Annotated in this window: 46 protein-coding genes, 1 tRNA gene and 1 pseudogene (1 of these 48 running past the window's edge); 16 read left to right on the top strand and 32 right to left on the bottom strand. The window is 59.2% G+C overall.

Features of this window, described 5'->3' with window-relative positions; genetic code table 11:
* Positions 1-363 (top strand): M48 family metalloprotease (locus CLV78_RS19415; protein ID WP_146136734.1); only part of this gene is annotated, 363 nt, incomplete at its 5' end.
* A 107-nt stretch (positions 364-470) separates the two neighbouring features.
* On the opposite strand, the gene CLV78_RS19410 is transcribed toward CLV78_RS19415, so the two are convergent.
* From CLV78_RS19410 to CLV78_RS19395, 4 genes are all read right to left on the bottom strand, one after another.
* Positions 471-1,808, bottom strand: coding sequence for a vWA domain-containing protein (locus CLV78_RS19410; protein WP_106207136.1), 1,338 nt, complete (start codon positions 1,806-1,808; stop codon positions 471-473).
* Positions 1,792-2,565, bottom strand: coding sequence for a helix-turn-helix domain-containing protein (locus CLV78_RS19405; RefSeq protein ID WP_106207134.1), 774 nt, complete (start codon positions 2,563-2,565; stop codon positions 1,792-1,794). The genes CLV78_RS19410 and CLV78_RS19405 overlap by 17 nt, the downstream gene beginning before the upstream one ends.
* Before the next feature lie 76 nt (positions 2,566-2,641).
* Positions 2,642-3,922, bottom strand: coding sequence for an McrC family protein (locus CLV78_RS19400; protein WP_106207132.1), 1,281 nt, complete (start codon positions 3,920-3,922; stop codon positions 2,642-2,644).
* On the bottom strand, positions 3,919-6,327 hold the full coding sequence (locus tag CLV78_RS19395) for an AAA family ATPase (protein ID WP_245925181.1): 2,409 nt from the start codon (positions 6,325-6,327) through the stop codon (positions 3,919-3,921). Before CLV78_RS19395 ends, CLV78_RS19400 begins: the two co-directional genes overlap by 4 nt.
* A gap of 311 nt (positions 6,328-6,638) precedes the next feature.
* On the opposite strand from CLV78_RS19395, the gene CLV78_RS19390 reads away from it, so the two are divergent.
* Both CLV78_RS19390 and CLV78_RS19385 read left to right on the top strand, forming a co-directional pair.
* Positions 6,639-8,036 (top strand): DUF2779 domain-containing protein, encoded by a 1,398-nt coding sequence (locus CLV78_RS19390; RefSeq protein ID WP_106207130.1) that lies wholly within the window; start codon positions 6,639-6,641, stop codon positions 8,034-8,036.
* Positions 8,037-8,158: 122 nt separating this feature from the next.
* Positions 8,159-8,473, top strand: coding sequence for a hypothetical protein (locus CLV78_RS19385; RefSeq protein WP_106207128.1), 315 nt, complete (start codon positions 8,159-8,161; stop codon positions 8,471-8,473).
* Positions 8,474-8,624: 151 nt separating this feature from the next.
* On the opposite strand, the gene CLV78_RS19380 is transcribed toward CLV78_RS19385, so the two are convergent.
* Complete coding sequence (locus CLV78_RS19380) at positions 8,625-9,221, bottom strand: 3'-5' exonuclease (RefSeq protein ID WP_106207126.1); 597 nt, start codon at positions 9,219-9,221, stop codon at positions 8,625-8,627.
* Between the two features lie 467 nt (positions 9,222-9,688).
* Complete coding sequence (locus CLV78_RS19375) at positions 9,689-10,591, bottom strand: class I SAM-dependent methyltransferase (protein WP_211301041.1); 903 nt, start codon at positions 10,589-10,591, stop codon at positions 9,689-9,691.
* Positions 10,592-10,876: 285 nt separating this feature from the next.
* Here CLV78_RS19375 and CLV78_RS19370 point away from each other — a divergent pair, with 285 nt between their 5' ends.
* The 4 genes from CLV78_RS19370 to CLV78_RS24615 all read left to right on the top strand — a co-directional run bounded on the left by CLV78_RS19370 (position 10,877) and on the right by CLV78_RS24615 (position 14,877).
* On the top strand, positions 10,877-11,212 hold the full coding sequence (locus tag CLV78_RS19370; protein WP_106207123.1) for a hypothetical protein: 336 nt from the start codon (positions 10,877-10,879) through the stop codon (positions 11,210-11,212).
* Positions 11,213-11,388: 176 nt separating this feature from the next.
* Positions 11,389-12,483: a YcjF family protein gene (locus CLV78_RS19365; protein ID WP_211301040.1), complete on the top strand. Its 1,095-nt coding sequence runs from the start codon at positions 11,389-11,391 to the stop codon at positions 12,481-12,483.
* Positions 12,461-14,035, top strand: a complete 1,575-nt coding sequence (locus CLV78_RS24820; protein ID WP_106207119.1) for a GTPase family protein — start codon at positions 12,461-12,463, stop codon at positions 14,033-14,035. Before CLV78_RS19365 ends, CLV78_RS24820 begins: the two co-directional genes overlap by 23 nt.
* A 404-nt stretch (positions 14,036-14,439) precedes the next feature.
* A complete protein-coding gene (locus tag CLV78_RS24615) occupies positions 14,440-14,877 on the top strand; it encodes a LuxR family transcriptional regulator (protein WP_245925180.1) in 438 nt (145 codons plus the stop codon).
* Between the two features lie 885 nt (positions 14,878-15,762).
* Here CLV78_RS24615 and CLV78_RS19345 read toward each other — a convergent pair.
* The 10 genes and pseudogenes from CLV78_RS19345 to CLV78_RS19315 all read right to left on the bottom strand — a co-directional run bounded on the left by CLV78_RS19345 (position 15,763) and on the right by CLV78_RS19315 (position 23,771).
* Positions 15,763-16,782, bottom strand: coding sequence for an AraC family transcriptional regulator (locus tag CLV78_RS19345; RefSeq protein WP_106207113.1), 1,020 nt, complete (start codon positions 16,780-16,782; stop codon positions 15,763-15,765).
* A gap of 236 nt (positions 16,783-17,018) precedes the next feature.
* Positions 17,019-17,516, bottom strand: coding sequence for a hypothetical protein (locus tag CLV78_RS19340; RefSeq protein ID WP_106207111.1), 498 nt, complete (start codon positions 17,514-17,516; stop codon positions 17,019-17,021).
* Between the two features lie 68 nt (positions 17,517-17,584).
* A pseudogene (locus CLV78_RS24610) lies at positions 17,585-17,665 on the bottom strand (glyoxalase); the annotation flags it as partial.
* A gap of 136 nt (positions 17,666-17,801) precedes the next feature.
* Positions 17,802-17,933 (bottom strand): hypothetical protein, encoded by a 132-nt coding sequence (locus tag CLV78_RS24815; RefSeq protein ID WP_281261156.1) that lies wholly within the window; start codon positions 17,931-17,933, stop codon positions 17,802-17,804.
* 12 nt (positions 17,934-17,945) lie between these two features.
* Positions 17,946-18,566 (bottom strand): META domain-containing protein, encoded by a 621-nt coding sequence (locus CLV78_RS19330; RefSeq protein WP_146136733.1) that lies wholly within the window; start codon positions 18,564-18,566, stop codon positions 17,946-17,948.
* Between the two features lie 23 nt (positions 18,567-18,589).
* Entirely contained in the window at positions 18,590-21,184 is a 2,595-nt protein-coding gene (locus tag CLV78_RS19325; RefSeq protein ID WP_106207107.1) for an AAA family ATPase, read from the bottom strand.
* Positions 21,184-21,885, bottom strand: coding sequence for a metallophosphoesterase family protein (locus CLV78_RS24605; protein ID WP_245925178.1), 702 nt, complete (start codon positions 21,883-21,885; stop codon positions 21,184-21,186). The genes CLV78_RS19325 and CLV78_RS24605 overlap by 1 nt, the downstream gene beginning before the upstream one ends.
* Before the next feature lie 69 nt (positions 21,886-21,954).
* Positions 21,955-22,308: a metallophosphoesterase family protein gene (locus tag CLV78_RS24600; protein WP_245925176.1), complete on the bottom strand. Its 354-nt coding sequence runs from the start codon at positions 22,306-22,308 to the stop codon at positions 21,955-21,957.
* 239 nt (positions 22,309-22,547) lie between these two features.
* The gene (locus CLV78_RS23705) at positions 22,548-22,802 is read right to left on the bottom strand and encodes a hypothetical protein (protein WP_146136732.1); all 255 of its coding nucleotides are present in this window, start codon (positions 22,800-22,802) and stop codon (positions 22,548-22,550) included.
* A 36-nt stretch (positions 22,803-22,838) separates the two neighbouring features.
* Positions 22,839-23,771 (bottom strand): aldo/keto reductase, encoded by a 933-nt coding sequence (locus CLV78_RS19315; RefSeq protein ID WP_342751841.1) that lies wholly within the window; start codon positions 23,769-23,771, stop codon positions 22,839-22,841.
* Positions 23,772-23,915: 144 nt separating this feature from the next.
* On the opposite strand from CLV78_RS19315, the gene CLV78_RS19310 reads away from it, so the two are divergent.
* Positions 23,916-24,749: a CPBP family intramembrane glutamic endopeptidase gene (locus CLV78_RS19310; protein WP_106207103.1), complete on the top strand. Its 834-nt coding sequence runs from the start codon at positions 23,916-23,918 to the stop codon at positions 24,747-24,749.
* Between the two features lie 103 nt (positions 24,750-24,852).
* On the opposite strand, the gene CLV78_RS19305 is transcribed toward CLV78_RS19310, so the two are convergent.
* Together CLV78_RS19305 and CLV78_RS19295 are read right to left on the bottom strand one after the other, a co-directional pair.
* Entirely contained in the window at positions 24,853-25,419 is a 567-nt protein-coding gene (locus CLV78_RS19305) for a hypothetical protein (protein WP_106207101.1), read from the bottom strand.
* A gap of 807 nt (positions 25,420-26,226) precedes the next feature.
* Positions 26,227-26,448 carry a DUF1127 domain-containing protein gene (locus CLV78_RS19295; RefSeq protein ID WP_106207097.1) on the bottom strand — a complete coding sequence of 74 codons (222 nt, stop codon included), beginning with the start codon at positions 26,446-26,448 and terminating at the stop codon, positions 26,227-26,229.
* Between the two features lie 222 nt (positions 26,449-26,670).
* On the opposite strand from CLV78_RS19295, the gene CLV78_RS19290 reads away from it, so the two are divergent.
* The 3 genes from CLV78_RS19290 (at position 26,671) to tspO (ending at position 28,952) form a co-directional block, all read left to right on the top strand.
* Entirely contained in the window at positions 26,671-27,744 is a 1,074-nt protein-coding gene (locus CLV78_RS19290) for a flavin monoamine oxidase family protein (RefSeq protein WP_211301039.1), read from the top strand.
* A 140-nt stretch (positions 27,745-27,884) separates the two neighbouring features.
* Positions 27,885-28,430, top strand: a complete 546-nt coding sequence (locus CLV78_RS19285; protein ID WP_106207093.1) for a CIA30 family protein — start codon at positions 27,885-27,887, stop codon at positions 28,428-28,430.
* Positions 28,431-28,475: 45 nt separating this feature from the next.
* Positions 28,476-28,952: a tryptophan-rich sensory protein TspO gene (gene tspO / locus CLV78_RS19280; protein WP_106207091.1), complete on the top strand. Its 477-nt coding sequence runs from the start codon at positions 28,476-28,478 to the stop codon at positions 28,950-28,952.
* Positions 28,953-29,557: 605 nt separating this feature from the next.
* Here the strand turns inward: tspO and CLV78_RS19275 are convergent.
* On the bottom strand, positions 29,558-29,779 hold the full coding sequence (locus CLV78_RS19275) for a DUF1127 domain-containing protein (protein ID WP_106207089.1): 222 nt from the start codon (positions 29,777-29,779) through the stop codon (positions 29,558-29,560).
* Positions 29,780-30,001: 222 nt separating this feature from the next.
* On the opposite strand from CLV78_RS19275, the gene CLV78_RS24985 reads away from it, so the two are divergent.
* Positions 30,002-30,463 carry an FAD-dependent oxidoreductase gene (locus CLV78_RS24985; protein ID WP_158263608.1) on the top strand — a complete coding sequence of 154 codons (462 nt, stop codon included), beginning with the start codon at positions 30,002-30,004 and terminating at the stop codon, positions 30,461-30,463.
* Here the strand turns inward: CLV78_RS24985 and CLV78_RS19265 are convergent.
* The 5 genes from CLV78_RS19265 to petA all read right to left on the bottom strand — a co-directional run bounded on the left by CLV78_RS19265 (position 30,353) and on the right by petA (position 35,446).
* Positions 30,353-30,850: a hypothetical protein gene (locus tag CLV78_RS19265; protein ID WP_106207086.1), complete on the bottom strand. Its 498-nt coding sequence runs from the start codon at positions 30,848-30,850 to the stop codon at positions 30,353-30,355. The two genes, CLV78_RS24985 and CLV78_RS19265, sit on opposite strands and share 111 nt — an antisense overlap.
* 193 nt (positions 30,851-31,043) lie before the next feature.
* The gene (locus CLV78_RS19260) at positions 31,044-31,853 is read right to left on the bottom strand and encodes a class I SAM-dependent methyltransferase (protein ID WP_106207084.1); all 810 of its coding nucleotides are present in this window, start codon (positions 31,851-31,853) and stop codon (positions 31,044-31,046) included.
* A gap of 859 nt (positions 31,854-32,712) precedes the next feature.
* Complete coding sequence (locus CLV78_RS19250; protein ID WP_106207080.1) at positions 32,713-33,504, bottom strand: cytochrome c1; 792 nt, start codon at positions 33,502-33,504, stop codon at positions 32,713-32,715.
* 19 nt (positions 33,505-33,523) lie between these two features.
* Positions 33,524-34,861: a cytochrome b gene (locus CLV78_RS19245; RefSeq protein WP_106207078.1), complete on the bottom strand. Its 1,338-nt coding sequence runs from the start codon at positions 34,859-34,861 to the stop codon at positions 33,524-33,526.
* A 12-nt stretch (positions 34,862-34,873) separates the two neighbouring features.
* Entirely contained in the window at positions 34,874-35,446 is a 573-nt protein-coding gene (gene petA, locus CLV78_RS19240) for a ubiquinol-cytochrome c reductase iron-sulfur subunit (protein WP_106207076.1), read from the bottom strand.
* A gap of 298 nt (positions 35,447-35,744) precedes the next feature.
* Between petA and CLV78_RS19235 the strand changes: the two genes are divergently transcribed.
* The gene (locus CLV78_RS19235; protein WP_106207074.1) at positions 35,745-36,395 is read left to right on the top strand and encodes an outer membrane protein; all 651 of its coding nucleotides are present in this window, start codon (positions 35,745-35,747) and stop codon (positions 36,393-36,395) included.
* Positions 36,396-36,411: 16 nt separating this feature from the next.
* Here CLV78_RS19235 and CLV78_RS19230 read toward each other — a convergent pair whose 3' ends face one another.
* From CLV78_RS19230 to dapF, 4 genes are read right to left on the bottom strand one after another with little or no spacing between them, the layout of a single operon-like run.
* Positions 36,412-37,014 carry a glutathione S-transferase gene (locus tag CLV78_RS19230; RefSeq protein WP_106207072.1) on the bottom strand — a complete coding sequence of 201 codons (603 nt, stop codon included), beginning with the start codon at positions 37,012-37,014 and terminating at the stop codon, positions 36,412-36,414.
* Positions 37,015-37,071: 57 nt separating this feature from the next.
* Positions 37,072-37,692 (bottom strand): FMN-binding negative transcriptional regulator, encoded by a 621-nt coding sequence (locus CLV78_RS19225; protein WP_106207070.1) that lies wholly within the window; start codon positions 37,690-37,692, stop codon positions 37,072-37,074.
* A gap of 17 nt (positions 37,693-37,709) precedes the next feature.
* The gene (mtaB, locus tag CLV78_RS19220; RefSeq protein WP_106207068.1) at positions 37,710-38,987 is read right to left on the bottom strand and encodes a tRNA (N(6)-L-threonylcarbamoyladenosine(37)-C(2))-methylthiotransferase MtaB; all 1,278 of its coding nucleotides are present in this window, start codon (positions 38,985-38,987) and stop codon (positions 37,710-37,712) included.
* Between the two features lies 1 nt (position 38,988).
* Positions 38,989-39,825, bottom strand: coding sequence for a diaminopimelate epimerase (dapF, locus tag CLV78_RS19215; protein ID WP_106207158.1), 837 nt, complete (start codon positions 39,823-39,825; stop codon positions 38,989-38,991).
* A 101-nt stretch (positions 39,826-39,926) separates the two neighbouring features.
* Here dapF and CLV78_RS19210 point away from each other — a divergent pair.
* A tRNA-Lys gene (locus CLV78_RS19210) sits at positions 39,927-40,002 on the top strand.
* Between the two features lie 416 nt (positions 40,003-40,418).
* Here the strand turns inward: CLV78_RS19210 and tdh are convergent.
* Positions 40,419-41,456 (bottom strand): L-threonine 3-dehydrogenase, encoded by a 1,038-nt coding sequence (gene tdh, locus CLV78_RS19205; RefSeq protein WP_106207066.1) that lies wholly within the window; start codon positions 41,454-41,456, stop codon positions 40,419-40,421.
* Positions 41,453-42,646, bottom strand: a complete 1,194-nt coding sequence (locus CLV78_RS19200; protein WP_106207064.1) for a glycine C-acetyltransferase — start codon at positions 42,644-42,646, stop codon at positions 41,453-41,455. Before CLV78_RS19200 ends, tdh begins: the two co-directional genes overlap by 4 nt.
* A 125-nt stretch (positions 42,647-42,771) precedes the next feature.
* On the opposite strand from CLV78_RS19200, the gene CLV78_RS19195 reads away from it, so the two are divergent.
* Positions 42,772-43,200, top strand: a complete 429-nt coding sequence (locus tag CLV78_RS19195) for a MarR family winged helix-turn-helix transcriptional regulator (RefSeq protein ID WP_106207062.1) — start codon at positions 42,772-42,774, stop codon at positions 43,198-43,200.
* Positions 43,201-43,284: 84 nt separating this feature from the next.
* Entirely contained in the window at positions 43,285-44,460 is a 1,176-nt protein-coding gene (locus CLV78_RS19190) for an acetyl-CoA C-acyltransferase family protein (protein ID WP_106207060.1), read from the top strand.
* A 66-nt stretch (positions 44,461-44,526) separates the two neighbouring features.
* Here the strand turns inward: CLV78_RS19190 and pbpC are convergent, their stop codons facing one another.
* Positions 44,527-46,563: a penicillin-binding protein 1C gene (pbpC, locus tag CLV78_RS19185; protein ID WP_106207058.1), complete on the bottom strand. Its 2,037-nt coding sequence runs from the start codon at positions 46,561-46,563 to the stop codon at positions 44,527-44,529.
* On the bottom strand, positions 46,560-48,478 hold the 3' end of the coding sequence (locus tag CLV78_RS19180; protein ID WP_106207056.1) for an alpha-2-macroglobulin family protein. It continues 3,532 nt past the right edge of the window; 1,919 of the gene's 5,451 nt are visible here — the last part of the coding sequence; its start codon lies off the right edge, out of view; the stop codon is at positions 46,560-46,562. The genes pbpC and CLV78_RS19180 overlap by 4 nt, the downstream gene beginning before the upstream one ends.

Here is a 48,478-nt window from a genome sequence, read left to right as displayed (position 1 = left end):
CTGGCGCCGTTGGCCGCCGGTTTGGTTCAAATGGCGATCAGCCGAACACGGGAATACGCAGCCGACAAGGCTGGAGCCGAGATCTGTGGCAATCCAATCTGGCTGGCCGACGCGCTGGAACGGATCCAGGTCGGGGCCTCTCGGATTGACAACGATGCGGCAGAGCGGAACCCAGGGTCGGCGCATATGTTCATCATCAATCCGCTTCATGCCCACAAGCGAGACAGCCTCTTTGCCACGCACCCATCGACCGCCAACAGAGTGGCAGCGTTGCGCGCGATGGCGGGAAGTGTACCTTCCGGCGGAGCAAACGCACCATGGGAAAGGACGGTCAGGAAACCAAGCGACGGACCTTGGGGCTGAGGAGGACCCTTGGCCTTTCCAAGGTGCCTCTGGGCAAATTGGCTTTCTGAAGACGATCACTAAAAATCGCAGCGCTCGTTTTTCCGAGCGCTGCATTCTTAGGTCGCTCAGCGCCGGGGACGATCTTCACGTTTCAGGTGTTCAGCGAAGGACATCTTCGCGGAGCCTCGGAAATCAGCCCGGCGTGCCACCGATTGCACAGCGTGAAGGGACATCTCTTTGCGGGTGCGCTCGCTCCAGCGATGGCCAATCCGATCCCGGATCATGCGGATTTCCCGAACCATCTGCCGGGCGAATCCGTGTCCGCCAACATAGCGCTCGAAAAAGCGCAGTTCCTCGGTCACGAAGCGTTCGGCTTCTTCCCGAGCCGCATCGCGATTGAGGCGCGAGGACTGGCGCAGAATATGTGCGTGCCATGCCGAGGCAACATGACGGACGATGCCTTCCTCGGGTTGTTGCCGGTCATTCTGAACTGCGGTCGCGAAACTCAATCCAATCGTGGCTGGATCGGTACGAAGGCCTCTGCCCGTTTCGGCGCATGTGCCTTCGGCGAAAAGCGGGAAGTTTAGGTCGGAGCCAGGCTCGCCTGCCGGACAAGTCACCTTCAAGACGATGTCTCGCGCGATACCGTCGGACAGAGCACCAATCATCATGCTCAGACCATCCAGGCTTCGGCTGGGCTGGGCGAGTCCAAATGCCTCGACCCGTACACCAGACGGGGCGTCAATCCGAAGAATGGTTTCTTCTGCGGCAGCTTCAAGGACCTCGCCGAGTTCACCGAGCAGAACGGAGGAGATCTCATCGGCCAGTTCCGCGTCGTGCATCCGACCGCCACCGTGTTCCGCGATACCCTGAAGCAGTTGTTCATCGTAGCCATCACCGATTCCGAGGGTCGAAGTGATGACGCCACGTGTCCGGAGTTGTCCTGCGTGTTCCGCCAGTTCCATCGCATTGGAGATGCCACGATTGGCATGTCCATCGCTGAGGATGATCACGCGAGCCCGCATTTCCGGATCGCGCTCTGCGACGCGACCGGCGCAATCGACTCCCGTGAACCAACCCTCGGAAAGGTTGGTGCAACCGCGCGTTTGCAGGCGCATGAGTTCGTTGTCAATCTCCCGGATTGCTTCAGGCGTGACTGAGACGGCATCGACATGGGTGATGACGTCGTCGGCAAAGGACACGAGCGAAATCCGATCACCTTCATTCATCCGGGAAATCAGGCCGCGCGCCGCATCCTTCGCCGCTTCAAGCTTGCCGCCGCTCATCGAGCCACTGGCGTCGATCACCAGGGCAATGTTGAGGGGTTTCCGTTCTTCAATCTTCTCTTTCTCAGGCTTGCGCCCTTCCAGAGTTACCACGAGGTAACGAACCGAGCCGCCTCGTTCCCAGACGAGATCGCGGTCAAAGGTGGCGGTCAGTTTCAGTTCAGCGGTCTTTTTCATTATCTGCTCCTCCTGTGGTCAAGATCGTACGGATCAGGTCCGCGAGCTGTTCAAACATCGCGCGTTCTCGCGGGTTCAGCTCACCACGAACCGAAAGCTCGATGTCCGGGGTCACGCCGATGCGGTTCCAGAACTGGGCGCGGGATTTCCTTGGTGGCAGGGACCGCACCTCGGCTTCCAAAGCGGCCAACAAACGCTCGATGTTGGCCAGTTGCGCAGAGTCCCGTCCCCTGATCCGGCGGCGCAACATGGCTGCCTTCTTGTCGAAAAGGTCCGGCTCACCAACTGAGTCCTCTACGGCGGGGGGGGGCATCGAAAACGAGGGTCCAAGCGAAACTTCACCTTCTGGATCCTTTCGAGACCGTTTCGGAAAGCTGCGTGAAACGGATCGTGACGGTTCTTCCAAACCCGCCGTTCTACGGATCCGGGAAAGGTATTCCCGTGCAGTGGAGGTCTGAGCTCCAGGAGTGGGCACTTCCGCCGCCCAATCCCGGATCTGGGCCTCGTCTGCCAGCATCAACTGCTTGCGGATATCGGCCAGCGATTGCCCGTGAACGTCCTTCAGCGCCCGTACGGCCAGCGCGCGGACGGCGTTGATTTCCGGGTAGCGAGCGCCGCGACCCGGCTTGTACGGAGGTGCCAACAGGCCCTCGCTGATCCAGGATCGTAGGGTCCTGGGCTCGACGCCGCAGCGTTCGCTAATCTCTTCGAGTGTGAGTCCATTTTCATTCATGCCGACCGTAGATAAAGGCGACATAGCGACATGTCAATAATTAGACATGGCGAAATGTCGTGTTCTCCGGAAGTCATTCGACTAACTCTCTCGCAGAACGCTAGTTGTTCGATTCAGAAGAATGCAAGATCGCATCGAAGAACGACTTCCAACGCTCGGGACTGCGCCTCTTGGATATGTCCACGGTGGCGACGTCGAGGGGGATATTTGAACCGGTTATTTTCCAGGCTCTCTGAATGCCTTCTACTGCACCAAGACCCGCGTGATGCGGATAAAGAAGTATCAAACGAGGTGTCGCACCATGGGCAGAATAGACATGCCCGTAGGCAAGCATCTGGTAGACATCAGATTGCGCGACGCCGAGTTTGACGGGATCAGTAGGGTCGAGTTTCTTCCACTTGGTGTCAACGATTGCCGGGCGATTTGAACTCTCGACAACGATGTCCGGGATCGTCCGAAACAGGTTGTTCTGCAACACGTGGTGACGGGCATGTTGTGTCCTAACGATATCTCCTCTCAGAACCTGCTTTGCTCTTGCCCCAACGTAGGCTTCGAAGAGGTTGTTCATCGGAAAGAGCAGCGAAGTTCCAGTGACCTTTCCTGAGGTCGTGTTTTGCCAGTTTCCTGCTAACAAAAGCCTCGCAAGCGGTATCAAATTGGCGTACGTCGCCATACTTCTGTCGTGGATGATCCGTTCATCCAAAGGACGCTTGGATTCTCCAACCGCTTTGAAGCCATCCAGGATGATCTGAAGGGTGTGCAGCGTGTCGTAGCGTTTCGTGATGCCCAAGAGACGACGTACAGTTGCCTTCAGAAGCCTATTCAAGGGCGTGTTTTCCGACAACTCGTCGAACCGACAATGCAGCCGCGTTGGTGCAGTGGGACGCCGGGTCAACTGCCTTCGGATATCTAAGGCACCACGCAGCTGAGGCAGTTCATCTTCATGCTGCGAGTACAGCCGCTGAAGCCCACTCTTCATGTTTTGGGCCAGGCGCTTGGAAAAGAGTGCTATCAGCAGCTCCAGGATGTCCCGCTTCTGAACCTGCAACCGGGCCATCTCGCCATCGGAGATCCGCAATTCATGTGCGACGGAGAGCATCCTGATCAGAGATTGGCGACATTCGATATTCGTTCCGTCGATTTTGGGAAGGATTTCCACGGACCGCCCCTTGAAGGTCATCACTCCGCAGACTTGCCCCGCACGTAGTCCATCGGGGACTTGAGTCAGAATACTTCCCTCTGGCAGCCTTAAGTTCCGAGCAGCTTTGCCTGCTTGCTTGAGAAAACCATCGGCCTCTTCCTTGGAAAGGCCCTGAGCTCCAATCGGAATGGTCTGCCATTCCTGACAGACCATGGCACTCCGGACCGCTCCCAGGCTCATTCTGCGATGACTTCGTCATCAGAGGAAGCGGAGCCAATTAACTCCTCGTAGGCCTCCGGTCCATACTGCCCGGACACCAAGTAGGAATCCACGAACCTGTAGCGTTCCTCTTCGTATCCCTCGGCCATTCCCGGCGGTGGGACGATTTTCTTTCGACCAATAAAGCCGTCGCCGCCACCGAGAACGGATCGAACGCTTCTTAAGTCTTCGTGGAAGTACTCCTTCAGCAATGGAACGATCTTGTGGGCCATGACAGAATCCAACTGTTCGATATCCTCGACGCCAGTGAAGTATCCATGACCGATCAGATGGTCAGATCCCAGAAACCACTCTAGACGGCTGTTGATTGCATTCAGCAACGCCTCCAGTGGTATGTCTTCGACGATAGTATCGCCGAGGATTGACGGCTTCGGTGGCAGTTCCTTGAAGCGAAACCGGCGACGCAGTGCCGTGTCCAGAAGTGCAATGGACCGGTCCGCTGTGTTCATCGTTCCTACGATGTGAAGGTTGCCTGGGAGAGAGAAGGCTTCACCAGAATACGGTAGGGTAACTGTCAACTCGTTCGGCGCACCTTTGCGTTTGTCCTCTTCCAGTAGAGTTATCAACTCGCCCAGAACCTTCGAGATATTCGCTCTGTTGATCTCATCGATGATCAGAACATGGGCTGGGTTGGGAATGTCAGACGCAGCAGGATCGAGGTATGCGGCGAGAGTGTTCCAATGGATCTTGTCCGGAACAAGTTGGTAAACTGAACGCTGCGAAAACTTGCTTTGGTAGAGATCGTCGACTTCAATCCCGCTCTCGTCATCGGAGATCCACCGCCACTCCACAGGTCGCCGATGCGGGTGCAATCCATCGGCATCAAAAGTGTATTCGCCGGTGATGACGCCGACAGCACGAGCGCGGAGATTTCCCTGACTTGCTACGACGATGTCCCCTGTTCGCATCGAGTTGCGTAGCTGGTTGATCATCTCGATGTTTGCGTTCAGCTTGTTGGCATCCTGCTCGCCTGGTTCCTCTCGCCAACGATTCTGAATCGCACTCACGTCAGCGTACTTGGGATCGGACCAATCAATCCGACCGCCCCATCCGAGAGAAACGAACCCTTTCTCGTAGGCCTCTCTTCGAATTGGTTCGTCTTCCGGACTCCAAGCCTGACCGAGAGAAACCTTGAAGACCCGCCGATTGGAGTAGTCCGAGGTGCCACTCGTGGTTGCTGGTCTATGCCGTGCTCGCTCCGCGATGCGTTTCAGAACGCCTGGTCTAGGTTCGAGGCGAAAGCCTGAGGTGCCGCCTTCAGCCTCGCCATCTTCAGCGCTTCCATTCTCTGGCCGGAGTCCTTCAACGAACTCCTCGTAGCTGTAGCTCTGATGAAAGGTCACAAACTCAATGCGTTTTTCACGAGTAAGTTCCGTGTAGCGCGCCATGATCGCGGAACGCTCAGTTGGCGCTGACCCGTCGCAGATTTGGACAGCGAGGCGAGCAGTTTCATAAGTTTTGCCGGTCCCAGGAGGCCCGTATAGGATTGTATTGAGAGGCTGTGTATCGAGCGGTTCAGTTAGATCAGCGGAACCTGGTGGGGAGAGTTCGTTCCGGGTGTCCGCCTTTGGCGTCCGCCACTTAGAAACCATGCCTTGCTGGTAGTAGTCGAGATGTAGTCCCGTCTCGCTCTCAAGTCGTTCCCGAAGGCCAAACAAGCCCCGATCTACGTCTACTAGGGGCATCTTCCGAACTGACTTTGGAGAAATGCTCTCAAAAGTTGATAGGATGCGATGCTTGTCCCGCGTCGAACTGATCCGTTCAAAAGTATCGGGAAACACAAGGTTCGCCAAAATATGGCGAAGTTGACGATTCTTGCCCTCCGGAATGTCATTCAACCAAGAAGCAAAAACCCATGGATCGCCGAGGAGTCTATCCCGATCCTGTTGATCACGCGCCTTGAAATCTTGCATTGCAGCGACAAGGAAGACGATCTCCCGCCATTGCTGCGTGTTGTAAGCGGCACCGGTGGCTCCCAGACCGTCAAAGGTCTCATCGGACAACAGAGGATGGCTTGAATCCAGTGCTTCCCCCGACCAGTTCCAGATGCGCTCGACAGAGCGCCGTTTCGTCTGTGGTGAAATCCGAGCTGGAAAGACCATCAAGACCCAACGAACTTCAGCCATCAGCTGCTTGCACTCAGGCGACGCCTCCGACAACTGGACTTCCAGTTTCTCAAAAAAGTTACCCTCGCCTTCGTCGAGATTCTGAACAAAATGCTGATCTAGCTCGTTAAATACTGGCCTGGACCAAAGCTCCTTTCCTTCGGCAAAGAGGGATCCGTCCAAGCGAAGGCATTTATCCCGCCAGATCTCGGCGGCTTCGTAAACTGGAGCGGATTTGTGGTGGGGGTTAAATCTAGCCAAGGATCGTTCCCTTTCGCGGCGAGTGGACATCTTAGGAAGACGAAATGTCGTTCGATAGCTTCATGTACGAGGCGGACCTTCAACGGGATCATTGCCCCCTCCAGTCCTTTGCATTTGGGACCTAGGGTTAAAGAAGCGGAAAATCCTTTGCGAGCGTGCCATCTTCTTTGGATAGTTAGCCAGGCGGGCAGTTGCGTAGGCTCCTCTCATTTCTATTGAAGCTGAGACCCTACCCGCAACCGTCGCATCGCCGCTAAGCCACAACTTAGCCGAGTGAGGTCTACTAGTTGCAAGTCTCACAGACCGACTTCATGAACTTCCTGAGATGCCCAAAGTCGCTTTGGCTGCTGAAACTCAAGCCAGAGGTCTACCCGCATGGTGAGTTCTCGGACTACGCGAAAAAAATCGCTGCTGAGGGCTACGAGGTTGAAGGTTTTGTCAAAGACCTGATCGCATCTCGACCGGATGCGACGGCCTTTTCCTTCCAATCGGCATTCCAAGCGGATCGTGGCCTCTACGCGCGGGCGGATTTCACCCGCGACAACGGAAACGGCACCATCAACCTGTACGAAGTTAAATCATCGACAAGCGTCAAGACAGGTGGCCAACACAACCAGATCAAGGATGTCGCGTTTCAGAAGATCGCTGCTGAAGAGGCTGGAGCAAGAGTCGCCAGGGTCTTCATCGTTCATCTCAACAGAGACTACGTGCGGGACGGGGAAATCGATCCGGAGCAATTGCTGGTCTTTGCCGATGTGACACAGGACGTCAGCGAAATCGAGGCCACGGCCCGCTCCGAAATCGACAGCATGCTCGAGCTGTTGGGTCGCCACGAAATCGATGAGACATCGTGCGATTGCCTCAATCTCTCCAAGGGTAACCACTGCGACTGCTTCGACTATTTCAACCCAGACATCCCAAAGCCGTCAATCTACAGCCTTCCGAGGATCAGCAAGTCCAAGCTACAAAGGTTTGTCGCCGAGGAGCGCTTCGACCTTGATGTGATTGGCCTTGACGAAGTCACCGACAGACAGGCGCCAGTTTTACGGGCAGCTCAATCGCGGTCACCTGTTATCGATCATGCAGAGATCGCGGCGTTCTACTCGAGGGCTGAGTACCCGATCTACTTTCTTGACTACGAGACCTACAGTTCCGCCATCCCCCTCGTTGACGGTGCCCGCCCGCAAGCTCCTATTCCGTTTCAATACTCTTTGCATATCAAGCGAAAGCCAGACGACATCGAGTTGGAACATGTTGAATACTTGGCGGAGTTGCCCGCTATGCCACTGGCTCTGATCGAGCACATGGAACGACACATTGGCGGAGTCGGAAGCGTCGTGTCCTGGCATGCCGCTTTCGAGAATACACAGAATCGGAGTATGGCGGGTCTCTACCCAGAAAAGGCAGCGTTTCTGAGCAACTTGATCGACCGCACGCTCGATCTCGAAGACCTGTTCAAGGAAGGCTACGTCGACATCGCCTTTGGTGGTTCGACGTCGATAAAGAAGATCTTGCCCGTATTGGCGCCCGACCTCACCTACGAGGGCATGGACGTCGCCAGTGGAACCGATGCCATGGAGTCATGGGCTCGGTTCATCAGCATGAAGGATGGCGTCGAGAAAGACGAGCTTAGCGAGGCAATGCTGGAGTATTGCAGGCTAGACACCTATGCGATGGTCAGGATTTTCGAGGAAATGGAACGTCTCTGACGCTTACGCGGTGGCGCGCCTGCGCGACGTGTAACGGGCGGCCACCGTCGATAATCAAACGGGAATATACGGGTAAATCGGCGCGGCTGAATACGAGGCGGGCCGTGCGAGCGGGGACTGGTGTGAACGACGACACAATTCAAGCAATTCTGGATGATCACGAAGCAAACGGTAGCGACAACTGCTGCGACGTGACCGTTGTCTGGGCCGATGGTCTTGCACGACCTTTGATTGAGAAACAAATCGAGGTCGAAATCCGAGCGCTTCCTGGCTTGGGTGATGCGTCAAATCTCGGCTTCCATTATCTGAAGTTGGACGATAGAACCGGGGTACTGGTCACCGGCAGCGATATGCCCGGCTTCGTCACGGCGGAGTACGATGCCGAGGCGCCGCAGTTCGACCTCGGGGACCTACTGCCGTTCGAAGATGCAGAGTAGGCTGAGCGATCCAGCAAGTTCATGCTAGCTGTCAGAAGCTTCAGCAGGTGCATTCGCGACCAGTTGAATGAGCTCTAGGCCCTAGACGGAGCAACAACGGCTCGACAGATCAGAAATGTTGGAGCCAGGACACGCACCCACGCAGGGCGATCTATAGCGGAAAGGACATCTGCGCCTTTCGGCTCGTTTCTGCGATTTGCTCGAAACACAGTTCGAGGCGGTTCTCAGCCTTCAGAACGACCTGTGCTGCTGCCCGTGCATCTTCGCCAGCGTCGTGGTGGGTGAATTCAAGACCGAGGGCAGTCTTTAGGTGTCCCAGCCCGTGCCCTCCGTGGCCCTTGAACTCCGGCCATGCCTGCCGCGCTATTCTCACGCTGTCGCTCCAACTCAGATCGGGTGGCGGAAGGCAGTAGACCTTGCAGGCCGCAGCAATGGCCTTTCTGTCGAAGTTACTGTGCTGCACCAGGTGATGCATGCTTAGGAATGGGCGTAGAAACTCCCAGATCTCGGGAAATGTAGGCGCCCCCGCCACCGTATCCGGGCCAATTCCGTGCAGCTGAACGTTGAAGGCGGCAAACCGCTGTTCGGGGTCAACGTAGCTGGCCCAGGTCTCGATCCGGTTGTCATTACTTACACAAGCCAGGCCGATCTGGCAGATGCTGCCGCTGTCGCCGCAGGAGGTCTCAACGTCGAGCGCGATGAAACGAAAGGGGCCGGTCGGCAGCGCTTGGGCGTCTGGTACTGCCATGATCTGTTGAACGCTTTCGTGTGTTGGCCCGCGATTTCAGAGACCACTGTATTTCAGAACTCGCCAGTAATCGACCGGGTCGGATCAGGTCTCTCATGTACGCCTACATCAGGCATGTGGCATCGATTTCAAGTTTCGCGCCTCTCGGCGAAGTGATCAAATGAAGAGCCCTCCCGCGATTGCGTGACTTAAATTTTCGGGCCTGCACCCCCACCTACTCGCTGATCCTGCTGCAACAGAGATCAACGTAGATCAGATCCCGAAATACGGAACGCAGACATTGTTGGAAATCTCTTGGCACGACGGGCATCGCCGTCCCCACTATGATGAACTGATCAAGCGCGAGCTCGCGTCTTTCACGTATCTGGATCGACCAGCTGACTTGATGATGCACTTCATCGACATCGGGTGCGGTCTATGGATTCACCTTTCGGGTTGCGCCGACAAAAACCTGATCCGCGCAGAGTTCACCGAAGAAGGCCCGGCGCGTTCGGAGATAACAATCGCGTTCGCGGCGTGATCATATGCGATCTGTTCTCACAGTCGCGATCAGCTCCTTGCCATTCCTCGGTGGGCTTTATTGATCGCCCGTAAAGGACATTGAGCTCCAAGGCGGTGACTTCTGATCGCACAGCCCAATCCATCGTTCGAGACTTCACGCGTTCGAATTGGTCTGGCGTCATCTCTTCCATGACGCCCCGCATTCCGGAGCCCATGACGATATCCCACCAACCAGTGGGGTGGCTCAATTTGTGAAAGCCCGGTTCCTCGGTCACGACCGCCTGCTCAGCTCCACCATTTCGGAGCAGAGTCTCTAGGTCGTTCTTGCTGGAGACACGATCCCCAGGAGAGTGCTCAGAGAGCAGATCGGGACGCTCTTTTCTGACAATGGCCGACCATTCCGACATCGCCGGTTCGAGTACGTTCTGCCCCCAGCAAGTCACCGCAAGTGTGCCACCCGGTCTGAGCAGAGACCAGAATCTGCGAACCTGAGCATCCATGTCTTCTACAAAGAAGATCGACAGGGAGCTGACGACCGCGTCGAAGGACTGTTCCGGATAGTCGAGCGAAGTCATATCTCTGCACAGGAACTCGAGATTCTGGAGGCCATTCTTTGCAACCTTTTCTCTTCCCAGCGCCAGAAGTGGCTCAGACAAGTCGATGGCAACAACCCGTCCGCTAGAACCGACTGCTTCTGCGGCTGGAAATGCCGATGCCCCACTTCCGCATCCTGCATCCAGGACGGTTGCGCCATTGCCAATTCGGGCCAGACTGATCGTGCGCCGTCCGATGCGATCCCAAAATGAGAGAGAATCTGCTTCAAAGTGGTCAGCAGCAGCCTCAAACGCGGATCTGATCTCCCCTGACACCTCTGGTTCCCTAACCGTTTCCTTTTCCTTCAACAGATGGGTCGCGTGCTACCATCCCTCATGAACTCTATCACTATGGAATGGACTTCGGGCAAACCACATACATCCGTGCCGGAATGTTGATTCTGCTCGGCTAGAATACGTGCCGCGTTGGATGCCGCAGATCAACTAAGGTGTTCGACCAAGCTGAATTCCGACAGAGCGGTCAACTGCAAGCTACATCTTCAGGTTGCTCTTGCGCGCTGCCGTGGCCTAGTGTCGATAACCTCGTGAAAGGACTATCCAATGGCAGTCGGCTCTTTTCCTGCTCACGTCGCTTTCGCAGAGGGGATGCGTCTCAATCGCCTCATCTCTGCTGTTCTCAAGCACGACGACCTGTTTATCCGGGTCGGTTCTGGCGAGGAAAACGAAGCGACCAGCGACTGGACCCGCGACCGCGCAGAAATCCAAGCCGCCACTGCAAAGACCAATCGCACATACTACGATGTGGGGCGCAATGGTGAGGAAGTCGGGCGGATATGGTTGACGCTCGGCGCGGCGGGCGATGTGGTGTCTGATTGGTCATGGGCTGACGGTTCTGACGGTGCCGAAGCCCTGATGAACCAGCTCGTCGCAGTTTAAGTCACAACCCAATGCCATAGAGAGTCCAGATCAAACGGACAGCTACCGCTACCACACCTCTCTCTCTAGCAAAGGGCGCGAAGTGGGCGCTCTGAGCATCTTATCGTTGGGTCGTCTTGTTTGCACCAATCCCAAGGGCGTAGGCTTCCTCCAATGCAACAAGGAGCGGATTGGCTGTGGAGTTCGACTTCTCCAATTGGAAATCAGGGTCTTCGGCTGGGTCCTCGAAGTCGGATGAGGACATCTGGGAGGCGGTCCAGTCTGTACGGCCAGTTATTTGGCTGCTCGGGAAAACCGGAGCAGGAAAGACCTCTTTGATCAGCGAGCTCACTGGAGTCGATACGCTCGAGATCGGAAACGGGTATGTTTCTTGTACGAAGCAATCGGTTGCCTATGACTACCCGATCAATAGCCCGCTGATTAGATTCCTGGACACACGCGGCCTTGGCGAGGTTGGATACGATCCGCGCGAGGAAATCGCGCAATGTGCAGGACGAAGCCATGCCCTCCTGGTTGTCGCGCGCAAGGATGATCCGGTGCAGGGAGAAATCGCCGAGGTATTGACGGACATTCTGGCAGCGAGTCCCGAGACGCCAGTCGGGGTGGTCCACACCGGAGCAGACCTGATCGATAGCGAACAGGAAAGACAGCGAGCGCGCTTGTCCAATCAGACGACTTTTGAGAAAGCCGCCAGGACGGACCTTCCATCGGCCCAGACCTCGCTCGGAAAGGACCCTGATACGAGCGAAGTCCTCGACCTGCTCGCACGATGGCTCCCACTGGTCGCATACTCCAAGTTGCGAGAAGACGGTCGCGACGCTGAATCCGAGGCGTTCAAGGCTGTCAGACCGACAATCCTGAAATTCGCGACCGCAGCAGGCGCTGTCGACGTTGCACCGGCTGTGGGGCTCATTGGTGTCCCGGCTATCCAGGGCACTATGCTTCGAAGCCTCGGCAAACTCTACGGAACGGAGTGGAGCCGAAAGATGACCTTGAGCTTCGCAGGCACACTTGGCGCAAGCACAGTGCTTCGGTTCACTGCGAGTCTGGGAGTTCGTCAGGCCGCCAAGCTTGTGCCCGGATGGGGCCAGACAATTGGCGCCGCATCCGCTGCTGCAATCAGTTTTTCGACGACCTACGCATTGGGGCGGGCGGCTGCCTACTACCTGTTCAAGAGCGTTCAGAACGAGGAGGTTACTCACGAAGAGCTAAAGGCCGTATTCCAGACGGCACTCAGAGGTGCGGAGCATGAGACAGCGCAGAAGGATTAGGGAGCTTCTCCTGAAAGCCGAGGTTGTCCTGGCCATTGTCGGCGTGGGGCTCCCTCTTCTGGCGGTATTCGTATTGGGATGGGTTTGGCTAAGAGAAAACGGGCTGCTGCTGTCCTTCGTCGCAACGCTAGCTGGCTTCGTGGTCCTTGTGGCGATAATCCACCGGGCTCTCGGAGCTCAGAGTACAGATGATACACCTCAGCCTTCAGCAGATCTGACGGAGCTGCAAGTTGCTCCGGATCCAGAGTGGAATGACCGCCAGAAGACGGCCTACGAAGCCGTATGCGCCCATATCGCGGAAAAGCTGGTTGACCCAATTGAGGATGTGGGCGCCGCCCAGGACCTCGCTGCCTCTGTCATAGAGACGGCAGCAAGGCAATTCGAAGACTCTCGAAGGGATTGCTTTGACGCGACACTTCCAGAGTTTCTTCTGTTCACCGAACAGGTCCCAAGCCGATACCGGCGCATCCTCAAGAAGCATGTTCCTTATATTGATGCGATTTCCCTGTACCGCCCGGCACAGGCATGGCGAAACCGACAGTCCGTGAAAAACGCATCTAAGATCGGTACCTTTCTGTGGCGGGGTCAACGGTTCCTGACGAACCCGGTGCATGGCGTGATCAGCGAGGTGTGGAAGTCTTCACAGGACTATCTTTTGGTTTCGGTCTCCAGGGAGCTTCAGCTCGAAATGCAGCGAGCTCTCTTCGAAGTCGTTGGCCAGGTCGCCGTGGATTTGTATTCGGACAACCTCCGGCTGTCCGACCAGGAACTACTTGAAATCCAACTTCAGGAGATCGCAGGGGACAGGCGTCGTCTGGCTCGCCCCGACAGCGCGCTGAGAGTGGCATTTGTCGGTCAGATCAGTTCGGGTAAGTCGAGCCTGATCAATGCACTGACCGGCGAAGACATTGCCGAAGTCGATGTTCTGCCGACGACGGATGCGCCAACGATCCACGAGGTTCTCATCGAAGACGCGAGCTTCCGAATCCTCGACACGCCCGGCCTGGATGGCAGCACAAAGGTTTCGAGGCGGGTGGCAGTTGAGGCGGCAGACGCCGACATCGTTGTCTGGGTTTTGAGAGCGAACAGGCCGAGCCGGGAAATTGACAGGATTGCGCTGGCCCTGTTCCACGGACACTTCGAAAACGAACCGGAACGCCTCGAACCGCCAGTTCTGTTCGTACTCACATTCATGGACAAACTTGCCCCAAACTGGCCCTACGCCGAACACGAACTGCCACGCGACGTGCGGGAAGCGTTCGAAAACGCGTGCAACGCCGCCGCAAAAGAGTTGGAGATCCAGAGACCGATCCCGGCCTCGACTGGCGCAATCTCCTGGAACATCGCACCGGTTCGCCGTGCCTTGATCGGGCTTTACGCCGATGGTTTGAAAACCCAAAGGAATAGAGCGCGAAGGGAAGCCACGGCGGGGGGTATCGCGTCCAACTTGAAGCGGTCGGGCAGCGGGGCCTGGGAAGTGATGAAGGCTGGTGCACGCATCGCCAAGAAGGGCGTAAGCGGAGACGATGGATCCAATTCATCCGGACCGTGACAGTGTTTCGATGCATCTAGCTGCACCAACTACGGTACGTTCAAACCGCTCCGCAGTTCTGGTTTCTGTTTCGCAGTTTGTCGAGACATCCAGCGCTTGAACCAAGGTAGTTTGGCATCGCAGCCACCTGGCAAACCAACCAAAGAGAATGTCCGCTTCAAGATAGAGGCATTGCCTCCCCAGTCAAATTTCCTGTGAAGGAGAGAACTTGCCGATCTCAAGGACATACTTGTCGCAATCCGTTCGTGGCGCGATCCAGACCAGGAACGCTAGTCGACGGTGATTTGGCACACGCGCAAACCATTCTGGCGAGACATCCAAAGTCAAACGTCCTTCGCCGCATCATCTCAAGTCCAACAGCCCAGGTAGTTGACCTGGTCTACGGAAGCATTGGGAGCAGCACGTTGACAGCCAAACACCTGCAAATCGAACTCGACAAGCTGCTCTCGGAATTGCGCTCTCTCGGGATCGCACCCGATGAAGTGGCTAGTTATGCGGGACCGCAGAAGTCGATCCGACCGGTGAAACTCGACCGAGAGTTGGCAACCCGTATCTCTGCTGCCATCAACTCGGCCATCACTGCCTTGGACGAACCGGAAGAACCTCCGGTGCCGCTCTTGGCCCCAAACGATCTCAGTGCCCGGCAGAAGGAGATCCTGTCGTGGGTGGCTCTTGGTAAATCGAACTCCGTAGTTGCCAGCATTCTCGGGATCTCACCGCATACAGTTGATACGCACTTGCGTCGCGCCTTCGAGCGTCTCGGCACTACTGACAGGACCGTTGCAGCGATCAAAGGAATCAATGCTGGCCTGATTTCCACTGGTGCATTGAAAGCGGCATGAAGAGCGGTAGTGTGGCCACCGTAGAGGAACGGAGACGGTTCGTAGATCGATCCAATCCAATCGTCTCTCGTAGCGTCCGAATGGGCCCTCGTTATTCTCTGCATATTGTTGAGATCGCGCTGTCGAATAGCAAGGTGCCGGACCAGTTTCTTGTCAACCTAGCGTCCGTAGCCCCAACCGTTCGCTACATTTTGAAGGATGGGCTTCTATTGATTCCGCCTGAAACACTCGATCTATCGAGTGACTTGGCTCAAAGCGTTGTTGGCGTCTGTTCCCGCGTACCCAGCTTTCGGGACTGACGTCGCTTAGCGTCGAACCTGCCGTTTTGGGTGTCATCTCTGGCTTCCTTGACTTCGCACGCTAATGAAAAACGGGTTCTTTCCCCAGGCGCCAAGCCGTTCCATACATGTCATCCAGACGGAAGCCGATGTCTTTGAGGTAGGTTTGCTCGTCCGAACTGGTCGCGCCAGAAACCAGCAGTCGGACGTAGAGTGCACGAAGCTCCCAGAAGTTCATCCGGGCGAGATCACGGTCCCGCCAATCGCATTGTTTCTCAGCCATGGCCGGGAGATACACTCACCCACCGATTGCTGAAGTCCCGTTGGCACGGGACAATCGAGGAAACTCAAACGTCGCTCAAGCGCGCGACTCCTGTCCTCACGGCAATCGAATAAGTTAACCGGAGCATCTCAGTACCAATTGATTGTCGACGGTTATCGGCGTCTGAGAGTGGAGGCGTATCGATACCCGTTCTGGGCGCGGCTGGTTTATCGCCGCATCCTCCCGGCGCGCGGTGGTTCTGGCAAAGTGAATGGGTACGTGTTGTGTCATCACCGGTTGCCCCGCGCGCCGATTTCTCTGAAGCGTTTCTGCGAAGAGTTACATTTAGCTTCCTTCTTCCGCCCGCATTTGGCTTGGCGTCTTGCCTGTCCATCGTCTGAAAGCGGTGCTGAAGGAACTGGCATCTCGGTATCCCAACAGGAAGGCGATTTCGGTCAATGAAAGGTCGCTATCCTTTATGTAGTCACGCGCGAGAGCCTGTCGCAGATTCTCGATCACCAACTGGAACTTCGTCCCTTCTTCCGCCAGCCGCCGTGCAAGGGTTCGTTTGCTCATCGCAAGTTCATTGGCAATAGCATCCTGCGTTGCTGTGCCATTCGTCAAACGGTCTATCGCCAGACGTTCAACTTGCGAAACCAGGTTGGATGGAGCGTCTCGTTTCCTCCTAAGGATCTCTTCGCAGTAGTTCTGAAGAATATCATGCAGCCGGTCATCGGCAGTTAATAGCGGGAGCTCGAGATCTCTGTCGCGGAACCGGATCATGTTTCGCTCTGCGCCGAATGCCACTGCACAACCGAAGAACCGGTCGAAATCCTGCACATGTTCATTGCGCGGATGGTTAAAGGTCACTTCCAGCGGGTGCAGGTCTCGCCCGGTTAGCTTACGTGCAGCTGTGGTCAGACTTGCTGAGTTGAACTCAAGGTTCTGCCGGTGCCGCGTCAAAGTCGGAACGCGAAAATGCCAAGTCAGGATGCCACGGCTGTCCAGATCCGAAGTATCCAGTTCGATTGCATCGCTGAACACGCGCCGATATCGCGCAACGTTTCGGATCAAGTCTGCAAGCGTTGGGGAGGCCATTCCAAAATAGGTGATCAAACCGCCGAGCCGCATGTCCGAGGTCTGGCCGCGCCGAAAACCCAGAAGGTCGTCGCCCGTCATTTCGGCTGAGGCTTCCCAGATCGCAGCGATCTTCTCGAATGGCAAAAAAGGCTCCGTGCTCTCCAGTTCTTGGGGACGAATACCAGCGTCCGCCAACAGCTGTGAAGTTGGGTAGCCCTTTCGCGACAGATCGTTGATCAGTTCCCTGGTGCGGACTGCGTTATGCGTCAAGACCGACAATCCCAAGACCCTCTCCGCGAAGCACTTTCACCGGTTCCGACTGCCAAGACTTAGGTTTTTGGGGGGCGGACGCCCGTTCTCCACCGCCAAGGCTGAGTCGTCCCTCAAATCAAGTCAGAAGTTCCACGCAACAGAATTACCCTCGCAAGCGAAAGTGACAAGGGTTCACTGTCGTTAGGCTCTCAATGTGCCGAGTGTCCACAATCAAGGCGGTTCTGGTTCCACATTTGGCAGTTCGGGCACTACTCTGGCAATGCGCCCTCGACCTCCTTCACGCGTGCATCAAATGCACCCGGTGCCGTCTTGAGGAAGTTCAGAACGAACGCCACTTGAGACTTGGCCTCGTCTGACAAATCGCTGCTTGCCACGGTCTCGTTTGCCTTGTCGAAGTCGATGCCGTCGTCGGTCAGGATACCGGTTGCTTTCCAGTCCGACATCATCTTGTCCAAAGCAGCTTGTGCTTCGCTCGATGAGCTCGAGATCCGCTCGGACAGATCGGCGCTGGCGGCTTCGAGTTGACTGGCAATCTCTTCTGCCGACTTGCTCAAGTCCTCCGCCAGTGCACCAGTTGCCTTGTTAGCGGCGTCCTTGAGAGCGTCGGCGGCATCTTTGGCGGCGTCCCCGGCCTGCTGCGCAGCTTCTTCAAGCCGTTCTTCGGGTGTCGGCTCAGGCTGGTTCATGAAGAAAAACAAGGCAAACACTATTGCCCCGCCGATGATCGCTCCGATCAAGACTTTCATTAATTGCAACCTTCTGAATTGGTGTTGGCTTGTTGTACCGGTGTATTGAGCCCGAGACGGGCAGCGACCTAGTCTTGGTACGCCCCTGCTGAGTGGGTCAGCTCATACGAATGGCTGTAGAGCTCGAATATGTTCCCAAACGGATTCTCGCAACCCGCCTCCGGTCCTTCTGGCGTCGAAACATGATCTCGATCCTGTTTCGACTTTTGTATATCCGTCATCGGGTTTTTCCTGGTGATGTGTGATTTGAGATGGGCTGCGTCGAGATCTCTACGGAGGCCCATGCTAGTCCCAGTCAGTTCTCGCAACCTGCGCAAGTATCTCGTACTCCTCGTTCAGCAAGACCATGACCAGGTGATGAGCAGAGACCAGCACCGCACTCTCCAACAGACCAATGAATGCAGCTTCGGCTTGCATGATGTTGTCAGCTCAGAATTTGCGGGTAGTAGCGATTGGCCCGATGGAGATCTCGTCCCGATCACGTTCAAACGACCCCGTCATCTGACTGCAACCTCCGCTTCCTCCGAGGCGCCCATCCGACCCAAACCGCACGATCAACTCCTCGTCAACCGGACGTTCTCCGATCCCCGTCGCGCGCCACTCCGAACCCTGCAAGTCACAGAGGATCGCGCCCGCCCGAAATCCGTCTTCGTAGGAGCCTTCACCCAGGTATCGTCCGGACGACCAGCCGACGAGGCGATCAAATCCTACCAGGCACCATTCCTTTGAGAGACCGGCCTCTCGCACCTCATTCGACGCTTCAGACCACTCCTCAAAAGTGAGGCCGCCTATGCAACCGAGGTTGGCAACGCCGCCTGCATCATGCGGTAGTTCACCGATCTGCGGATGCTCCGCAGATGGCCCTGTTCGCAAGTTCAGTACGTCGTCCGCCGCCACGTCGATGACGCTGAAGTTGTCAGGACCGTCAGCGTCAGATTTCACCGGACCGACGAACGCCACCACAAGCGGAACGAAAAGCAGAGCTGATGCTCCCCAGTTACTCATAGCGGTTCTCCTCTTGGCCCCTCCTGGGACGAGATCGCGCAGCAATCACGGCGGACCTGCAATCCATATTACGAAGCCGCTTCAATGGTTAACTGAGTTCCGCCAAGATCCCTGAATGCGCGCTGGCGGCAGGAAAACACGATAACCTGGAAGTCCAGCGCCTGACGGTTGAGGGTGTCGAACATTGTCTCGATGCGTTCATCGTCTGTGTAGACGATAGCATCATCAAGAATGACCGGAGCCGATCTGCCGTCTTTGGCCAGCATCTGGGCAAACGCCAAGCGAACGAGAAGCGCGATCTGTTCGCGGGTTCCACCGGAAAGCACGTCGAAATCTTCTTCGGTGCCACGCCGCACAAGTTTGGTCGGCATGACAGTTTCGGCGTCGATCTGAAGTTCGGCCTCTGGCCACAGCAGGTCGATCAGAGGACGCAACTCGCTCAGCACCGGCTCGACATAGCGTTCGCGGGCCTCTTCCCGTGCCGCATCCAGAGCTTCGAGGAGTTTGCTGAGAACGGCGACTTCGGTTTCGACAGCCAACAGGGATGCTTGCGCCTGCCCGCGCTTCTCTTCAACGTCAGCCAGCTCCTCTTCGACAGCATCCGACGCCGACGCGCGAATGCGCGTGTCCAGTTCCGCCAGTCGAACACGTATGTCTTCGACCCTTATGCGGGAGTTCTCGATGGCAGTTTTCGCGCGGTCCCGCGTGATCTTCAAAGCCGATGCGTCGGGAGCATCGGCTTCCAGAACGACGCGATCCTCGGTGGCTTTCGTCAACTCTGCCCGAAGCCCTGTTACTTCGACCTCCAGTGATGCGGCATCCGCCTCAGGATCGGAAATGCCTTCTAAATTCTGCGTGGCGCGGGTTTGTCGTTCCATTGCCGCCGAAAGCTCCGCCGACGCACGTGTTGTCTCCTGATGTGCGAGATCCTTCGCGGTGCGCGCTCGCTCCAGCTCTACGTTCGCGTCTGACAAGGCATCAACGGCTGCGCCTTCGGCCTCCTCGGCCTCGGCGACAGTCGGCAGGTTAACGTCGCTTTCGGCATGCTCGGGAATTGCGGCGATCAGGGTTTGAAGCGCTTCAATGCCATCCGGTGCCGCTGCCTTGAGGTTGGCTGTTGCATTGCGAACGCGATCCTCCGCCGCAACCCGAAGTTTGGCGGCCTCGTCCAGAGATGCCCGGTTTCCATAACCAGCGGCGTCCAATGCAGCAGACAGGTTCGTCTCGGCTTTCGACACCGCATCGGTGAGGGACCCGGCGCCAGGTTGCACCACCATGCGCCCAATCCCGTCGAGGTCCAGCTCCGCGCCGTCTGGCAAGGCTATTCGGGTGGCCTCCTGCAACGGTTCACTACCTTTGCGCACGCGGCCATCACCTGTGTAGGACAGAGTGATGGAGGGCGCCGAAGACTCAGCACTGATGCGCGCAACCTCGACAGCTTGCGAAAGCTCCCTGACCCGTTCGACCGCCTTCTGGTTGGGTCCCAATGCGACATCCGCTTTTGCCTTCTCCAGTTCGGCGCGTGCGGCCTCGGCAGCAGACAGCTTGTTCTGGAGTTCGGTCCGGCGCGATTGGGACGTCGCAGCGAGCTGCGCTCGAGTTGCGGCCTTTGACACCGCACGTGCGGATTCAGCGGCTTCGTTCGCCGCCTTTTGTGCACTGGTCGCTTCAGAAAAGAAGGTATCGGCGGCTGACAGCCGGTCTTGTGCCAGCTCCGCCGATTTCTGGGCAGTTTGCAGGGCCTCTTCCGCTAAATTGCGTTCGGCGATTGCTTTCGTCAGCCGATCAAGCCGTTCCTTCGCACCATCCGCCTGGGCCTTGGCCCGTGCCTCTGTTTCCCGCGCACCATGGAGTATTTCCGCAGCACGCTCGGCATCTGCCAGTGCGGCCTCTGCCTCCCTGAGAGTGGCTGCCCTTCGATCCTTCTCTTTCGGGTCCTCTATCTCTTCCAGTTCGCGGCGAAGGCGCCGACGCTCTCCGAGGTCATTGCCCAGGTCTCTGACGGCAGACTGCAAACCCGCATGGCGTTCTTCCAGTTCCTGGAGGTTCTCCTGCGCTTGCGCCAGATCGCCGTCCTTTTTCGGGCGCCCGGTGCTCGTGAGATAGCGAGAAAGCGAATCCTTCACACTGGCGCGGATCGCATCCATCCGGCGTCCGCCGGTCATGGCTTCTACCTCGCCTGTGACCGAAGACAGAAGGTCCCGACGCACGTTCTGCTCATCGCCCTTCTCCTCCAGGCCCACGAGACCCTGGCGGACCCAAAGAAGGCCCGCCGGACCACCTGCCTTGGGGGCCTTCAGGATGTCTGCGAGCATCGCCTCTGCCTGATCCTCCTGGCCGACAAGTACGTCGTCCTTCCAGAGTTTGACCTCCTTCCGGCTCGCTGCGCGGCTCCAGCGTTTCAGGAGTTTCCAGCGACCTGCTGCCGTCGAGAATGAAATGGTCACCTCCGGATCGCCGCCAGAATGCGGGATCAGGGAGGCAACATCGGCGCGCATGGATTTCCGGTCCAGGAAGAACGCCGCATGAAGCGCATCGAAGATCGTCGATTTGCCATGCTCGTTATGTGCGGAAAGCACATTGAGACCGGGGCCGATATTGGTGATTTCCACGGGACCTGTGAAACGGCGAACATTATCTAGGCGGACGGAATGGATCTGCATCACACATCCTCCTGGGAAAGATTCCAAAGCCGGTCGAGCGCCCTCGCCGCGATCTGTCGGTCATCTTCGCTGGCGGTCTCATTCTCCGCTTCGATGCGGAGAGCGTCCGCTGCGCTTCGCAAGGCACCGCCTGTCGCAATGGCATCCAGATCGCCAGCCTCAACCTCGGTCGAAAGATCATCCGTGAGCAAGCGGAACAGGCCGAAACTGTCGGCAACGGACTTGCCCGAAGCGATCAACGCGCCCTTCTCGGGCAGACGAAGCGTGCCATTGGTTCTGACTGTCAGGAGCAGGTCTCTGCGTTTGGCAGCATCCTGCGGAACATGACCGGACAAAGCGGTGTTGACGTCGGCATCCGGGGTGAAGTTCAGGTCCACATCCTGCCAGTCGAAACGACCGGTGTCGACAGTTTCGACATGGGGAACTCCACCATCGAGTGTCACCACAAGGCAGGTTCCCGGACCGTTGTGCTTGAACCGATCTCGCTCAGGTGTTCCAGAGTATTGTGTGCGCGGGTCTACGGTCAGGGCCCCGTGCCAATCGCCGAGTGCGAGATAGTCCAATCCCGCACTGGCCGCACGATCCGGGGGAATGATGTCCCGCGTATCCGCGTCCTCGTGAAAACTCTGAACTCGGCCATGCGCCAGGCCAATCCGAAGCGCACCTTCAGGTGTTGCAGCTCCGGGCATCCAATCGGTCAAGTCGCGACCCGGAAAGCGATGCGGAAGCGGTGCGGGGAGTAGGAAGACCTGGGGAGCGATTTCGACTGGCTACGGTTTCGACAGCACTCGGACATTTGGAGGTGCATCTGCCTCCACACGTTCCCAAAGGGTTTCGGCGGCGAGGCTGTCGTGGTTGCCGGGAATGATACACCAGGTCAGGTTCGGATCGGATCCCATCGCTGCCAGTGCCTGGACGCGAACATTGTCCGATGGTGTTTCCGTGTCGAACGTATCTCCGGCCACCAAGACATGGCTTGCGCCGTTGGACCGGGCAACGTCCGCAATCCGTGCGATGACCTCGTGGCGTGCTTCGACCAGACGACTGCGGATCGTATCGGGCATCGTGCCAAACCGCTTGCCGAGGTGAAGGTCGGATGTATGGACGAAGCGAATGCTTGGCATATGCAGCGGTCTCACTATTGGCGAATGGGTCCAGGCTAAGTGTGATGAGAAAGGTAATTTTTCTTAAAGAGATTACCTGTGGCGCAGGTCCGGGACAAAGTTTTCCATCGCCCCCAACGCAACTTCTGCCGCAAACCGAGACCAAGATCTGCACCGCCTGAAAACATCCCGGTAGAAAGCAACCGGCCAACAGTTTACATCGCGCCTGCTGTGTTTCTGGCATCGCAAGACATGGTGGTTTATTTCCGTTCCGGAGCAGAGCGCTGATCATCTGTTGCAGCTGCCGCCGGATGTCTTTTCGAGACATCTTCCGGTGTCACTTCTCGAATGTCAGCACGCGGCTTGGTTGGAAAGATCGACCCGAGTGCCGTGCGGTTCGCGGGTGTTTCGAGCTTTGAACGTTCTCTCGAAGGTTTCGCTTTGCTTCTCCAGCTGTCAAAAACAAAGTAAGCAATGATCGCCGCGACTCCGACGACTGCAATAGGCCATTCCATATCTTTCTCCTGATGGTCGTTGGTCCGTCACAGCCGTCAGCAATACCGCTCCGGACCTTCCCACTGCGATTGGGTGTAACGGTCGCCGTGTGCCCATCCGACCGGAAGAACCTCGTCAATGCGTTGACGATCTTCCTTCGAGAGATTGAGTTCCGTCCCGCGAAGCAACTCGGCAAGATGGTTTGTGTTCTTGGTGCCGGGGATGGGCAAAACGTGATCCCCTTGAGCGATGAGCCACGCGATGGCCAATGCAGCAGCGGGTTCACCCATGTCTGCTGCAAGACTCCGAAACCGGTCGGTTGCAGCGATGTTGGCGCCGTAATTCGGTTCGACAAAGCGCGGATTGGACTTCGTGAAGGCCATGGATTGTGCACGCTCGTAGCTGAACGGAGCATCCGTGAGAAATGCTCGGCCAACAGGTGAAAACGCCACAAGCGTTGTCCCACGCTCGGCGCAGGTCTGGATCAGACCCAGTTCGGGTGCGCGTGTTGAAAGCGAATACTCCGACTGAACCGCCGCAATCGGGCATTCCGTGGCCGCGCGTCGAAGCGTGCTTGGGGCAATTTCGGAGAAGCCAACGGCCCTTGTCTTCCCTTTATCGATCAGACGCTTCAGCGTCCCGCCGACGTCTTCGGGGCTATGGGTGCGGTCGTAGCGATGGACATAGAAAATGTCGACATGATCGACCCCAAGTCGTTCGAGGCTTTCATCCAGTGACATCTCCAGATGGTCGGGATCGTTATTGAAACGACGCTCGGGATCTCTTGTGATGCCCGCCTTTGTGGCCAGGACCACCTCGTCTCTGACGCCGGGGTTGGCGCCGAACCATCTGCCGATGAGTTCTTCGGAGCGCCCGTTTCCATAGACATTCGCCGTATCGATGTGGGTGACACCTGCATAGCGACACGCATCCAACACCGCGTGGCTTTCCTCGACAGTTGCGTCTCCGTAGAGACCTGCGAATGACATCGCCCCAATCCCAAACTGCGAGATTTGCGGCCCATCGGAGCCAAGCTGTGTCATTTTCATTCGAACTACCCCATCAAGTTCGGTTTAGATTGAAGTCCCGAGTGCCGCCAGTGTTGCAACAACTGGAGCCCCAAATTGAACGCCATGTCCACTGTCTGGCCGGAGATCCTGACCTGGCTTCCCTTAACGATTGCATTGGCGATTGGATGGGCGGGGCACAGGATCCTGGCCTTGCCGTTTTTGGCGATGACGGCGTGTCTGGGTTGGTGGTTTGGATTTCTCAGCCCGATTTCCATTCTTCTGTTCTCGGTATGCCTTGGTATTGCCGCATGGCTGCCTCGACTGCCGAAGGGGTTCGTTCCATTGAAGCACATCCTGCTTATCCTGCTGTGCTTCATCTTCGGCCTAGAAATGATTTCCGGTGTCGAACGCATGCCCATCGCCATCGATGTCCAAACCGGACCTGCAAGCGTTCCATTCAGCTACAGCATAGGGCTCGAAAAGCCGTTCGCGTTTTTCGTGTTGCTGTTTGCCCTGCCGGAGCTTCTGCTAACTCCGACCCGAGCCGACAAAAGATTTGTGGCAGCGGGACTTCTTCTGCTTGGTGGCCTATTCGCGCTTGCTGTCTTAACTCAGACAGTCCGTTGGGAACCCAGCATCCCCGAATGGCTGCCGGTTTTCATTGTCGGCAACCTGCTTCTGACCTGCCTTCCCGAAGAAGCTTTCTTTCGAGGGTATCTGCAACGTGAACTGGCTGCCCGGCTGGGCATCTGGACCGCGATTGTAGTCACAAGCGCTTTGTTTGGTTTAGCCCATCTGAGCGGCGGGATAGTCTTGGTCGTTTTTGCCACTGTTGCTGGACTGGCCTACGGTCTGGCGTACCAGTTAGGAGGCGGGTTGCGCAGTGCCGTATTCTTTCATTTCGGGTTCAATATCGTTCACCTCACCCTGTTCACATACCCGGCTGCGGCAGGCTGATCTATATCGAAATCTGGAGTTCATGCCTTACGGAGTATTGGACTTGGTCGGCTTGTGACAACGCCGCGACCCAACTTCATCTACTTTTGCGAGTTAATGCACATCAGGGCTCCCGTTCGAACGCGTCCCTCAACTCTTCAAGGCAATCACCGAACTCGTCTGGGTATCCCCAACCCATCTGCCCATCGATTCGTTTGAATTCCTTCTCCAGAGAAGGAAGGATTTCATCCACAATTTGATGATCTTGTTCCTTCAACAGGCGGTCTGTGATCTGCCTGACCATCGTGCACATGCTGTCGTAGAAACGTTCGTCGATATCACCGAACTCCAACGTAAAGTCGTTCCCACATTGGACATAGTAGGTCATCAACGTCAGCACGTCTCGGACGTTGCCATTCGCCTTTTTGAAATCGCTGATCGCTTTGCGACCCTCGGAAAGACGAACCTTTTGCTTCCAGGGTTCCTTCGGACTGACAGCAGCACGAATGCGCTTCTTGTAGGGCGCCAGCTTTTGCTTCGGCGTCGACTGTTGTAGCAATCGAGCGTTCAGGAATGCCGCGTTTTCCGGACACAGGCGATACAAGTCCTGAACGAGACCGACCAACTGCTTGTCCGACCATCCGGAAATGATCTGTTTGATGTCTATCCATGACGGTTTTTCGAAAGTCATGCCTTTTGTCGCTCAACACTCTGGCGTGACAGTCTGGCGACGGCGCTCCGGCGCGGACGAAGCGTCGCCGGTTATGCCGCCTGAGCAGCGTAACTCCAGGGTATCAGTTCGTCGAGGTTGGTGAGCCTCGTCAGTTCCTCGGAAGCCGTCTGTTCGAGGATGGGTCTGGAACCGCGCGGCAAGCTGATTGTCAGATGTGCTGACCCGGAGGCCGTAAAGGACGGTCGCATGACGAAGCAGGCTTCCGGGCTTGGCCACCGAATGGACGGGATCGATGCAGGTGCTACCTTTCCGACAACGACATGTTTTTCAATTTCCGGGGCCTGAAGCGATGCTGCAAGACAAAAGGAAAGACCTGGACTCGGAGCGGCAGAAGAGGCTGCTCAGTCGAATGGTTTCCGAGCTTAGCCGATCTAGCCCCGATTTTTACTATCGACCGACCACTGAAATCGCACTGGAACTAATGAACTACATTGCCGATGGCGCAGATCTCAACGTCGAGGAACGCACATTGCTAGGACGTCTCAATCGGCGCGACATCCAGGTTCTTTTGAGTATGAACTAGCATCAGTCCGAGACACCAAGCGTTCGAAAACGCCTTGCACCTCTGTCTACCAACGAACCTCGCGCGCTCATTGAGTATCGATAATAGTTCATCGTCGATGCCGACGTCGCTGAGGTAAGGGAATGGCTCAACTCAGCCTGACCGGAGTTCATTCCGAAAAAAACGGCGACACCAGGGAGGGGGGTGTCGCCGTCTGTTCCGGAAACCGAGGGAGGAGGAGGGGCTTCGGAATGATAGAACTGTTAGTGAATGCGGGCTGCCGCTTCACAGGCCACGTCGCGGATGTCCAGACTGCTGAGGTTGATATCGGCCAGTTCCCGTTCAGACATCATCGACAACTCGTCATAGGTCCGGCGGTAAGCGCGCTCGCGTTCGATGCGAAGATTGACGCTGTCGATCAAGGAGCGGAGCCAACCGGTGCTAACGTGGAACTCGGCGCTGGGTGTGGCAGAAACGTAGGCCATTTTCGGTATCCTCAGAATGTCCGGAACCCTGTCCGGATCAGCGTTTGAAAGCGCTTGGGGTCTCATTGTTAGCGCTCTCGTTGGTCATTGATGTATGCTCCCAGCCGTTCCCAACAAGGGACCAGTAGCTCAGACCCGATATGCATTCCCTGCACGATGCTTTGGCGCTAGCTTGCAAAGAACGCCAAATAGATGGCGTCCCTGTCGCCAGAGAGCAGGATCTTGCAAGAAACAGAAATTGTCGTCGTTGGGGCTGGAATCGCGGGCCTTACCGCAACCCTCTGCCTGCAACGCGCAGGAAAGCGCGTCGCCCTTCTTGAAGGCGCGAATAGGTCGGGCGGTCGGGTTCGTTCGGTTGCAGGGGGGGTGGACGGAACCGCGCGTTTCGACACTGGACCGACTTGGGTGTGGCCGAGATGGCAACCACACGTTCAGCGCTGGCTTGAAGAATTATCCATCCGACCTTTTGCGCAATTTGAAGACGGCGAGGCTGTACTTGATGGTTTCGGACCGGAAGTGGTACGTCAGCACCTTCCGGGACAGGACGGTATTTCTCGACTGTCCGGAGGTCCATCCGCAATCGTGGAGGCGCTCAAAGACAGACTCCATCCTGAAACCCAAAAGTTCAATGCACGGGTCGTCGCTCTCGAAAACACGAATGATGGCCTACACGTTCACCTACAAGACGGAGAAACGATCAGCTGCGCCAAAGTCGTCCTCGCCGTACCTCTCAGGATGATCGCGGAACAGATCAGGATCGACGCAATCGAACGAGAGTCGCTTGACCTTATGCGTCGAACCTCAACCTGGATGGCGCAGCAAGCCAAAGCCGTCATACTCTTCAAGACGCCCTTCTGGCGGGAGCGGGGGCTTTCAGGTCGGGTGGCCAGTCGGATTGGACCCTTGGTCGAAGTCCACGATCATTCTCCTGAACATGCGGCGTCGGGTGCGTTGTTCGGTTTCGTGGGGTGGCCTCCCATGGATCGTCGGCGGGACCCAAGTGCACTTCGAACAGCCATCGTTGAACAACTGGTCCGCTGCTTCGGCTCCGAGGCTGCTCAGCCGCAAGATCTGATCATACAGGATTGGGCTACGGAGCCGTTGATTTGCAGCCGGTTGGATTTGGAGGAGCCTCCGGAACACCCCGAGGTCGGCCCCGAGGTGCTGCGGCAAGGGCATCTCGGCAATCGATTGTGGTTCGCTGCCTCGGAAACCGCCGAGATTAGCCCCGGACTGATCGAGGGAGCACTTGTGTCTGGCGAGGCAACGGCGAACCGACTTCTCGACACCCGCTAGAGCGGCTTGGGTCGAATCTGGTTCTGTCGATCACCAGGTGACAGGGCCCTCCAGACTTGAGGGGTCACTTTCCTAAGTATGGGCCAGACCACCGGATCGGACTACATTTCGTGTTGGGGAAAACGACAAGGTCTCGGAAGATGATAAGGAACACCATTCTCGCGACAATCTTCACGGTTGGCGCGACCATCGCGGCAGGTGAAACGGCCATGACTGTGCAAATGAAGACCGCGTCGGATCTGCCATGGACCTACGTTGCAGATAGCGTCATGGGGGGGGTGTCCCAAGGTCAATCCAGTTTCGGTAGCGACGATGGCCAGGACTTCATCCGGCTGACAGGAGAGGTCAGCACCGAAAACCGAGGCGGCTTCATCCAGGTCCGCACCATGATCGACATCGTCGAGACGGACGCTGCCGGGTTGGTGCTGAAGGTACGCGGAAATGGTGAGCGCTATTTCATTCACCTTAGGACGCGTTCCACAAGGCTCTCCTGGCAATACTACCAGGCGGGTTTCGATAGTGGGCCTGATTGGACTGAAGTCCGCCTACCCTGGGCCGCCTTCGAAACGTCAGGGCGTTTGTTGCCCAAGCGCGTGTCGCCTGAGACTATCCGTTCAATCGGGCTTGTTGCATACGGCAGGGACCATAAGGCGGATGTGTCCCTGGCCGAGATCGGGATCTTCTAGACTTAGCGAAAAACGAACAACCAGCTCAGCGGAGCGAGGCGGAGTATGACAATTCTACTGTTCTTGATCTTTCTGGCAGCGTGCGTGGCAGCGGGGTCAACTGGTGCGCTGTTCGCGCCGGGTGAATGGTATCGCAACCTTCGCAAGCCCTCTTGGACGCCGCCATCCTGGCTGTTCTCTGTGATGTGGACGGCTATCTACTTGCTAATGTCCTGGGCAGCTGCTCGCGTCGCCATCGCGGAGGATGGCGGACTTGCCTTGGCGCTGTGGGCGCTCCAGATCACGCTCAACACACTTTGGACTCCAGTCTTTTTCGGGCTGCATAGAATGCGAGCGGGGCTTTGGATCATCTTGTTCCTGTTGGCGACCGTCGCAGCAACGACTATCGCGTTCCTCCAGATTGATCTGCTGTCTGGCATCCTGATGATCCCGTATCTCATCTGGGTTTCAGTCGCGGCTTGCCTGAACTACGCGATCCTCAGACTAAATCCGGACGAGACCACTTCCGGACGAGGTTGGTGAAGCTCTTCAGGATCGCGTGCTCATGTCGGTCGAGGTCGTGAGACAGCTGCGCTTGGCGGCCCATCGAGTCCTCCTTTGTCGACAGTGATCGGCGACCACTCGGGATATGCCGAATGGAGACCTTGTCGCTCATGCAAAGGTTGCACTTTGCAGTTCAAAGTGCACTTCATACTTGCAGAAGCCAGCCAAGAATCGCTCGGGAACGTCCGACCTCGCGCGCAGGTTGAGTGGGCAGTTCACCCGCGTAGAACTATGGGCGAGATGCGCAAAACTATGGGCAAGAACGGCGCAAAACTTTGGGCTGGAACTGTCAAAATTCCCCAATGAAATCAATGAAAGCCGCGCAACACTATGGGCACCCCTACAGATGGTTAGTTCCGGCCACGAAAGCGTTTCAGATGCAAGTAGGCAGTCTGGTCAGCATAGGAGCGGTAGCCAGAAAGCGGGAATACCGAACGGTCGTCCACATGTCCGCTGGAAGTGCGGGCCCCGCTTGATTATGGCCCCATACCCTTAAACAAAGAAACGGCGACACCAGGGAGGAGGATGCCGCCGCCTGTTCCGGAAACCCAGGGAGGAGGAGGGGCTTCGGAATTGAAAAGCTGTTACTCGATGCGGGCTGCGGCTTCGCGGGCCACGTCGCGGATATCCAGGCTGCTGAGGTTGATATCGGCCAGTTCCCGTTCAGACATCATCGAAAGCTCGTCGTAGGTGCGGCGATAGGCACGCGCGCGCTCGACTCGAAGCTTGGCGCTTTTGATCAGAGCGGTGAACCAGCTGGTGTTGACGTTGAAGTCGGCGCGGGGGGCGGCAGAAACATAGGCCATTTTCGGTATCCTCAGATTGTCCGGAGCCCTCTCCGGATTGGCGGTTGAAAGCGCTTCGGGTCGATGTGTTAGCGCTCTCCTTGGTCATAGACCTAAGCTTGACGCTGTTCTGAACAAGCAGTGAAATGGTCAAATCTGCTATGCATTTCCTGAACGAAGCATTGCTAATAACTTGCAGGTGACGCTTGTCTGAAGGCGTTGCATTCGAGAAAGAGTAGATTCGTGCACGAGACCGGGATTGTCATAGTCGGCGCTGGCATCGCGGGTCTGACGGCTGCCCTGATTTTGCAAGAAGCAGGCAGAGTTGTTTCTGTCCTCGAGAGGGCCGAGCAAATTGGTGGGCGCGTCAGATCAATTGCTGACTCGGGAAACGAAACGTTGCGCTTCGATGGCGGGCCGACTTGGATATGGCCGCTCAACCGTCTCCGCTCAAGCGATCATTTCCGCCTTGGCGTCTCAGGTTGGCGAACTGGCGATGCGCTAGGGAGTATCAAGATCCCGTTGGAAGGGTTTGCAAAGGCCGTTGTGTCGCCAGGTCCTGTGGCGATCAAGGTCCTTAATAGTGGGGGAGATCTATTGCCGAACGGCCTCTTCCACTTCTCTGAGTCGAGCGTCGAAAGCCCCCGGAGCCGTGTCCAGAAAATCCAATACAAGTGCTATCTGGGACTTGGCGTCCTCTGGTAGTTCGCTTCTATTGATCGCTTCCTTGGCCTTGTCGAAGTCCATGCCGCTCTCGGTCAGGATGCCAGTTGCCTTCCAATCCGCCATCATTTTGTCAAGTTCGCCACGCGCAGCCGACGAAGAACTGGCTATCCGTTCCGACAGGTCTGCACTGGCCATTTCGAGCTGTTTGGAGATCTCATCCGCCGACTTGCTGAGGTCATCTGCCAACGCACCGGTCGCGTCGTTCGCAGCATCTTTCAGCGCATCCACTGCGTCTTTCGCAGCTTCTCCCGCTTGCTGCGCCGCCTCGTCAAGCCGCTCCTCGGGAGTGGGTTCCGGCTGCTTCATGAAAAAGACCACGGCAAAGACGATGGCTCCACCCAGAAGCGCTCCAATCAAGATTTTCATTGGCACAGGCCTTCCACTTAAAGCGTTTCAATACATCTGCGTTGCTCTGCCGTCTCGAGGGCGCATGTTTTCGGCTCTACGCTCGCGGGTGGAGTAGCATGTCCGGTTCTTGTGCGCGATTTCTTTCACGGTTCAGGCCAAAGCCAACCGGCGCCGCCTCCAATGGGAATTGCCGGCACCCACAAAACCTCCATCATCGCTCCAAGGACTTTTTTGAACGCCCATACAAGACGTTTAACTCAACCTTGGAGAGTTTCGAATGTGTGGCCCAGGCCAGTGTGCGGGACTTCACGTCGTTGATTTCGTCTTCCGATAGTTCCTCCATCACCCCGCGGAGCCCTGTGCCCATGACGATCTCCCACCAGTCCGCCGGATGAGCGATGTCGTGGAAACCGGGTTCTTCTACCACAACCGGATCGCCGGCTCCGCCGTCTCGGAAGAGTGCGGCCAGTTCGTCGCGATTGGAAATCCGATCCCCAGGAGACGGTTCCGAGAGCAGATCAGGTCGAACATCCCGGACGATTTCGGACCATGCAGACATCGCAGGTTCCAGCACGTCGGGCCCCCAGCAAGTCACTGCGAGAACGCCCTCTGGTTTCAACACAGACCAAAACTTGCGGATCTGCATCTCCATGTCGTCGACGAAGAAGATGGACAGAGCACTGACGACGGCATCGAACGAGTTTTCCGGATAGTCGAGCGCCGTCATGTCCTGGCACAGGAAGTCGATGTTCCGGAGTCCTCGAGCGATAGCCTTCTCCTGTCCTAGCGAAATGAGGCCAGTGGAAAAGTCAATGGCCACAACGTGCCCCGATGGGCCTACGATTTCTGCGGCAGGTAGTGCCGACGCCCCGCTTCCGCAGCCCACGTCCAGAACGTTTCCACCTCGGCTGAGTTGGGCAAGGTCAATTGTGCGTCTGCCGATGTAATCCCAAAAGGAAAGAGAGTTCGCACCAAAATGGTCAGCGGCTGCTTCGAATGCAGACTTGATCTCTTCGGACATCTTTTCAACCTCGCTCGTCGGGTCCACATTGGCAGAGGAAAGCAAGTTTGCCAGCGGGCATAGGCACTCGAGACGACCGAAAAGGGCACGACTATCGCATTGCTCCCTCTGTCGCCTTCGTTCCGGCGCCACACTCGGGCAACGAGTTGCATTCGACGACCCAATTTGCAGGTCATACTTGCAGTGCCCCGCCAGAAATCATGCCGGGGCCCCTGGTTTCCTGCACTGGTTGAGTGGGAGCCGAAGTCGCGCAAAGAAATGTGCTAGTTGCGGAGAACTGTGGGCAAGAACGGCGCAAATCCATCGGCGAGAAAAGCCAGGTGGCCTGCCCCTATCGGACGGCCCGGTTTGACTGTCAGTGCATCGGCGACATCTGGTTCATCGGAACAAGGGATTCTGGCTCGGTTGGCCGAGGCGACGTCCTAGCAGATTGCTGTTTCATGCTTTTGTCTGATGTCTCCCGCAACAGTCCACATCGCGATACCTGCAGCTTGGTAGTCCAGCGTGGGGAAACCTGCGTTGTGGGCGGCCAATTACAACGTTGCCGACCCTCTCAGCGTGTATCCCAAGGCGCTCAACACCTTGTTCGGCTCAGCGAGAGAGCTCGACCTTCCTCAAAAGTGCGTGTCCTGGGCGTCGATCCCGGGCAGCAGAAAGCAGTGGACCGTGGCATACGTCCAGGCGCACAACGTTGCTTACTATTTCCTGCGGGGGACAAGGGATGTTTGAAGCAGAGCCGGATCAGTACTGCCGGTTATTGGGAATACTGCCGGGTTGTCGGGTTCTTGATATCTGACAAACAAAAAAAGACGGCGCCCCACGGAGGCGCCGTCCATTTCTCTCACAGCCGGGAAGGGGCCTATGCCTCCTTCGCGGCTTTCTTGATGGGTTTCCACAGTCGCTTGTTGGTTGCGTAGAGCAGAACGGTGAGCACGGTGAGGAAGATAACCGAGATCAGGCCGGTTTGCTTCCGCGCCATCATCTTCGGCTCGGCAGCCCACATCAGGAAGGCAGCAACGTCCTCGGACTCGTGGTGGATGCTGTTGGAATGGCCATCGGCATATTCCACATCCTCACCATAAAGCGGCGGTGCCATCGAGATCCAGCCGCCGGGGAAGGCGGTGTTCTCGTAGAAGATGCTGCCAGCCTCTTCCTTCTCCTTGCCGGTGTACCCCGTCAGGAGCGACGCGATATACTCCGCCCCGCCCATGCCGTTGAACAACTGGCTGAGGCCGGTGCCATAGGGTCCGTGGAACCCGGCGCGGGCCTTGGCCATCAGGCTGAGGTCCGGTGCGCCGGCGTCGTTGTTCTCGGGGAAGTGGTCCGTTTCCACGCGCGGGCGATAGTCGTCCAGTTCGGGATCGAAGATCTCCATCTGGGCCGCGTAGGCGCGCACCTGGTCCTCGGGCAGTTGCGGACCACCCTCGTCAGCCAGCGTCCGGATCGGCACGTACTTCAGACCATGACAGGCTGCGCAGACCTCGGTGTAGACCTGTAGGCCACGCTGAAGCTGCATCTGGTCGTAGGCGCCGAACGGTCCCTCGAAGGAGAACTGCACGTCATGGATATGGCTTTCGCCACCGGCTGCCAGGGCTGCCCCGCCCGAGATGGCGAGGGCCGTGGCCGCAGAGAGTGCGATTTGCTTGATCATGTCAAAACGATCCTTCCGTTCACTCGGCCGGGGTGGCCGCGGCATCGCCCTTGGGCTTGCCATAGTGTGCGTTGAAGTCGGCCTCGATGGTCTCGGGAAGCTCTTCGGGCTTCTCGAGCACGCCGAGCAGCGGCAGGATCACCAGGAAGTAGGCAAACCAGTAGGCTGCGCCGATGAGCGCGATGTAGGGATAGATCCCTTCCGCCGGCATGGCACCGACCCAGGTCAGGACCACGAAGTTGACCGCGAAGATCGCGTACCACCACCGGAACATCGGGCGGTAGCGGCCCGAGCGAACACGGCTCGTGTCGAGCCAGGGCACCAGGGCCATGACAACAATGGCACCGAACATGGCGATCACGCCGAAGAACTTCGCGTCCACGATGCCAAAGGTGATCCACTCGGTGAACATCACGACCCAGACATCCGCAGTGAAGGCACGCAGGATCGCGTAGAACGGCAGGAAGTACCATTCAGGCACGATATGCGCGGGTGTCACCAGCGGGTTGGCCTCGATGTAGTTGTCCGGGTGGCCGAGGTAGTTCGGCATCCAGCCCGTGACAGCGAAGAAGACCACAAGGATCAGCGCCAGGGCAAAGAAGTCCTTGATCACGAAGTAGGGCCAGAAGGTCACGGTGTCCTTCTTGGCTTCTTCCTTGGAGCCGCGGCGAACCTCAACGCCCGTCGGGTTGCCGTTGCCCGTGGTGTGGAACGCCCAGATATGGACGATCACCAGGGCGGCAATGACGAAGGGCAGCAGGTAGTGCAGCGAGAAGAAGCGGTTGAGCGTGGCGTTGTCCACCGCCGGGCCGCCGAGCAGCCAGGTCTGGATGCTCTCGCCGATCCACGGGATCGCGCCGAACAGGCCGGTGATCACGGTCGCACCCCAGAAGGACATTTGTCCCCAGGGAAGAACGTAGCCCATGAAGGCCGTGCCCATCATCATCAGGTAGATGAGCATGCCGACGATCCACGTGATCTCGCGCGGGGCCTTGTAGGAGCCGTAGTAGAGGCCGCGGAAGATATGCAGGTAGACGGCGAGGAAGAAGAGCGAGGCGCCGTTCATGTGCAGGTAGCGCAGAAAGTGTCCGCCGTTCACGTTGCGCATGATGTGCTCGATCGAGGCAAAGGCCATGTCGACATGCGGAGTGTAGTGCATCACGAGAATGATGCCCGTGACAATCTGCAAACCAAGGCAGAAGGCCAGGATGATGCCCCAGATCCACATCCAGTTCAGGTTCTTGGGTGTGGGGATCATCATTGTGTCGTAGATCAGGCCGATGATGCCGAGGCGGCTCTCGACCCACTTTTCCGCGCCGGTTTTCGGCTCGTAGTGGTCGTGGGGAATTCCAGCCATGGGTGTCCTCCCTTATCCGAGCTTGACGGTAGTTTCGTCTTCGAACACGGCAACCGGAACCGGCAGGTTCTCGGGTGCCGGGCCGCGACGAATGCGCCCGGAGGTGTCATAGTGAGATCCGTGGCACGGGCAGAACCAGCCGCCGATACCGTCGGGGCCGACATAATCGCCGGCGTCGTTGAGTGGCACGCAGCCGAGATGGGTACAGACCCCCATCATCACCAACCACTCGCCTGCCTCGTCGAGCGTGCGGTTGGTGTCGGAGGCGTCACCGGCCTTGTTGTCGTTGCGAGCGTCCTTGTCGGGCAGATCGCCCAGATCCACCGAGCGGGCAGCCTCAATCTCACCTTCCGAGCGGCGGCGAACGAAAACGGGCTTGCCGCGCCACTTGACGGTGATCTGGGTTCCGACTTCGATCGAGCTGACATCGACCCGGATCGAGCTCAGCGCCTGGACATCGGCCGAAGGGTTCATCTGGTTGATCATGGGCCAGACTGCTGCGCCGGTCGCCACGGCGCCGGCGCCCGCGGTGGCGTAGTAGAGAAAGTCGCGACGGGTGCCGTCGTGCTCTTCTGCTTGGGACACGAGGAATCTCCCTTTCCTGGCTTGGCATTCGTCAATTGCATAACTGGCTCCACTTTCGTGCAGCCGATCTGAAAAGGTAAGTAGAGGGATGGTTTGGGTCAGTCCAGCCGACATTCCCGCACATCTGCGACCGGGTGTCGCAATTCCCTTGAAACCGCGTCAATTTTGCACGGGCGAGACGCAGCGGCAACACTCCGCGTGTTTCGGCAGCGCAGCGAGAGGCCCTCTGGATCGGTTCTGACTCTGTGATAGGTCGCGAAACAACAGGTCGCGACTCGGTCTGAAACGGAGAAATGCAATGAAACGAATCCTTCCCGCCGCACTCGCCTCGGTCGCGCTCTCCCTCCCGGCGAGCGCCGAGGTCGCCATCAGTGTCTACACGGGCTACCAGGAGGCCCCGCATTCTCGGGTGAAAGGAGACGACGGGACCAACAGTTTCAACTTCCTCGCTGAGTGGGAAGGAAAGTCGTCGGCCATGCCGCCCTACTACGGGCTTCGCGCGACCTGGTGGAGGTCGCAGAACATTGGCTACGGGCTCGAGTTCAACCATGCCAAGGTCTATGCCTCGGACGAAACCCAGGTAGACAACGGATTCGACGATCTCGAACTGACGGACGGGCTGAACATCTTTACCGCCAACGTGTTCTATCGGTGGCCGGGCCAGTGGGCGCAAGGCAAGCTCACGCCCTATGCCGGCGGCGGTGTCGGTTTTGCGATGCCGCATGTCGACGTCCAGCGCGGCGACAGCAAGACCTTCGAATACCAGGTAACCGGTCCGGCGGTGATGCTGGCCGGCGGCGTCTCCTACGCATTCACCGAGGCATGGTCGGTCTTCGGGGAGTACAAGGGGACCATGTCCTGGAACGACATCGAGCTTGAAAATGGCGGCAACATGAAGACAGACGTGATCACCAATGCGCTCAACATCGGTGTCACCTACAGTTTCTAGGACCCCGCTGCACGAGCTACGCCGGCTGCGTTGCCAACATGGCCGGGCGTTCGGCAAAGCGGACTTCCCATGCGGCAACGGCATCCCGCCCCTGCCGCCACTGGCGGTCGGAGTGGCGGAAATCGAGATAGGACAGGGCGCAGCCGACCGCGATCTGACCCATGTCGAGCGGTCCGGCGAGGTGGCTGACCCATCGTGTTTCGAGCGCGTCCAACCCGCGTCCGATCTTGGCCCATTGCCCCTCGACCCAGAAATCGTGAACCTTCTCTTCCGGTCGGCAGCGGGATTCGTAGACCATGAGCACAGCCGCTTCCATGATCCCGTCCGCCAGCGCCTCTAGCGTCAACACGTCCCAGATCCGAGATTCAGGGTAGAGCCCGCCGTGTGCCCGCGCATCAAGATAGCGGCAGATCACCCGGCTGTCGAAGAGCGCCGGGCCGGAAGGGCGCACCAGCGTCGGGATCTTGCCAAGCGGGTTTTCGGAGGTCGGCATCCGGGCGGAATCCACCGGCGTCCCTGTGGCCGAGATCACCTCGACGTCTTCGAGTTGACCGGTTTCATGCAATGTTACCATGACCTTGCGGACAAAGGGCGACGCGGGCGCGTGATAGAGCTTCATGAAGCCTCCTGAGATGGTCCCGGAACGATAGGCTGGCGTCGGGGCCTTGCGAAGTCCCTATTCGGAGGCCCCGCGCATCAATGCGGCCAGAAGGCGGGTCTCCTGCCCGATTCCGTAGGCGTCGACATGGTCCGCTGCGGCCATTCGTGCCTCGGGGACCTTGTTCTGGGTGAGCTTCCAGGTGCCATCTACCGTCTCGATCTCGAACCTGAAGGGCCGAATGCTGCGCATCAACCGGTCGAGGAGATCCGCAGGCATCTTGGCGGCCGTCCAGGCCGGCTTCGGCTCAAGGCGTGCCTCGAACGCCAGCGACAACCGGTCCAGCGACTTGCGAAGATCCTCCTGCGGAAGCGGGATCAGCGTACCCCGGAGATGCACAGCGACATAGTTCCAGGTCGGAACCTGGTCGTCGATGCCGTACCAGTCCGGCGAGATGTAGCTGTCGGGTCCAGATATGGCGATCAATGCCGGTGTCGGTTCGGTTAATGCCCGGGCAACCGGATTCGACCGCACGAGGTGCAGATCCGCGGCATCGCCGCTATCGGTCAGCGCGAAGGGGACATGCGCAACCAGTGGCAAGCCGTCCTTCGCCACCGTGAGTTGCCCGAACCCGCGTTCGCGCGCGAATTGAAGGTTCCCATTCTGCGTTGTCGTACGGAAGGCTGGATTGGGGTGCATAAGTTCGATTGCCGCTGTCAGGTCAGAAGATGTGTCCCGTCATGCCCGCGGATCACGGCCTGCACAATCTGGCTTTCGGGCTGGTCGGTCTCGAAGCGCACTTCGGTGAACTGCTCAGTCCGGCCCATGCGCGAGTTCTCCATCAGGATTGCGTGCCGCTGCCCGAGTTGGGCGCCGAGGTGACGGCGCACCTGCACTTCTCCTGCGGTGCGCAGACGGGCAGCCCGCTCACGTATCACCCCGCCGTGGACCTGCGGCATCCGCGCCGCCGGCGTGCCCTTTCGTGGGCTGTAGGGGAAGACATGAAGCCAGGTCAGGTCGCACTCCTCCACCATTGCCAGCGAGTTCGCGAACATTTCCTCCGTCTCCGTGGGGAACCCGGCGATGATGTCTGCACCGAATGTGAGATCCGGGCGCAGGCGCCGGGCGTCCTCGCAAAACCTGATCGCATCTTCACGGCTGTGCCGCCGTTTCATGCGCTTCAGTACCATGTTGTCGCCCGCCTGAAGGGACAGGTGCAGATGAGGCATCAGGCGGGATTCGGTCGCGATGGCCTGCATCAGGGCGGGATCGGCCTCGATGGAATCGATCGACGAGATTCTGAGCCGTGGCAGGTCGGGTACGAGCTTGAGGATACGCATGACCAGATCGCCGAGTTTCGGTTCAGCCGGCAGATCCGCTCCCCAGCTTGTGAGGTCCACGCCGGTCAGCACAACCTCGTTGTAGCCGCGAGCCACGAGCCGCTTGATCTGGTCCACCACCACCCCTGCCGGAACAGACCGGGAGTTGCCGCGCCCGAAGGGGATGATGCAGAAGGTGCATCTATGGTCGCAGCCGTTCTGCACCTGGACATAGGCCCGCGATCGCGTGCCAAAGCCATCGATCAGGTGCCCGGCGGTCTCCTTGACCGACATGATGTCGTCAACCTGGACCTTCTCGGTGGATCCAATGAAATCGGGTCCGGACATGGCCTTCCATGTCTCTGGCTGCATCTTCGCACTGTTGCCGATAACCCGGTCCACCTCATCCATGGCGGCGAACGTCTCTGGCTCGGTCTGGGCAGCGCACCCCGTGACGATCAGAGTCGCATTCGGATTGTCCCGACGCAGGCGCCTGATTTCCTGGCGCGCCTTGCGGACCGCTTCGGCGGTCACCGCGCAGGTATTGACCACCACGGCGTTCTCGATCCCTGCCGCTGCGGACAGTTCCTTCATCGCCTCGGTCTCGTAGGCGTTCAGCCGGCACCCAAGTGTCGCAAACACCGGCGGCCGTGTCACAGGAGGGACACCGTCCATTTCAAAGGCTCTCCAGGAATGCTGGCGTCAGCACGCCGTCAAAGACATGCGCGGTCGGGCCGGTCATCAATACGCCTTCCGCGGTCCAGTCGATCCGCAGCGTGCCACCATCCAGTTCAATGGTCACGGACCTCCCGGTCAGACCGCGCCGCGCCGCGGCAACAGCCGTTGCGCAGGACGACGAACCTGACGCGAGTGTGATGCCCGTGCCTCTCTCCCAAACCCGCATGCGGAGGTGATCCTCCCCGATCATATGGGCGATCTGCACGTTGGTCCGTTCAGGAAACAGCGGGTGGCATTCGTGTGTTGCCCCGAAACTGGCGAGGTCAATGGCATCGACGTCGTCGACGAAAAAGGTGCAATGCGGATTGCCCATACCGGTAGCCGTCGGCGCGCCGTCTATCGGTAACTCAAGGGTATCCATCGCTTCGGACAAGGGAACCTGATCCCAGCCGAGCAGCGGAGCGCCCATGTTGACGGTCGTCAACCCGTTCCCGGCATCGGCACATCTCAACACGCCGCGTTCCGTCCTCAGCAGGACTGAGGTGGCCCCCGACAGATCCATCAGGTGGCGCGCGACGCAGCGTGTTGCATTCCCGCATGTGGACGACAGCGAGCCGTCGGCGTTGTAGAAAACCAATGCGGCATCGGCGGTGTCGTCATCGGTGATGATTGCCAACTGATCGAATCCGACGCCACGCTGACGATCGCCAAGTGCCCTGGCAATGCACTCCGACACGATTCGGGGCGCGCCTCGCTGGTCGATGACCACGAAGTCGTTGCCAAGCCCGTGCATTTTCATGAAGGGCAGCGCGTCTATGGTAGCTTGGGTGTTCATGCTCAGCCGCATATACGCGTACCCTCCAAACAAATAAAGAGCATGGTGGTTTTTTGGGGTTGACCGCGCTTGCCGCTTTTTCTAATCAGCGGGCCTCGGATGGGCCGTTAGCTCAGTTGGTAGAGCAACTGACTTTTAATCAGTGGGTCACAGGTTCGAATCCTGTACGGCTCACCATTCGAATCAAGGGCTTAGGCGGATACGCCTGAGCCCTTTGGTTTTTTTGGAGCGGATGGCGGCGCATTCTTCCCAAACCCTCCGAATTCAAAGTTCCCGGTCGCGAAGAAATCTGATGTCAAATCCGCCGGCCAGCGTGGCGGTGTGAGTGCGGAAAACTCGGTAGCGAAACGGCGTGAGCCATCGGATTTCATTTCTCCGCGGGCGTGCCGCAATCGGCGATCTTTTGCACTACCTCCGCTTTCTGAACGTGCGTCTCCTGTGCCTGCGGCTCCGCAGCGCGGTGGATTGCTCGCCTCATCCTTCCGTGGGGATCGCCATGCGATTTGGCAGGCATGTTCGTGAGCTGGTCAAGACGGTATCGGAGCATGGTATCAGGCGCCGCGGCTCGGGCGATGGTGGACGGCGTTGCCGCCTCACGTCCAGTCGAGGACGACTTTTCCCGAAGCGCCGCCGCGCATCGTTTCAAACCCCTGAACAAAATCATCGACGTTGAAGCGGTGGGTGATCACGTTGCTCACGTCCAGCCCGTTCTGGAGCATGGCAATCATCTTGTACCATGTCTCGAAGATCTCCCTGCCATACACACCCTTGATGGTGATCGCCTTGAAGACGATCCGCGACCAGTCAACCGGAGACTTGCCCGGCGGAATGCCGAGCAACGCGATGCGGCCACCCATGGTGAGCGACTCGACCATCTGGTCGAGCGCAGTTTGATTTCCGGACATCTCCAGCCCGATATCGAAGCCCTGCGTCATGCCAAATGCGGCCATCACATCCTTCAGGTCCTCTTCCATCACATTCACGGGGCGCACGTCGGCGACTTGGGTCGCAAGGGCCAGCCGAGCGGGGTTGATGTCCGTGATCGCGACATGTCGGGCACCGACGTGCCGCGCGATGGCGGCGGCCATGATACCAATGGGACCGGCTCCGGTGATCAGCACGTCTTCTCCGACGAGGTCGAAGCTCAGTGCCGTGTGCACCGCGTTGCCGAGCGGGTCGAGGATGGCGCCGATGTCATCGGGGATGTCATCGGGCAGCGGCACCACGTTGAAGGCTGGCAGGCAGAGGTACTCGGCGAAGGCACCGGGCACGTTGACGCCGACCCCCTTCGTCTCCGGGTCGAGGTGAAACTTGCCGGCACGCGACTGGCGTGAGTGATGGCCGATCAGGTGTCCTTCACCCGAGCAGCGTTGACCAACATGCAGATCCTCGACGCGGCGGCCGATTTCCACGATTTCTCCGGCGAACTCGTGACCCGTCACGAGCGGCACCGGTACCGTGCGCTGGGCCCATTCGTCCCAGTTCCAGATATGGATATCGGTGCCGCAGATCCCGGTCTTGTTGATCCGGATCAGCACGTCATCTGGGCCGATCTCCGGCACCGGGATATGCTGCATCTCAAGTCCGATGGCCGGCTCGGCCTTCACCAGGGCCTTCATCGTGTTGCTCATGCCAGAACCCCCGTTTCTCGGCCTGCCTTGCCGAATGCTTCCAGCGCGCGATCCAGGTCGGCGCGGGTCAGTGCGGCGTTCATCTGGGTGCGAATTCGGGCGGTGCCCTTGGGGACCACCGGGAAGAAGAACCCGGCGACATAAACGCCATGATCGTAGAGGCGCGCCGCCATGTCCTGAGACAGCCGTGCATCGCCGAGCATGACGGGGATGATCGGGTGTTCGCCCGGAAGCAACTCGAAGCCCAGATCGGTCAGGCCCGTGCGCCAGTAGGCGGCATTCTCGAACAGCCGGGAACGCAACGCATCGCCGTTTTCGACGATCTTCAGTGCCTCCAGCCCGGCTGCAACGACCGAGGGTGGAAGCGAGTTGGAGAAAAGGTAAGGACGCGCGCGCTGCCGCAACAGGTCGACCACCGCCTGCGGTCCGGCGATGTAGCCGCCGATGGCCCCGCCGAGCGCCTTTCCCAAGGTGCCCGTCACAACATCGACCTTGTCGGAGACGCCGTGGTGATGTGGCATCCCGCGCCCTTGCGGTCCCATGAAACCGGTCGCATGGCAGTCGTCGACCATGACGAGTGCGTCGTAGGCCTCCGCGAGCGATGTGATCTCCGGAAGCTTTGCGAGATAGCCATCCATAGAGAAAACACCATCGGTGGCAATCATGATGTGACGCACACCGTCGGCGCGGGCAGATCTCAGCTGCGTTTCCAGGGCGTCCATGTCCGAATTTGCGTAGCGGTAGCGCCGCGCCTTGCACAGTCGCACCCCGTCGATGATGGAAGCGTGGTTGAGTGCATCGGAGATGATGGCATCCTCCGGGCCGAGCAGCGGTTCAAAAAGCCCGCCATTAGCGTCGAAACAGGCGGCAAAGAGGATCGCGTCATCCTTGCCAAGGAACCTCGCCAGGGCCTGCTCCAGTTCGCGGTGCATCGGCTTGGTGCCGCAGATGAAGCGGACCGATGCCATGCCGTATCCGTCATCGTCGAGCGAGGCCTTTGCGGCGGCCACGAGCTTCGGGTGATCTGCAAGCCCGAGGTAGTTGTTGGCGCACAGGTTGAGCATCTCCCGCCCACCGACATTCACATGTCCACCTTGCGGGGAGGCGATGGGGCGTTCGTGTTTCATCAATCCGGCCGCGTCGATCTCTGCGAGGGTGTCGGCCAGGTGCTGGGCGAATTCGGGGGTCATGGGCGCTCCTCTCGTTGTCTTCCATATTGGAAGCCGACGGCGAGGATCATAGTCCCAATACGACGCGGGTTGACGATTTCTGTGCGAGGACGCAGGTAGAACGGGCGATTGAAGGAGCGTGCGCCGTGGACGATTTCGATCTTGATGATTTCCTGCCGTTCCGTCTTGCCGTCCTTGCCGGGCAGGTGAGCAGGGAGTTTTCGGCGCGCTATCACGAAAGGTTCGGAATCGGGCGGCAGGAGTGGCGGGTGGTGGCACATCTTGCCAATGCGGGCCCCTCCAGCGTGCGGGAGATCCACCAACAGGTCGATATGGACAAGAGCCGCGTCAGCCGGGCGGCAAGTCGGCTGGAGGCTTCCGGGCACGTGCGCAAGGAAGAGCACCCGACAGACGGACGGCTGGTTCGGTTGTCGCTTACACCGTCCGGGGAGGCGATGATGACCGAGCTTTCCGCGATGGCCGATGCCTACCAGTCAGAGCTTCTGGCGCGGCTGGGCGATCGGGCCGAGGCGTTCTCCGCAGGTCTCTCGCTTCTAGGTGACGCGATGGGCTGAGAGGCCACGGACATGCGACGTGACGTCTCTGCGGTGGCAGGGCGGTCGCTGCTGTAGGCTTGGCACGGAAACAGGGAGGCATTCATGCAGGACATCGTGATTCTTGGCGGCGCGCGGACCGCAGTTGGCACGTTTGGCGGATCGCTGGCGGGCACGGCACCAATCGATCTCGGGGCCATCGTGGCAAGGGAGGCCCTCGCGCGATCGGGTGTTGCGCCGGAGCAGGTGGGCACAGTGGTCTATGGCCATATCATCAACACCGAGCCGCGCGACATGTACCTGAGCCGCGTCGCGGCGATGCAGGCGGGCGTTCCCGACACCGTTCCGGCGATGAACGTGAACCGGCTTTGTGGTTCCGGGGCGCAGGCGATTGTGTCGGCGGCGCAGGCGCTGGCACTGGGCGATGCGGATTTTGCGCTTGCGGGCGGGGCGGAGTGCATGAGCCGGTCGCCCTACATCTTGCCCTCCGCCCGCTGGGGTCAGAAGATGGGCGATGCCGGTGCCCAGGATATGATGCTCGGGGCGCTGACTTGCCCGTTCGGGACCGGTCACATGGGTGTCACGGCGGAGAATGTCGCCGCAGAGCACGGAGTGAGCCGGGAAGACCAGGACGCCTTCGCCGTGGAGAGCCAGGAACGCGCCGCGCGCGCAATCGCGGAGGGGCGCTTCAAGAGCCAGATCGTGCCTGTCGAGGTGAAGGTGAAGCGCCGGGTGGTGCAGTTCGACACCGACGAGCATCCCAAGGCGACGTCGTTGGAGAAACTCGCCGGCTTGCGTCCCGCCTTCCAGCGGGACGGCACCGTGACGGCAGGCAACGCCAGCGGCATCAACGACGGCGCGGCGGCTCTTGTGCTGGGCAGGGCCGACGCAGCGGACGCGGCCGGCCTGACGCCGCGTGCGCGGCTACTTGGATACGCGCATTCCGGCGTTCGACCGGAGGTGATGGGAATCGGACCGGTTCCGGCCGTCGAGGCGCTTTGTGCCCGCACGGGGCTGTCGGTGGGAGATTTCGACGTCATCGAGTCGAACGAGGCGTTCGCGGCGCAGGCCATCGCGGTGAACCGGGCGCTGGGACTCGATCCGGCGAAGGTGAACCCCAATGGCGGTGCAGTGGCGCTTGGCCATCCGGTCGGTGCTACGGGCGCACTCATCACCGTGAAGGCGCTGCATGAGCTGGAACGGATCGGCGGGAAACGGGCCCTGATCACAATGTGTATCGGCGGCGGACAAGGTATTGCGCTTGCCATCGAGCGTATCTGACACACACCGCTGGACCGGGCTGCCTAACTTTAGGGCGTGGCCCGGGTCGCGGGCATCTGGCCGGAGTTAGTTGATCAACCGGACATGGGCCCGGGCCGACTGCCCTCGTGCGTCGATCACCGACAGTGCGTGATAGCCGGGACCCGGCGTCTCGACCCACGCTTCGCGGGTTCGTGTCCGCAACACGGCGGGCGCGCCGTCGATAAGCCAAGTGAAAGGCGGCACGCCGCCATGAACCTTGAGAGTGAGGCCATCGGGCGCCTCGACCTGTGCGCCATCGGGTGGAAAGGCCAGCCGTGGGGCGTCCGGGGCGGTTTCGAAGGCGGCGGTACGGGACCGGAAGCGCTGGAGCGGCTGCGGGAGTTCGGACGTCGCCAGCAGAAGGACGCCATCCGGTGGTGGTGGAAGCTGGTCCTCCTCGGGTTTGAGATAGGCGAAGGACCGGAAAAGGATCGGGGCAGCGAGATCGCCACCGAACGCGCCGGGGACGGCTGTGCCGTCAGGGCGGCCGATCCAGACACCGGCAACGTGGCGGCCGTCGTAGCCAAGCGCCCAGGCATCGCGGTGGCCGTAGCTTGTGCCGGTCTTGTAGGCCAGCCGTAGCCGGGCTGCGTGTGGTGGCGGAGCAATTCCGGCGAGGATATGCCCGACTTGCCATGCTGCTTCTGGCGAAAGGATGCGCTTTTGCGAGGCCGCGGCCGGCTCGCCGTAGGAGAGCGGCATGGCCATGCCCCCGCGAGCAATCCCGCCATAAAGGCGCATCAGATCCTCCAGCGACATGCCGACACCGCCCAATGCGACCGCAAGACCCGGCACACCTCCGGGGAGGGTGGGAGTGGTGCCCGCGCGACGCAGACCGCTGAGCAGGCGCGCGGGACCGAGCGCGTCGGTCAGCGCAACGACCGGGATGTTGAGCGAGAGCTGCAAGGCTCGGCGAACCTGAAGCGTACCGCGGAAGGCGCCGTCAAAATTCGTGGGAGCGTAGTCGCCGAAGAGGCTCGGGCGGTCGTCTACCAGCGTCTCGGGATGGGCGAGGCCGGCATCGAAAGCCAGTCCGTAGACAAGCGGCTTGAGGGTCGATCCGGGAGAGCGCAAGGCGCGGGTCATGTCCACCCAGCCGCCACGGATCTCCGAGAGGTAGCCGGCGGAGCCAACGGTGGCGAGCACCTCGCCGGTCCGGTGGTCGGCCACCATGATCGCCGCGGACAGGCGGTCTCCGGCATCCGACACGGCCTCTCTGGCCAACCGTTCCAGACCAGCTTGAAGGTCGCGGTCGATGCTGGTCAGGTGGACGTTGCGCAGCGGATTGTCCTGCTGGAGCCGCTCGGCAAGGTGCGGGGCGAAGGCCGGAAACGGGCGCCGATCCGGCGAGACGGGGCGCAAACGGGCCGCGTTGGCCTTGTCATCGGTCAGAACCCCTGCGCCGACCATACGGTCGAGCACGCGATCCCGGGCGATGGTCGCCGCCTCGGCATGTCGGTCGGGGCGGCGGGAACTGGGCGCTTGCGGCAATGCAACCAGCAGGGCGGCCTCCGCAGGCGTCAGGCGGCGCGGTTCCTTGCCGAAATAGGCCAGCGTCGCCGCGCGAACCCCTTCGAGGTTGCCGCCATAGGGCGCATTGTCGAAGTAGAGGGACAGGATCTTTGCCTTGGAGACCTGCCGTTCCAGCGCAAGGGCCACGCGCATCTGCCGGATCTTGCCAGCCATCTGGCCGGTTCCACTGTCCTCCAGGAGACGGGCGACCTGCATGGTGAGCGTGGAGCCGCCCGAGACCACACGGCCATATCGCAGGGCGAGGCCGGCGGCACGCGCCATCGCGATCCAGTCGACGCCGTTGTGGCGATGGAACCGCTTGTCTTCGTAGGCAATCAACATCTGGGGGAGCAGCGGGTCGACGCCGCCCTCCCGCGTTGCCAGCCGCCAGCGGCCGTCGGCGACGGTGAAGGCCCGCAACAGGCGGCCTTCCCGGTCCAGCACCTCCACCGAGGTCTCGGTGATCAGGACCGGCAGGACCGTCGCCGCGACCCACCGGTCGAAGGCATCGCGGCTGGCGGCCCCTGCAAACAGCAGGGCCGCGACAAGAAAGAGCCCGTAGCGGCTCACTCGAAGACGCTCACGCGGCCGGAGTCCGTGCTGGCGCGGAACTGGGGCCGGTACATGTCCGCGACAGAGGCCGCCGGGTGGTGATAGCTGCCCGGTGACACGGCGCGAACGATGTAGGCGACGTTGAAGCTCTCCTTCGAGCGCCAGTCGACAGCGGCGAGGAAACGGTCCTGACGAAACTCCGCAGTCTGCGTCTCGGTCGTCTTGAGCCAGTCGAGTGCCTTGATGTCACCGCTGCGCAGCAGGCTTGGATTGTCGATCTCGAACCCCGCCGGGAGCGGGTCGTCGATCATCAGCCGCGCCTCGCTGTAGGCGAACGGCGTGACGGAGAGGACCGTCACAAGGCGCGTTCCCTGCGGCACGGCGCTCGGATCGGCATTCTCGCCCTCCATCGTGAAGTAGCGCCGCTCCAGCGCGTAGCCGTAGGATTGGCGGTCCGGCGGAATGGTGGGCACGCCGAAGGTGGTGAGCGTCAACGGGGCGTCGCGCCCGGTGTCGTTGGTCACGGTGATCGCCCGGGCGGCGGTATCGTCCTCCAGCACGCGGACCAATGGGCCGGTGGCCGGCTGGCCGTCAACGAGGAAGCCCGAGCCGTCCGGCGTTTCGGTCAACGCATGGGCGGCGAGCAGGGTCCAGGTTGCTTCCTGCGTGGAGCGGTCACGGGTGGGGGAGGCGACACGTTCCACCAGCGTGGCGCGGTCGACCACGTCGCTGCCCGCCTGGGCGGCGAGTGCGAGGACGGCGGCGCTGTCGCGCAGGTTGGTGCCGTAGTCGGCCCGCCAGACCTGTTCGGTCTCATCCCCAAGCCGGTTCAGGAGCTTCCGGGCGGCGCGGGAGAACATGGCGTCAGCGCGGCGCTGGTCGCCATACATGGCCAGTGCGGAACCGATCTGGGCTGCGGCCATTGGTGTGGCGAAGGCGTCGCCTTTCACGTCGGCATAGTAGCGCAGGTCGCCCATTGGCGCGGCACCTTCGCGGGCGAGCACCATCAGCGCATAGGCGACGTCCTCTCCGCCTTCATCGAAATCCGCGGCGTAGTTGAGTTGATTCCGCAGGTTGTCCATTGCCTGTGCAAAGGCTTGCTGCGGGACGGTATGGCCCTGCGCGCGGGCGCGCGACAGGAAGTCCGTCACATAGGCGTCGAGCCAGAAGTCGCCGCCATGCGCGCCCCAGAGGCCAAAACCACCCCCGGGTTTCTGCCGCGACAGGACCTTGTCGATAGCGCCGTCAATCCGCTCGGCGATCCGATCGGCACTGTCGAGCCCAATCACGGAAGCGACCTGATCATGGTAGAGCAACGGCAGCGCCTGTGAGGTCACCTGTTCCGTGCAGCCATAGGGATAGCGGTCGAGCGCGGTAAGCAGGCCGGGCCCGTCGAGCGTGCCAAGCAGCCCGAGGGCGAGCGTTGCGGTGCCCGTCCCGGGCCGAAGCCCGGCAAAGACATCGCGCGACAGGGTAAAGCTGTCACCCGCGGCCAGCGTGAAACGGGCAGTGGTGGAAATCTCCGGGTCGTTCACCTGTACCGGGATCTTCAGGGTCTTGGTCAGGGCCCTGCCATCCGGCGTGGTCACGGAGATATCGATCTGTGCGAGCCCGGGCGTGTCGGCTCGCAGGGGCAGGGAGAGCGTGGCCTTTCCCTGTTCGGTGAGCGGGATCGCATCGGCCAGGGCCGCCGTGTTCAACGTGAGACCACTTCCACTGGCGGAGACTGCCATGTCGCCCGCAGGGCCGGTCGCGTGGACCATTTCCAGCCGCAGGCGAGAGGTATCGCCGGGCGTAAGAAAGCGCGGAACTGACGCGGAGAGCACCACCGGATCGCGTACGAGCACGTCAGTGGAGGCTTCTCCAACTGCGTCGGCCGACCATACCACGGCCATCAGCTTCACCTGCCCGTTGAACGCGGGCAGGTCGAAGG

Source organism: Aliiruegeria haliotis (genome assembly GCF_003003255.1).
GTDB classification, from domain to species: domain Bacteria; phylum Pseudomonadota; class Alphaproteobacteria; order Rhodobacterales; family Rhodobacteraceae; genus Tropicimonas; species Tropicimonas haliotis.
Note: the sequence above shows the minus strand (reverse complement) of the source record. Positions and strands in the feature narration are given on the sequence as shown.

What these genes read in the sequence shown, in the direction of transcription:
- CLV78_RS19410 (WP_106207136.1), bottom strand. Translation starts at nt 1,808, where the DNA reads ATGAAAAAGACCGCTGAACTGAAACTGACCGCCACCTTTGACCGCGAT.
- CLV78_RS19405 (WP_106207134.1), bottom strand. Translation starts at nt 2,565, where the DNA reads ATGTCGCCTTTATCTACGGTCGGCATGAATGAAAATGGACTCACACTC.
- CLV78_RS19400 (WP_106207132.1), bottom strand. Translation starts at nt 3,922, where the DNA reads ATGAGCCTGGGAGCGGTCCGGAGTGCCATGGTCTGTCAGGAATGGCAG.
- CLV78_RS19390 (WP_106207130.1), top strand. Translation starts at nt 6,639, where the DNA reads ATGAACTTCCTGAGATGCCCAAAGTCGCTTTGGCTGCTGAAACTCAAG.
- CLV78_RS19380 (WP_106207126.1), bottom strand. Translation starts at nt 9,221, where the DNA reads ATGGCAGTACCAGACGCCCAAGCGCTGCCGACCGGCCCCTTTCGTTTC.
- CLV78_RS19370 (WP_106207123.1), top strand. Translation starts at nt 10,877, where the DNA reads ATGGCAGTCGGCTCTTTTCCTGCTCACGTCGCTTTCGCAGAGGGGATG.
- CLV78_RS24820 (WP_106207119.1), top strand. Translation starts at nt 12,461, where the DNA reads ATGAGACAGCGCAGAAGGATTAGGGAGCTTCTCCTGAAAGCCGAGGTT.
- CLV78_RS19340 (WP_106207111.1), bottom strand. Translation starts at nt 17,516, where the DNA reads ATGAAAGTCTTGATCGGAGCGATCATCGGCGGGGCAATAGTGTTTGCC.
- CLV78_RS24815 (WP_281261156.1), bottom strand. Translation starts at nt 17,933, where the DNA reads ATGCAAGCCGAAGCTGCATTCATTGGTCTGTTGGAGAGTGCGGTGCTG.
- CLV78_RS19325 (WP_106207107.1), bottom strand. Translation starts at nt 21,184, where the DNA reads ATGCAGATCCATTCCGTCCGCCTAGATAATGTTCGCCGTTTCACAGGT.
- CLV78_RS24600 (WP_245925176.1), bottom strand. Translation starts at nt 22,308, where the DNA reads ATGCCAAGCATTCGCTTCGTCCATACATCCGACCTTCACCTCGGCAAG.
- CLV78_RS23705 (WP_146136732.1), bottom strand. Translation starts at nt 22,802, where the DNA reads ATGGAATGGCCTATTGCAGTCGTCGGAGTCGCGGCGATCATTGCTTAC.
- CLV78_RS19315 (WP_342751841.1), bottom strand. Translation starts at nt 23,771, where the DNA reads ATGTCATTCGCAGGTCTCTACGGAGACGCAACTGTCGAGGAAAGCCAC.
- CLV78_RS19310 (WP_106207103.1), top strand. Translation starts at nt 23,916, where the DNA reads ATGTCCACTGTCTGGCCGGAGATCCTGACCTGGCTTCCCTTAACGATT.
- CLV78_RS19305 (WP_106207101.1), bottom strand. Translation starts at nt 25,419, where the DNA reads ATGACTTTCGAAAAACCGTCATGGATAGACATCAAACAGATCATTTCC.
- CLV78_RS19295 (WP_106207097.1), bottom strand. Translation starts at nt 26,448, where the DNA reads ATGGCCTACGTTTCTGCCACACCCAGCGCCGAGTTCCACGTTAGCACC.
- CLV78_RS19285 (WP_106207093.1), top strand. Translation starts at nt 27,885, where the DNA reads ATGATAAGGAACACCATTCTCGCGACAATCTTCACGGTTGGCGCGACC.
- tspO (WP_106207091.1), top strand. Translation starts at nt 28,476, where the DNA reads ATGACAATTCTACTGTTCTTGATCTTTCTGGCAGCGTGCGTGGCAGCG.
- CLV78_RS19275 (WP_106207089.1), bottom strand. Translation starts at nt 29,779, where the DNA reads ATGGCCTATGTTTCTGCCGCCCCCCGCGCCGACTTCAACGTCAACACC.
- CLV78_RS19265 (WP_106207086.1), bottom strand. Translation starts at nt 30,850, where the DNA reads ATGAAAATCTTGATTGGAGCGCTTCTGGGTGGAGCCATCGTCTTTGCC.
- CLV78_RS19260 (WP_106207084.1), bottom strand. Translation starts at nt 31,853, where the DNA reads ATGTCCGAAGAGATCAAGTCTGCATTCGAAGCAGCCGCTGACCATTTT.
- CLV78_RS19250 (WP_106207080.1), bottom strand. Translation starts at nt 33,504, where the DNA reads ATGATCAAGCAAATCGCACTCTCTGCGGCCACGGCCCTCGCCATCTCG.
- CLV78_RS19245 (WP_106207078.1), bottom strand. Translation starts at nt 34,861, where the DNA reads ATGGCTGGAATTCCCCACGACCACTACGAGCCGAAAACCGGCGCGGAA.
- CLV78_RS19235 (WP_106207074.1), top strand. Translation starts at nt 35,745, where the DNA reads ATGAAACGAATCCTTCCCGCCGCACTCGCCTCGGTCGCGCTCTCCCTC.
- CLV78_RS19230 (WP_106207072.1), bottom strand. Translation starts at nt 37,014, where the DNA reads ATGAAGCTCTATCACGCGCCCGCGTCGCCCTTTGTCCGCAAGGTCATG.
- CLV78_RS19225 (WP_106207070.1), bottom strand. Translation starts at nt 37,692, where the DNA reads ATGCACCCCAATCCAGCCTTCCGTACGACAACGCAGAATGGGAACCTT.
- mtaB (WP_106207068.1), bottom strand. Translation starts at nt 38,987, where the DNA reads ATGGACGGTGTCCCTCCTGTGACACGGCCGCCGGTGTTTGCGACACTT.
- dapF (WP_106207158.1), bottom strand. Translation starts at nt 39,825, where the DNA reads ATGAACACCCAAGCTACCATAGACGCGCTGCCCTTCATGAAAATGCAC.
- tdh (WP_106207066.1), bottom strand. Translation starts at nt 41,456, where the DNA reads ATGAGCAACACGATGAAGGCCCTGGTGAAGGCCGAGCCGGCCATCGGA.
- CLV78_RS19200 (WP_106207064.1), bottom strand. Translation starts at nt 42,646, where the DNA reads ATGACCCCCGAATTCGCCCAGCACCTGGCCGACACCCTCGCAGAGATC.
- CLV78_RS19190 (WP_106207060.1), top strand. Translation starts at nt 43,285, where the DNA reads ATGCAGGACATCGTGATTCTTGGCGGCGCGCGGACCGCAGTTGGCACG.